Raw genomic sequence first — 57,671 nt, forward strand, 5'->3', positions numbered from 1 at the left:
GTTTTTCAGAGGTCTCAAAGCACAATTTTATGAAATCATTCCTCAAAATCGCAAAAGAGACCATTTTTCATAGGTAAAGTGGAATTTACTTTTTCATTTGACCGATTCAAAATCACTAACAACATGTCTGAACCACTATACAAAGCATGTGATACTTGCAAAAAATCTCCAAATCATGTCAGAAGCCTATGCACAAGACATGAAAATCGAGAAAAATCTCTCGCAGCATGCTATAGCCAGGTAAATCTTTATGTTTTCAATATCCCAAGTCTCCAGCTGATTCAATTTCAGCCATCCCTACTGTTCTCGGAGTCAGAGCCCGAGGCAATAATCCCCAGCCACACCGCAAGGTGCTTGCCATTGACGGGTTCTGAGGAAAACGCTACAATTCTGAATCCGACGGTGCATGAATCTATCTACTGTTCCCATCATCCTCACCGTCGGCAGAGCCTGCAGGGCGTTTTCCTCAGGTTCAGTCAATGGTGGCGTACTCAGCCGCAATCTAAGCTTTTCTTATAATAAAAGTCTCGTTTCCAATACATATATTTATCATCATGTGGTTCGTTCTATACATGATGAACTGATAACGAAAGAATGCTTACGCCACCGGCGTAAGCATTCGTAATAAAGATCAATTCTTATTATAATCCTCTCGTTAATCTACAACGTAAAATTTGTGAGGAATGTAGAAAAATGCAAAATCATTTTTCACAGCCCCTCTTAAAATATTTGTTTATGCCATCAGCATGCGGAACATTTCGATAACCTGCTCCTTAGTAGCTTCTCTTGGATTTCCAGGATAGCATGCATCGTTAAGTGCATCTGTAGCAAGCTGATCAAGGTCTTCTTCTTTGATCTTATCAAGAGTTTTTGGAATACCAACATCCTCAGAAAGCTTCTTAACTGCTGCGATAGCTGCATCACGGTACTCTTCCTGACTCATGTTGTCAACGCCTTCTACGCCCATTGCTCTTGCAACTTCACGAAGTCTCTCGCCTGTGTACTCACGGTTGAATTCCATAGAAATTGGAAGGAACATAGCACAAGCAACACCGTGTGGTGTGTCATAATGTGCAGAAAGTGTATGAGCCATAGCGTGGTCGATACCAAGTCCAACGTTTGAGAAGCCCATTCCTGCAATGTACTGGCCAAGAGCCATTCCCTTACGGCCTTCTTTTGTATTCTCAACTGCTCCACGAAGATTCTTGGAGATAAGTCTGATAGCTTCAAGATGGAACATATCTGTCATTTCCCATGCAGCTCTTGTTGTGTAGCCTTCAATAGCATGTGTAAGAGCATCCATACCTGTAGCAGCTGTAAGTCCCTTAGGCATTGAAGACATCATTTCAGGATCAACGATAGCTACGATTGGCATGTCATGTGTGTCTACACAAACGAATTTTCTTTCTTTTTCTACATCTGTGATAACGTAGTTGATTGTAACCTCTGCTGCTGTTCCAGCTGTAGTAGGAATAGCGATGATAGGTACGCAAGGATTCTTTGTAGGAGCTACGCCCTCAAGTGAACGCACGTCAGCAAACTCAGGGTTTGTGATGATGATACCAATTGCCTTTGATGTATCCATAGATGAACCGCCACCTACAGCTACGATACAGTCAGCACCTGACTTTTTGAAAGCTTCTACACCATTTTTTACATTTTCGATTGTAGGGTTAGGCTTAATATCTGAATAAATCTCAAATGGAATCCCTGCCTTTTCCAAAAGATCTGTTACCTTTCCGGTAACTCCAAATTTGATGAGGTCAGGGTCAGATGCTACAAAAGCCTTTTTAAAGCCATGAGCATTGATCTCATTTACAACCTCGCTGATTGCTCCAGCCCCATGATAAGATGTTCCGTTAAGTGATATTCTGTTTGCCATTCTTCTACCTTCCTCCATTTTCTTTTTTATGCGTTTTTTCGCATGTAACCCAATTAAAATTTTACCATAACCAACTGCTCAAATATGAGCTAAAACGCCCATTTTCTTTGCACTTTCAATCATTTCTGCAAGGCAATATCTCACTACAGATATTTCTGATTTACCAAAAATTTACCAAAAGCCCAGTAATGTCTTCAGATGTTGTGATCCAGCGGTACCTTTGAAAAGTCCATATCCGATGCATAGTAGTAACTGGTGTAGCCCGTTTGGTTATAGCAGTTATTCTGCCAGGCTATGCTTACTCTGTACATTGCATCATCCATAGGTGTATAGAGTTTATGCTGTGTAATATCTGTATTTGTATAGATTCTAAGAGCACTGCTGTCCTCAAGCCTTAATACGATTTCTTCCCTGAAATCTCCGAAAAGATCTGCTATAAGGCATGGATTGCCCTTTGTTCCGTTATTGGTAAGGGTTCCCTTTGGATCAAGCATTATTCCGTGGGTGATATCATTTATCACCCCTCTGTGGCTGCCTTTTAAATAATCAGCCCCATCTATGACCTGAGTAGAAAGATCTGCTGCCCATCGGATGGCCTGATTGGTTGAAGGAGCCTTGAGCGGAAGCTCACGCCCCTTGCAGTCATATACATCATTTACCCAGCACTGAAGGCCTCTGACATTAGGGGCTATATCCCCGATCATACATCTTCCAAGGTCTTTGGTTGCAAAAACGCCAAACTTTCCTGTATCATTGCCATCTTTATCCGTGCCGTGTATCACTTCACCCGTAGCAGCATCTCTGAGCGCATAGCCATAAGGAGCAGCCTCAGCGCCTTCAAATACATTAAATATCTGAAAGCCCTCTCTGTCAGGATCAATATGAGCAACGTGCATGGAATCTCCATGACCCATCTTGGCATAAGTTCCATCAGGCAGATAGTCATAACTTGAATAAAGAACACTTCCGTCATGATCTATGCAGGCGGCACCGTAAATGATCTCCTGCTTGCCATCCCCGTCCACATCAGCTACAGACAGGCTGTGATTTCCCTGTCCGGCCAGGATTCCATAAACAGGGTCAGTTCCCTTACCGGCATGAGGATTGTCATTAAAGGGATTACTCATAGGAACATGACCACTGTCCACTTTCCAGATTTCTTCAAAGTCCTTGCCATCAAAATTGTAGGCAGCAAGAGTTGTTCTGGTGTAATATCCCCTGCACATGATAAGACTTGGCCTTTTACCATCAAGAAAGGCCACACCTGCCAGGAATCTGTCCACTCTATTGCAGGGTTCAATCCTCTTCATTGAATAGTCGCCCCACATAAGACCGTCATCGCCTCGTGGGAAAGGATAGTCTATAGTAGAAAGCTCACGGCCATCACCTGAAAACATGGTCAGATATTCGGGACCTTCATATATAAATCCCTCAAATTTCCTGAGCTCATTTTTGGGACTTCTCGATGGAGCATACACATCAAGGAAATAATCTGTAAGCTCATCTGCATCCCTATCGCTTAAGGGATAGTCATATCTTTTCTCAATTCCAAAGCACTCCTCCAAAGTATCAGGCCAGTTCCCTGCCTTAACTTCAGGATGCTCTTTCCAGGATAAAAAGACATTCTTCATGTGCTTTTTGTAATCATCAGCGGAGCACACGTAGTTATCTTCATTGGAATATCCCTTCAAAAGATCTTTTTCCGAAATCGTAATAAATTTTTCTGAAATCACTTCTCCGTCTTGGCCAAAGCATATCATCTTTGTTCCCGGCGCAGTCTTTACCGCCATTTCAGCCCTGCCATCGCCATCAAAATCATAGACCATGAACTGGGTGTAATGGGCACCTGCTCTGATATTGGGTCCCATATCAAGTCTCCAGAAAAGGTGGCCCGACAAGCTGTAACAATCGATGATACATCTTCCTGTATAGCCCTTTATGGAAACGTCCTGGGAATTGGTTGGATCCCACTTTACAATGTACTCGTACTCTCCATCACCATTGACATCACCAATGCTCATATCATTTAAAGTGTACTCAAATGTTTCTCCAGTCGGTGTCACTCCGCCTTCAGGCTTTTGTACCGGAATATCAAGGTAGTTTTCTCCGCTTTCCCATACTGAAACTTCAAGGCTCTTGTCTGCAGCAAAAAAGCTCTTGTCCAATACCTTATCACCAAATATCATACTGCTATCATCGACCTCAACAGCATATTTTGATTTCTCATTGCCCTCTTTATCCAGGTAATTTGTGGAGTCTGTAACTGTAGCTATCTGTTTTCCATCCCTGTATATCTTAAAATCAACGCCAACAAGCCCCGTAGCATTACTTCCAAATGCTTCTCTTTTAAAAAGTCTCCAGGATAAAAAGATACCGGTGCTTGTCTTTACCGCGATCAAGCCTCTTCCTAAATTTTCTCTCTGTTCCATGTCTTCTTTCCTTCAGGATATTATTTTCTTAAGTTCCTTTGCCACAAACCCGGCATAAATGAAGGCTCCCTCAAATTTGAGGTGCGCATTGTCTTCTTTTCCCTCAATCGCACTCTCAAACATACCTTTATCAAGATTCATATATATACCCTTGCAGGCCTCTTCCCCAATCCTGCTGTTATACTCTGCCGTCATTTTCCCCAGATCTATGCAAAAGAGCTTCTTTTCATCCGCCACTTCCAGCATTTTTTCTCTGTACTCAGGAAAAGAAATCCTGCAGTTTCCATTCTCATCAAAATCTTTCATGGCAATGGCAGTCACAAGAACCGGCACTGCCTTTTTGGCAAGAAGTGGATCAATATAATCATTTATCAGTTTTTCTTTATATTCTTCTGGAGATAGAAATCGCTCTTCCTTCTCCTTATATGCATCATTATGAGCTGACTGTATAAGGCAATAGTCCCCCTGACATACGCCATTTATAACTTCGTCAAAGCGCCCTTCATCATAAAAGCTCTTTAGGCTTCTTCCAGCCATGGCCCTGTTATCTATCACGAAATCCTCAACGTCATAGGTAACAGCATTATCGAATTTTGAACCCTTTGAATGATACACATTCACATTGTTATCGCAAAAATATCTATAGAGCATAGCCCCCCATCCGCACTGAGGAGCAGCCTCCAATTTGTAAGTCTGTACAGTCGAATCCCCCACAAGATATATTCTTGTTTTTCTATCCATCGTTAATAAACCATCCCCAATATCTTTTTATGCCTCTTATATTTCCTCCGGCATCCACTTTCTCGCAAACTCCATTGCCACAATAGTATTGAGGCACCACTGAGCAGCAACATTCGTAGATATTCCGGTTATTTCCCTGAGCTTTTCCTGATTACCGGCATTCTCAACCACGATTTCCTTAAATGTATCATCACCTGTTTCAGAAGAAATAGCATCTTTTAGGATTTGCCAAACCTTTTTTCCAAGTTTTTCATCGTCATAGTAGCTTGCAGCGTAGGCAACTACTCCAGCAGCCATGAAAGGATAAGAAAACTGTCTCTGCCCGATTCTGCCGTCTGTGAGGCGATTTTGTTCCGCATTGTCAAGGGTATAAAACCACCCATAGTCAGCAAGCATCTTGTCCCACTCAGGATCATCAAGTAGCTGAGTCATCTCAAGCCAGGTCTGCTCTGATCCCTGACAAATTGAAAGGTGGCTTCCTCCCGTTGCCCTGTCGCCAATATATCTCATGTGTGAGGTTTCAGGATCATACTCAAAATCAGTGCCTGACATAAGCTTAAGTGGTGTTTCCTTAAGATCAGCAATTCCTGTCTTTATCTTTTCAAGATATTTTTTATCCTCATTCTGCTCCCACCAGGTCATCCAGTCTGAACAGAAGCTGCTCCAATCAGGGCCTGTGCGGGCATGAGTTGGATAAACCATATCTTTTTTATCAAAAAAGAATCTAAGCGGATCCGTTTCTCCTACGGCCACATCCGCGTCTTTTACCTCTTCAAAATAATCCATGAGCCTGTAGTCGCCTGTGAGGTAGTAATACATCCTGTGGTGCCCTGCCATAGCTATTCTGGCTTCCTTGCAAGGGCATCCCCAGTGGCGGACATTATGCCTCGAGCCAAGGCCCTTGTACTTTCCAAAGTGATAAACATCAACCTCTGAACAATGCCTTGTCATGGCCTCGCAGATCTTAAACACATCATTTCTTCCTGTTCTGAGGAAATAGAACCACAGCCAGAAAGTCGGCACAAGCTCTGTATTTTGCCATGCATAGCCGCCCATGTCATAGCGCCATACATGCCTGTAAGGGTCATAAGTGTGCATGAAATCGCCGTAATCAAAGATTCCATACCACTTTCGCTGTTCAATCTCATTTTTGTAAAAATCAAATACCTTATCTATCTGCTGCTCAAAAAACTTTTCAGACTTCGTTTTCCTCTCTTCAAGGCTCCAGAATCCAAAGGCCCTAAGAGAATGAAGATATTCAGCCCCTGCATAGTAAAATGCCCTGTTCTGAACCCTTTGATAGAATTCATCAATCTCTTTATCCTCTGGAATCAGTTCATCAAAAAATCTTATGCTGTATTCCGATGTATTGGCGATTCCATAAGCGCTGGCTCCATAGACATCAAATCCCTCATAGTAAGTTTGTGAATAGCCGATGTCCTCATAGTGCCTAAAGTCGTAGGCATCAGCCTGAGGCGGCAGAAGCCAGATTGTTGCCTTGGCAGTATCTTTTGAAACATCTTTAAACTCAATTGTTGATGGGTACTTTTGCCAAAAATCCTTAAGTCCCACCATTATTCCGCCACAATCAGAGCCAAACGCTGCAACTCCCTTTGCTCTGTTTCCGTTAAGACAGTCTATATAGCACACATTATCTTTATTTGTTCTTTTCCTTATGACAAAATGCTCTGAACTATCCTGAAAAAGATAATAATCATTCCATATAGGCATCTCTTTAGAAGCTTTAACGGCATTAATGTCTTCATCTTTGTGCTCTGTAAATGCTAATCTTTTTCCTGCAACCTGAGCCCTGTAAATATCAGGTTCTACCCTTGGATGCCAGCAAAGAAGCATTGCATTTTCTTCATTAAAACAGCCATTATCAGTAGCAAACTTTACATGCCTGTTGTACTGCTCTCCTTTGGCAGGCACATCAAAAGAAATACCGACACCTTTAAGGAAATCCTTTGTTTCATCACCATCATAGAAAAATGTATGGGTAAATCTAAATTCAGGGCTGTCCTTATAAATTTCCATAAATATAGAAAAAGGAATCCTGCTGTCACAAGGTGTTTTATGAGTTCCGCTAAACTTAACGACGCACCTTGTGATCCCACATTCTATTATCTCAGCTTTTTCGACAACTCCCTCAAAAGGAACTGTCTTCTTTGAATACTCATCCTCACGATTCTCAATCAAAACCTGCAGATATGCACATTTTGCCAGCCTTTTCCCATTATAGGAAAGGTCATTAAAAAGGATGCTCCCTTTTTTGTTTACTGATAGCGATACCTTACCTGCTGTTATGTCAAAAGAACTCTCGCTTTCTTTTACATTGCAGGTGTCCATAGCACCTTCTGCATCATCTTGATTCAAAACCGGAAGAACCTCAGCCACATCTCCTATTTTTTCTGCATCAACAACGTGAGCAGCCCACTTAACGCTGCCATCAGGCCAAAAAGCCGTCACCCTCGACTGAAGCATTTCTTCTTTATCCCCGTATTTTACAGAAAAAGAAGCATTTCTTTTAACACTTCCTTTCTCCCACATGCTTCCAAATGTCGTATAACCCTTTGCAGCTGTCTCTGCCAATCTCTGAACCTTCATACCCCATCCTCTTAAAATGAGCATGGGGACTTATGCCCCATGCTCTTTATCATTTTAGTAACAAGAATCTGTTTTACTGAACCTGTGCGTTTACTTCGTCGATGATTGTTGCATAGCCACGGTTTAAAACATCATCCCATGCTGCTTTAAGACCTGCTTCATCGATCTCGCCACAGATGTACTGTGTACGTGCCTGTGAAATCTTGTCATCAAGATCCTTACCCATTGAAGCGTATGTTGTTGAATTGATAAGGTATGGAAGTGCAGGATTGATAACTGCATACTTCTCAGCATCTGCCTTTACCTGATTTTCAAGATTCTGACGCTCTGTCTTTTCTTCTCCAAGTGTAGAATCGATGTTTGGAATATAAGCAACGAGCTGGTTAAGTCCTGCGTAATTTGCCTTAAGTGCATCATCACTTGAATCAAGACGAACAATGTTGCCGTTCTCATTGATCTCATAGTTTACTCCCTCAAGACCATAGCCTGTAAGGATAAGCATTTCCTCATCGCACATTCTGTCAAGGAATGTAAGAGCAGCCTCTACCTTCTCAGGTGTATCACAAGTTGAAGCTGAAAGTGTGAAGTATCCGTTGTAACCTGATGTAGCCATTGTCTTGCCATCAATGTTGCTAAGAAGGTTCATTGAAGCAAACTCTGAAGGATCTACAACTGATGGGATCTCGTTGTTTACGAAGTAATCCCAAACTCTTCTTCCACCATCAAGAACGTCGATGTATACACCATTCTCACCGTTCTTACAACCATCTGACCATGTATCTGTTGTACGTGAAGCCCAGTCTGAAGGCATAAGTCCCTCTGAATAGAGTTTCTTGAACCAGTTAAGTGCTGTCATGTACTCTTCCTGCTGCCATACCGGAACAAGCTTTCCATCAACTTCTGCCCATCCGTTGCCGCAGCCAAACCATGTCTGCATGATATCGAAAGGACCTGTATAAGATGTCATTTCCATACCGATTGTATCGTTCTGACCGTTTCCGTCTGGATCTTCGTATGTAAACTTGTAGAGCATGTTGTAAACATCATCAATTGTCTTAGGCTCTGAAAGGCCAAGCTTGTCAGCCCAGTCTTTACGATATGACATACCATATCTTCCAAGTACACGAGCTCTGTAGATACCGATCTGCTTGCCATCAACTGTAAGTGACTTAGCTACGTCTGCGTTCTGCTTTGAAAGGTTAGGATACTTCTCTGTATCCTTAAGGTACTCTGTAAGATCAACGAAAGCTCCCTGCTTAGCTGCTGTAACAACTGTACCAGTAACTGCTCCGTTCCATGTCATGATCATTGGCATTGACTTAGGATCCTGCATTGCAAGTGTTGCCTTCTCTTCAAGAACATCGTTCTGTACCCACTGGATGTCAACATCAACACCTGTATGAGCCTCAAGCTCCTGCATGATCTGATCTGCATAATCTCCTGTGTTTGAAGCACCTGAGTTGAAATCAATTGTCATAAATGTAACTGTTGGATATTCAACCGGTGTCTCGGCTGTCTGTGCTGCCTCTGTAGTAGCTGTAGATGTTGTAGCATCAGCAGTCTGTGTGTTCTCAGTTGTCTGAGAATCTGTTGTCTGTGTTGTAGCCTGTGAACCACAAGCTGCAATCCCCATTACCATGCTTACACTAAGTAATGTTGCAAGTAACTTCTTTTTCATTGTAATCCTCCTTAAGAAAGAAAATGTGTATATGAATCTCACCATTTGAGAATTCATTCATTAAGTGCTAAGTTAATAAGGAACTTAAGCTCTCGCATGCTATGCATGCTCGCCTTAAGACGTTCGCACTAAACTCGAAAAAACCTCGTTAAGTGCTCTCAGCCTTTAACTGCCCCCACCATAACTCCTTTAGTAAAGAATTTCTGAACGAAGGGGTACACAATCAGAATAGGTACTGTCGCAATAAGTGTTGTTGCCATTTTTACCGCCTTATCAGGTGGCGCACCGTTCTGATCATAGTAATCCATCATTACATCACTGATGGCACTGGCTTTTAATACAATATTACGGAGCATGATCTGAACCGTGTATTTTGCTGGTGTCTGAAGATAGATCATCGCGTTGAAATAGTCGTTCCAATAGCCTACTGCGTAGAAAAGAGATATTGAAGCAAGTACCGGCTTAGAAAGTGGAAGGACTATCTTTAAAAATGTAAAGAACTCTCCTGCTCCGTCCATGTAAGCTGCTTCCTCAAGTTCAAGTGGAAGCTCCTGGAAGAAGTTCTTTATGATGATCATATTAAATGGGCTGATAGCTCCGATAAGGATAAGAGCCCAATATGAATCATACAGTCCGTAAGTTCTAAGTACCATGAAGGTAGGGATCATACCACCTGAGAAAAGCATTGTTACGATAACCATGTTAAGGAAGAAGTTTCTTCCTCTGAAATGCTTTTTGGAAAGTGGATATGCAAATGTGGTAGAAAGAGCCATATTTACAATTGTTCCCATAAATGTAAGGATCAATGAGTTTTTCAAACCCATCAGGATATTTCCGTTATTGATTGAATATTTATATGCATTAAGTGACCATACGTGAGGGATGATAAAGAATGCTCTCTCTGTAAGTTCTCTGTCTGTCGCAAAAGAGCCGGCTGCAATATACAGGAATGGAAGAAGTGTTATAACGCCAACACAGCCCATAAGTGTATAGATGATCACATCTGTGATCCTATAGCCAAGGCTCATCTTTACTCCGCGCTTGTCACGCTTAATAGCCTTTGTATCTGAAGCCATTTTCTTCCTCCCTTAATATATTCCTGATTCACCAGCTTTTTTAGCTGTGTAGTTAGCACCAAGTACCATGATCATACCGACAATGGACTTAAACATACCTGCTGCCGTTGAGAATGAATACTGTGCATTCTGGATACCTCTTGTATAAATGAAGGTATCAAACACTTCCGCAAATGCTACGTTAAGGTCGTTTCTCATAAGGAATATCTGCTCATAACCTGTATTCAAAATAGAACCAACTCTTAAGATAAGCATGATTATTACTGTACTCTTGATAGCAGGAAGTGTGATATTCCACATCATCTGCCATCTTCCGGCGCCGTCAACTCTGGCTGCCTCATACATTTCCTGATCAACTCCCGCAAGAGCTGCCAGATAAATGATCGTTCCATAACCTGTTTCTTTCCAAATATCCTGGCCAACGATCAGTCCCCAGAAGTACTTTCCACTTGAAAGAATTGGAATTGTCTCCCCTGTGGCTGCCTTAACAAGCATATTGATAAGACCATCGTTTGTGTTAAAGAGCTGATATGACAAGCTGGCTACAATAACCCAAGATACAAAGTGTGGAATGTAAATGAATGTCTGCACTGTTCTCTTATACCAGCTATGTCTTATCTCATTTAATAAGAGAGACAAAATGATTGGTGCCGGGAAATAAAGAACCAGCTGCAATAATGAAATTCCAAGTGTATTTCTAAGAAGGATCAAAAAGTCCTGATTAGAAAAGAACTGCTTGAAATTGTCGAAGCCTACCCAAGGGCTTCCCCAGATTCCCTGAAACGGCGAGTAATTCTTAAATGCAATTACCAAACCTCCCATGGGTACATAACGGAACATTATAAAATATAATAGTCCCGGCAGCAGCATCAGATACAAAGCCTTATGACGCCACATATAAGCGAGGAGACCACTGTCTTTACTATAGAAGACTTTTCCTTCAGTAGTAACGATCTTGCGGTATCCCTTGCGCTTTTCACCGCTGTTACCCATAATTACCTCCTGCTTTACTTTAGTAATAATGTCATCATTTCTTTATTGGCAGATGCAAACCATGTACAGATTATACGAATTGCCCACAAATAACGTCTATAATCATTTTCTTGCATTGTAAAAAGCATCCAATTAAGGATGCTTTTTTATATACTCTTTTGTGCATTTTGCATTATCAATAAATTGATTATCACTGTTAAAGTGCCTATTTAAGCCTCTTTTAACGCCTGCCTGTATTTTCCGGGAGTAACACCCTCCATCTTGTTAAAAAATCTGATGAAATTCTGAGAATTTGTATAATTAAGTTTTTCTGCTATGGCACCAACTGTCATATCTGTTTCAGATAAAAGTTTTTTAGCATACTTGATCTTATATTTATCAACATACTCAGTAAAGGTAAGATTCTTTTCCTCTTTTAGGATCCTCCAGATATAACTTGTATGATAACCAAGGCTCTCAGCACACTCGTTCAAAGTAATATTGCCGTCTTTATCCTCAACAAGCTTTTCAATAGCTGTCATGATATTGGCCGACTGGCTGTCAAGCACGTTGTTCTGATGATAGATGATCGGATCTATCATATTGAATTTTATGTACTTTCTCACACGGTTGAGATCATTGTAATCAAGAATAACTGGATATATCTGCCTGAGCTCTTCTCTAAATACGCTTGTACCAATTCCCGAAGTCTGAACTTCAAGGACAATCCCATTTACAAGCTGCAGCAGGACAGGTACGCAGTTGTCCCTGGAAACATCCATAGTAATAAGCTTCTCAAAAAGCCCGTCAACTACTGAATATGCTTCCTCCTTGTCTCCTCTTCTAAGTGCCCTTCTAAGTTTTTCCTCTATGTCACTGTCAAAAGATATCTGATCCATGCCGGCATCCATGCGGTAATAGCTAAGATAGCTTCCAATATCTATCTTTCCATAGTGAAGAGCCTGCACGCTTTCCAGATATGCCTTATTTATAGAGTATATATCCGAGTATTCACTACTGATACCTATACCAATATTTAATCCAAAAGTATTGTAAACATACTGTGTCATGTAATTGTAGTTTTTCTCTATCAGTTCCTTTTCAGTTTCTTTTCCATCGCAGCTGATAAAAATAACGATTGATCTTGCGTAGTACACAGGAGGCAAAAACTCCTTCATGCCGCAATCTTCTGTTATCCTGTCAATGATCTGATTGCAGATACTCTTATCCCTATCTGAAGACACAGGGCTGTCGTCATCCGTGGATCTAAGCACAAAGGAAAGTATCCTGTAAAAAGAAGGAATTCTACTTGATAGCGAAAGTCTATACAGATACTGATCTATTTCAGTATTCGTAAGTTCATTTCTGTAAATCCTGGTGGCAAAAAGAGCTGTCGTATGACTTATAAGGGAGATGTTTTTACTATCAAGTTTTTTTACACTGTCAGTTAAGTACTGAAGCTCATCTTCACCTGGGCGAAGCTTATAATCACTTGATTTTTCAATTTCTCCTATAGCTGTCTGGATAGGCTTATAAATACTGTTAAACAGGATCGTCGCTCCAAAGAACAATAAGAGCACGATCAAAAGAAATGCGATCAGATAATAAGCATTTACAAACAGCTCTATTCTGTCAGAATAATTCGCCACATAGAGAGTAAGCCCGGCAATGCTGGAAGTTTTGGCACTGATATATACTCGCTTTCCGTCATCATTTTTCGTGGAATAAATGGCGTTTGTATCTGTTTTTTCCATGTTGATCTGCTCAGGAAACTCTTTATCTGTAGAAAAAATAAGTTTTCCATCCGCAGTATAAAGAGCTGCCTGCTGATTATCACCAAGCTGCTTTCTGATATCGCTTGTGATCTGCGACATATCAACGTTTATCACTTCAAGGGCATATGGTGTAACTTCAGAAAAAGGAACAAAAAGCACAAGGTTCAGTCCATATAAAGGTACTGTAGTCCTGTATTCCTTGCTGTATTTGTCAGGCTCTGCCCCGTCAATGTAAACCCACAGGTTCTTTGTATAAGTCTCCTTATATGCATCATAGAGGTCAGTCAGCTCACCTAGATTTTTAACTTCTTTGATGTCATATTTTCCTTTTGTGCCAAGGACAGTATCAGTCTTGAAATTCACAAGAGAATAATTTGCCACATAGTCTGATACAATATTGCCCCCATCCAAAATATCCCCTGCATCAGTTATGGAGCTGACCTTAGAGTAATCAACGTCATTTTCGACTACATAGCGGAGCTTTGTGTTATTCTCAGATGCAAGATAATACTTATGAACAGTAATAAGGCTGTTTTCAATACTGTTTAACATATTCTCTGCATCTTTTACCAGCTCTGCATTTCTAAGATCCCTGTTTCTGTCTATATAGCTCTTAATAAAAATAGTGCCGAAAGAAACCACTGCCACTATCAAAAACAGCGTAATTCCAATCAGCACTTTGTATTTATAAGCAATCCTTCTAAGCGGAAGCTCAGAAAACTTCTTAAATTTAAACATATAATACCCCAATCCCCAAAATAAGCGTCTTAGGGTATTATAGCATGGTTGTAGTTAACAAAAAAATGGTAAAAACAGCACAAATACTTTACATAATTTTTTGTTAATCATCAACATCAAAATTTTCCAGGATGTTTTCTTTCTTAGCCGGTTTCACATCTCCATGCTTTACCATCATCATTGTGCAAAAGGCGAGGCATGAAAAAACAACCGCATAAGGGAACAGGGTCCTGTAGGATATGTGTTCAAGAAGTATTCCTGACAAGATAGGTGTAAATACCTGGGCCGCCATGGAAAAGGTGTAATAAAGTCCGGTATATTTTCCTATATCTCCTGCCCTGCTCATCTCAACCACCATGGGATATGAGTTGACATTTATGGCTGCCCATCCGATTCCTATAAGAGCAAAGAAAATATTGATCGAACCGGAATAACGCGGCATAAAAGCAGCAACTATATAACAAAAGGTCATAATAATGACACCTGCAAGAATAGTCTTTTTTCTGCCTATTCTACTTGATATTGCACCAATAGGTATGTAGCTCAAAACAGCGGCAACTGTCGCAATAAGAAGTGTCTTTGCGTAGCTTCCATCGTGAAGATCCCACACTTCTTCCACATATCTGGTATAAGCTGTTGTCACGGCATTATAAGCCATGTACCAAAAAGCCACAGACATTAAAAGAAAAGCAAGACTTTTAAACACATCCCCGGGCAGCTTTACACCGGAATTTACATCTTCACTTTCTTTTTCTATTTCTTCACCAAGTGAATGGAGTCCCCCTTCTTTTTCAATATCTGACTTTATCTTATTCTCTTTAATATTCAGAACCAGAATAAGAATAGAAACAGCCATCAGAATGATTATGCTAAACATAAGCGGACTGTAATTTGTCATACTTGAATCATCAACCTTTTTGATCAGCACCATAGTCATAACTAAAGTAAATACTCCGCCAAGGGCTCCCATAAGATTGATTATGGCATTTCCTGCGCTTCGAAGGGGCGCCGGTGTAAGATCAGGCATAAGCGAAACAGCAGGAGACCTGTATATTCCCATTGATATCAAAAGAAGAAGCAGGATAACAATGAAAAATCCAATATTTCCACTAGGCTTAGCAACATTGATAAGTAAAAATAAGAATACTATAGCCCCTATGGTTCCTATGAGTATGTAGGGAATTCTTTTGCCAAACTTAGTATCTGTCTTATCAGACAAAGCCCCGAAAAAAGGAAGCATGAAAAGCGCAAATACATTATCAAGCGCCATGATCGCACCTGTTGCAGTTTCTCCGAGATTAAAATTGTATTTCAATATCTTTGGTATTTCATTGTCGTAAAACTGCCAGAATGCGCAGATTGATAAAAAAGCAAAGCCTATGAGTATAGTTCTTTTGTAGTTAAGTTTCATCCCAAATCCCCCAAATGCAATATCAAGATTTTTTTCTAAATCCGATCTTTCCGTCATTGAAATACATATTTTCACTTCGATATGTATTATCTTCTTTACCTATATTGGTAGCAGGAGTCGTAAAATACACATCCCCAACAGCTGTATCAGAAACCTTGGTAAAGGTATCATTCCAGAGTGAAAGCTTGGAATTATGCACGATAGAGCTTCTTGTTGTATCGAACGTAACCCTTCCATCAAGCTTTTCCCAAAGATCCGTACATTCGTGAAGCCAGTAGCCACCTCTGGTTAGAGAACCTGTTACTGTATAGCTTCCTCCCTCGGTAAGCTGGAGCTTTAGCGCCTTTAGTATTCCGGCACAAAGGATCATTCCCGGAATATAATCAAGCGGAACACCGTTTAAGTTCACAGGCTTTTTTAGTGAACCATTTCTTACGCTAAGTCCTGTTATATCCTCAGCACATGGTGCCCACCCCGGTCTCTCATTCCAAACTGTGTCTGAGAAGCAGCGAAGACTTCCGTAGATCACGTTAGGATTGAGCTTATGAATATCTTTTTCTGATAATCCAAATTTATCAAGAGCTCCAACCTGATAAGAGCAAACGACAATATCAGCTTCTTTTACGAGCTTTTTAGCCTTTTCAAGCTGTTTGGGATTATTAAAATCAAGCTGAATACTCCTCTTTCCTGCCCATCCGTCAAGCTCAAGCATCGCCTGCTCCTGCTCTACATATTTGCCTCTTCTGACCATAAGAACATCAGCCCCGGCTTCCGCAAGAAGTCTTGTGCAGGCGGGACCTGCTATGATATGTGTAAGATCCAGTACCTTTATTCCTGAAAGCGGTCCTCTGCTCTTGTCGTACTTTCCAAGTTTCTTTTTCAGATCTGCTCTTTCTTTGGTAAGTCTAAAAAGCGGCATATCGCATACAGCTTTGCCAACTTCGCTCTCTTCCCACTCCTGCCTTGTTCGGAGCATACATCCACAGGCACCATTTTCAAAAGTCTTCTCTTCAAGTTCCTGTGCATTCCACTGCCTAACAGCTTTTGCAGTTGTTATCTTATCGAATGGAAGGGAACTTAATACAAACTTTCCTGGCTCTTTTGTTATCCCCAAAGTCTCCATCATTATTTTTTTCTGAGACTCATAGTAAACATGGGCAGAGAATTTCCTTCCGTCTTTTGTTTTGTACTTATAAAAAGAGCCGTTAAGAGCATTGTCAACACGAACTGCTGAATCACACCTTGCCTTAATAAAATCCTTATTCCCCTTATAAGCACTCATATAAAGACGCACTACCTGAAGCCCCGCCAGATCAACATCGCACATTACAGGCTGGGGTTCTTTTATGTTGTTTCTGATATTTCCTATTTCCTGAACAAGCACCGAATCCAGTGCAAGAATAGCTGCCGCAGGACCTGTCTGCAGAACCTTTTCGTCTTCATACAGGCGCTTTACAGCTTTTTTTCTGAGCGACAAAAGAACAAGCTTAAGAAGGCCAGGAAATGGGTTGTGCCCATATACTGACTTTTCTATCTGCTTCTTCCTTCCATCGGATAGATTAAAAATAACCGGAGTATCTACCTTTAAATCAAGCTTCTCCAAAAGATCATCATAACATGCGACCGCCTGAAGAGCTTTTTTCCCCATTACATTCCCCATAGCATTCTCCTCGTAGTTTTAATTTCTTTATTCAGTTTTTAGCTTAGCTTATTTAGAATTTCTGCAGCTTTTTCGTTCCCATGCTTTGCTGCATATGAAGCCCATTTTTTTGCTTTAACAGGATTGGCCTTACCCTCTAAGCTTCCTGTAAAATAAGCTTCTGCAATCTCCCCGGCTGCTTCGATACTGCCCTTCCCTGCCTTATCGATGAGATCAAGGAGTTTTTGTTTCTTTTGAATATCCATTTAAAACCTCAATATCTGATTATATTTCCAGATAAGAGTATACCACGATATGCTATATTATGCATTCTTGAACATAAAGTTCCTGGCCGGTAGCCGACATGCGCTTAATGGACAGGATGAATATCAAGTCCTGAAGGAAGATTGCTTTCTACGCCTCCGGCAATATCCATAAATCTGGCAAGTCCCATATATATTTCCGCTCTTGAAATATATGTTTCAGTGGCTATTTCGTATTTTTCATTGATCACATTCTGCTTTGTGTCCTTGAATATTTTTTTACCGTTCTTTGTAAAGGAGACATCTCCTAAGATCCTTAATTCATAGGCTTTTCTAAGGCTCTGCTCAAGGGTTACTTTCTTTCTTTTTTCTTTGTCCTTTTCAAGAAATCTTACAATAAAGCTCATAAATTCTGCATATGTAAGCGAATCATCAGGCCTGAAAAGCTTTTTGCCACTTTCCTTGTCATGGCCAATAGTCTTTTCATCGATCATGTCTTCATCCACAAGGGCCTGAATATATCCGGCGTCCCAGTCGTATTTACTGATATCTGCAAACTCACCGCAATAAGGTCTTTTGCCTGCCATCCTAAAAGCCTTAAACATCACCATCAAAAGCTGTGCTCTTGGCATCACAGCATAAGGGTGCGCATACATTACGCATGGATCCAAAAGACAGTACTTAAATGCTTTTTTAATGTCCTTATACTCAGGAATCCCCTTAATATCAACATACGGAGGTTCAATGCCAAATATATCAAATCCCGGCTTTTCTTTTGGAAGAGCCTTTTCTTCAGGAACTATGTCTGTAACAGGAGCTTTTGAATTCTCAATGATCTTCCTGTCAAAAAAGCTGTCACCAGATTGCCTTGTGATCTCTTTTGCAAAGTAGTCCCCTATTAGAAGCGCACCATACTCATTGGTATGTGTTATATCACCCGGTATAAAGAAATCCTTTGCACTATCTCCAAACTCTATCCACTTATCAAAGGTATAGTCATGAAGGTCAACAAAAGGGACATCAAGCTTATTGGCAACCCTTTCACAGGCATTCCTGTATGGCGCAAGAAGAGAATAATATTCACCGTTCTCCTTAGCAGGAATACGGCTTATTGGGGAACAGATCACAGGGAAAGCCCCAAGCTTTCTTACCTCTTCCACATACTTTTCCAGATTATCAGAATATCCACCAAAAGGCTGAAGGTTGCGCCTTTTCTGATCATTATGGCCAAACTGTATGATAAAAAAGTCTCCCTTTTTTATCATTTCTTTTGCCATATCAAAATGTCCATCATCCCTAAAACAATTGGTTGTCATTCCCGAATGAGCCAGATTGCAGACTGCACCTTTACCTATATATCCAAGAAGCATCTGAGCCCAGCCCGCGCAGCTTCCATATGGATAATAAGGTATCCCGGCATTCTGGTCAGTAAGCGTAGAGTCACCGGCTACCCAGATAACAGGCACTTCCTCTTTAACCACCTTTATATCGCAAAGTTCAACAACATCAGCATGAGTAAAGCTTACATATATAGACTTGTCATCATACCGCTTTGCAGATAGCGCCGGAATATATGGAGTAACGGCAATGTAAAAGCTCTTTTTATATTTTTCGCCCTTGGCAAGGTTTATTCCCCGGGAAACCATATTCCTTCTGCCTGCAAAAAGTGACATATCCCTGATATTATCTTTTGCCATAAATTCTAAGTCTACTCTGTAAGTTCCAAACTCAGAAACAGTAACTTTTTTTATGGCAATGGCTCTCTTACAGTCATCGCACTTATAGTCTTCTTTCAATCTCCTATTTGTCCATCCACCATTATTAAGGGCTTTCCAGGTGTCAGTATCCTTAATATTCATATCCAATACATTTTCAGTTTCTCTACTCATAATCTGCAGCTGTCTTATCCTTTCAAAAGGTAAAGAACAATAGCAAAATACCTTTAGTTTCGCTATTGTTCCTGATATATGTGTTAATGCCACACAAATATACTACTTTTTCTCTGACAGAATATAAACTAAATTAACTAACATTGTTGCGCATTTTCGCCCATTTTTAGAAGTTTACTCGCCAAACTCATCTATGGATGCTGCTATCTCGTCCAGACTGATTTTCAATTTTCCGTCATATATAGCCACCGGTGCCTCACCCTTTAAAGGCATCATAACAGGCATAAAGTCCTCTTCCATAAAGTTATAGATGATCAGCATGCGCTTATGAGGGTCAACTATCCAATACTCCCTTACCCCGGCTTCACTATATTTTGTAAGTTTAATTGTCATATCTTTTTTTCTGGTGGACTTAGAAAGTATTTCCACCAAAAAATCAGGGGCACCATATATTCCAAATCCTTTTATTTTTTCCCTGTCACAAATTACCAAAACATCCGGTTGTACCATGGTCTTGTCATCACAGTCAATCTGAACATCCACAGGAGCAAAAAAAGCCTTGCATTTACCTTTATTTTTTTTGATGTAATCAGCTATTGCTGAATGAATCACGTAGGAAATGTCCTGATGAACAACCCTTGGAGCAGACATATCGTAAAAAACGCCATCAATAAGTTCAACCCTCTGTTCATCAGGCAATGCATAATAATCATCAAGCGTAAATTCGCCCTGTTTTTTCCCAGGGTTACCATATTTAATTCCATCGGGATTTCCAAATACAGGCTCCTCTTCCCTTAAAATATTGCCATGATCATCACCGGTAGAATAACCGCTTTTCCCATATTCAAAGGCCTTGCCCTGAAACTTTTCTTCATCTCCTCCAAGAACCTTTTCTATAGCATTAAGAGTTGCAATTCTTGGTGATTTGGTCTTTCCAGAAAAAATTTTCTGTAGAGTTATTGCCGGAACTCCCGTATACTCTGAAAGTTGTGCATAACTATATCCTCTTTTTTCCTTAATTTCTCTCATCTGCTTTATTGTCATGTAAGTGCCCTCCATTAGTCCCATACGTGTATCATGAATACAAAAAGATATTATTGCCCTGTATTTCATATACTTTAATATACTTTTGTATATAATTATATCTTTTAATATCCTTGTAGTCAATATAGAATCTACTATGCTTTTTCACAATATTGTCACCAGGCAGATGCTTGATATTTATTCATCATTTTTCGATTGCATTTTATAGTAGATTCTCATATAATACGAACTGTTGCAAAGGTATATATTTGTTTTTCAGAAAGGCTATTTTGTAAATGATAAGTGCAAATAACGTAACACTCAGAGTCGGTAAAAAAGCTCTATTTGAGGATGTAAATATTAAATTCACACCGGGTAACTGCTACGGTATCATCGGAGCTAACGGGGCCGGTAAGTCAACATTTCTAAAAATCTTATCCGGACAGATTGAAACAACAAACGGTGACGTTGTTATCTCTGACGGAGAGAGACTTTCATTCCTGGAACAGGATCACTTCAAATATGATGAGAACGTTGTTCTTGATACAGTAATTGCAGGCAATGCCCGTCTCTTTGAGATAAAAAATGAAAAAGATGCCATCTATGCCAAGGAAGATTTCACAGACGAAGATGGTATCAGAGCCAGCGAACTTGAAGCTGAATTTGCTGAACTTAACGGATGGGAAGCTGAATCTGATGCGGAGAGTCTTCTGAACGGACTGGGAATCGAATCCGAGTTCCACTACAAACTTATGAAAGAGCTTGATGGTGCACAGAAGGTCAAGGTTCTTCTTGCAAGAGCCCTATTTGGTAATCCGGATATCCTTCTTTTGGACGAGCCTACCAACCATCTGGACCTTGATGCTATTGCATGGCTTGAAGAGTTCCTTATCAATTTTGAGAATACTGTCATTGTTGTATCCCATGACCGTTACTTCCTCAATAAGGTTTGTACTTACATCGCTGATATAGATTATGGCAAGATTCAGCTTTATGCCGGTAACTACGACTTCTGGTACGAGTCATCACAGCTGATGATCCGTCAGATGAAGGAAGCCAACAAGAAAAAAGAAGAACAGATCAAAGAGCTCAAAGAGTTCATTGCCCGTTTCTCAGCTAATGCAAGTAAGAGTAAACAGGCTACATCCAGAAAGAAAGCTCTTGAAAAGATTGAGCTTGATACTATCAAGCCTTCAAGCAGAAAATATCCTTACATTGATTTCAGACCAAACAGAGAGATCGGTAACGAAGTTCTTACTGTAGACGGCCTCTCCAAGACAATTAACGGAGAAAAAGTTCTCGACAATATTTCTTTTGTTATCCAGAGAGACGACAAGGTTGCTTTTGTAGGCGGTAACGAGCTTGCAAAGACTACTCTCTTCCAGATCCTTACAGGTGAGCTTGAACCGGATGAAGGAACTTATAAATGGGGTGTAACAACATCTCAGGCTTACTTCCCTAAGGACAATACAAAAGAGTTTGATAACGACTACACCATTACAGAATGGCTTACAGGTTATTCAGAGATCAAAGATGCTACTTACGTAAGAGGCTTCCTTGGAAGAATGCTCTTTGCCGGTGAAGACGGAGTTAAAAAAGTTAAAGTCCTTTCCGGAGGAGAAAAAGTAAGATGTCTCCTATCCAAAATGATGATAAGCGGAGCCAACTGTCTTATCTTTGATGAACCAACCAACCACCTTGATATGGAATCGATTTCCGCTCTTAATGACGGAATGATCAAGTTCCCGGGCGTTGAACTTTTTGCCTGCCGTGACCATCAGGTTGTGCAGACAACAGCTAACAGAATCATGGAGATTCTTCCTGATGGATCTCTTATCGATAAACGTTCTACTTATGACGAGTACCTTGAAAATGATGAAATGGCAAGAAAGCGTACAGTTTATAACACTGCCGCTGACGAAGAGGAGGATGACTAATAGTCATCTCCTATCTGACCCATTTCGAATAATAACCACGTGATTATCAGGGTCAAAAGATCTTGATATAAATACACTTAAGTGTTTTAAGGAGGAGCTTTATTATGCAGCAGTTTACCCCAGTAAAAGAAGGAAAAGTACGTGAGATCTACGATATAGGTGAAAACCTGATCATGGTAGCAACAGACAGGATTTCAGCTTTCGATGTTATCTTAAAGAACAAGGTAGTAAAAAAGGGTACAGTTCTTACTCAGATGTCCAGATTCTGGTTCGACTACACTAAGGATATTGTAAAGAACCACATGATCAGTGTTGACAATGCTGATATGCCTGAATTCTTCAGTGCTCCAGAATTTAAAGGAAACAGCATGCTTTGCAAAAAGCTCACTATGATCCCTGTTGAATGTATTGTACGTGGTTATATCACAGGTAGTGGCTGGGTATCATACAAGGAAAACGGAACAGTTTGCGGAATCAAACTTCCGGAAGGATTAAAGGAATGTGGCAAGCTTCCTGAACCAATCTACACACCAAGCACAAAGGCTGAGATTGGTGATCACGATGAGAACATCGATTTTGAGAGAAGTATTGAAGTACTTGAGAAAGCATTCCCCGGACGCGGCAGAGAATATGCTACAAAGATCAGAGATTACACAATAGCTCTTTACAAAAAATGCGCTGACTACGCTCTTACTCGCGGCATCATAATTGCTGATACAAAGTTTGAATTTGGTGTTGATGAGAATGGTGACGTTGTTCTTGCTGATGAAATGCTCACTCCTGACAGCTCAAGATTCTGGCCTGTAGAAGGCTATGAAGAAGGTCATGATCAGCCTTCATTTGATAAGCAGTTCGTTCGTAACTACTTAAAGTCTAATCCTGATTGCGATTACAATCTTCCTTCTGACGTAATCGACAAGACAATTGCAAAGTATCTTGAAGCTTACAAACTCCTTACAGGCAAAGACCTCGAGGCATAATAAGTATTTGCAGATAGTAGAAATCCCACAGGTTCTAACGAACCTGTGGGATTTTTTATTGTTAATCTTCAACCATCACAAACTGTCCAAATACTGAAACATAATCTCTGTCATTACTATCTGTAAACGTCAATACCCCCGGATAATCATAATTATCTTTTGATAGTCTTTTGCATTTTTTTGATATTAACTCCTGCTCCCCATCTTTAGAAAGAGCGGTCAATGTATTATCTCCGTACATATAGAGCTTTTGCGTATCGCTATCCCAGTACATTTTTCTGATATCCATATTTTCATCTTTATCTGAGATTGCTGTGATTTCTCCATTTTCATCAATACTGCAAAGAACGGTCTTTCCTGACTCATAGTAATAGCACCAGACAATTGATGCATCATCATTTATTTCCACTTCGTCTATGTTCACATCACCTAAAAGCTTTTTTCTCTCCAGCTTTCCCGAATCATCCCGCTCATACCTTATAAGTTCTTTATCATCTTCAACAATATAGATATCCTTATCAGTACGCCTTGCATGAAATGCCACATAATTATAATTATGTCCAAGCTTTGTAAGTGTATAGTCGTCATTAATGAGGTAAACATTGCCATCACCATCATGAATTAAACCGCCTGCAAAAGTATCGGCATCATATACGATTCCATCATACCCTTCAGCATCTGAACTTTCTTTATAAACATCCATTGCAACCTTATAAAAGTAAGCACAATCAATAGCCTTGGGTTCATCCATTCCGGACTTATAGTAATAATTTATTTCACCGTTTTTATATATCGTTTCTGTACAGTCTCTGTTAAACAAAAAGTACCCAGAATGTTTAGGAGTTAGCTCTATCTCTTTTCCGTCATGCCAGACATACTCTTTAGCATTGAAGTCTTCATCATAAACTTCATAAAAAACTGTAGAACCATCATCAGATATTGCCCTTACGCCGTCTACATCCGAGCAGATAAGCTCAGCTTCCATATCGATTCCTGCTACATAAAGATACTTACATGAATAATCATCCGAATATTTCATATATGCAACTTTTGTTCCATCCGGTGACAAAGCGATAGAATGATATGCATCCTCATCTATTACATACGTTTTACCGGATTTGATATTCACAAGGCTAAGTTCATAATTGTAATCAACCCTGGAAAAAACATACATATATTCCCCGTTATAAGAAATTCCTGCCCAAAGTGCATCTGATTTAACAGGAACAGTTTGAAGATCTGTGCTAACATACAGGGCATTTTCTCGTCCATCTACAAACGCGCCAGCCGAGTGATCTTTATTATATGAAAACCTGTAATAAGTCTCATCTTCAGCATACATCCCCTCTAAATAATCCCCTGCATCGTTGTATATAACGCCCTCAACCTCCAGGATTTTGGTTGGGGTCTCCTTATAAACAGCCGTATCTGCTGATGATAAAGATGATCCGCTTTCCGGCTCCGGCTTGTCTTTTGTATTTTCTCCTATAATACTAAGTACAACCATGATTGCAGTAAGAATACCCATGGTCAGATAAAGCGCTTTTCCTGTTAGCTTGCCCTGTTCCCTTACATTCTTTTTATGATTTACCCTGTCTTCTACTGCCTTATTGTCCGTATCAGCAAATATCTTAGACGTTTCCTTTTTGGCAGCTTTAGCAGTTTCTTTTACCGGTTCATCTATATGAACATCTACATTTTCATAATCAATCTCTTCTAAAACAGGAGCCCCGCAAACACTGCAGTGCCCATCGACAGGCGTGATCTCACTCCCACAACAACTACATTTCATAAAAAAATGCTCCATCCTCTCGTATAAAAAATACATCTAATTATACAAGTGTTTGGAGCATTTTAACATCCCTTGTTTATTATTTAAAGAATTCCATGTCAGCGCTCAGCTTATCAGCAATTTCCTTTAAAGATCCTGCTGATGCAGAAAGCGTTGTAACTGTAGCAGAAAGTTCCTGCATAGATGCGCCTGTTTCCTCTGAAGATGCTGCATTTTCTTCTGAGATAGCTGAAAGAGAGCTCATAGCATCTGAAACAACATTCTTGGCACTCACACAGGTTCCGGCATCTTTTTCAATGCTCTTAGCACTTTCAACTGTAGATGAAATATCATCAATCATAGCGTTTACGCTCTGAACTGTAGCTCCTAAAACTTCCTGCTGCTCATCATTGCCCTTCTGAACTTCAGACGCCATTCCAACCGCAGCCTGAGATTCTTCCAAAAGAATATCCATCTCTTTTCTGATATCATCAGCCATCTGCCTTGAGTCTTCAGCAAGCTTACCAATTTCTTCTGCAACTACTGCAAAGCCCTTTCCTGCCTCTCCGGCTCTTGCAGCCTCAATAGAAGCATTAAGAGAAAGAAGATTTGTCTGGGTAGCAATCGATGCAATTCCTTCAACCTTTTCGTTGATATTTTCAACAGCCTTACTTGTTGCTCCGATCTTTTCAGAAATCTGAATGATGTTATCACTCATATTCCTGCTGCTTTCCTGAAGATCAGCAAGAGACTGAGCAGACTCTGTACTTACTTCCTGCATTCTGTTTGCTATGCCTGAAAGCTCATCAGTACTTGTCTGAACATTACCTGTAGCAACGTCAATATCGCCAACACTTTCTGTAACACTTTGAATCTCATCAGCCTGCTGTGTTGCGCCTGATGCAATTTCCTGTACCGCATTGGATACGTCATCTGCGGTCTGTGAAATCTGGCTTGCAGCATCAGCAAGTTCAACTGAAGACTCATGCACAGAAAGCGCAGAATCTTTGATGTTTTTGACAATTCCACTAAGAACATCCAAAACAGAATTGGTATTAGTGATCATATCTCCAAATTCATCTTTTCTTCCCTGGAACTGTTCAATCGGAACAAATTCACCTTCTGAAAGATGATGAAGAGCCTTATTAACTTCATTAAGAGGTCCTGTAAAGGAATTAGCCATTCTAAAGGAAGCAATAATAGCAATAATAACCATTATAATTCCAATAAGAACTATAAAAGTTGCGCTACGCTGAGCTGATGCAAGAGTAGCCTTGTAATTGGAAGAAACAACTACTATCCATCCTGTAGTTGCTTCCTGCTGAAAAGATACTATCTGTTTATCATTTCCTGAGCCCGTCACATAGGTACCTGACGTGCTACTTTGAGCCATCTTAAAAAAGTCCCTGTCACTTCTGTTATCTTCTGCATCTTCCGCAGATATCTCATAATCTGAGTGTGCAATCACTATTCCGTTTCTATCAGTGATAAATGCACGCTGACTGGAAGAAATGTTTTCCTTTAAAAGATCATGCAGATTAGAAAGATCATAGCTTCTTTGTACAACTCCTATAGGTGCTGAGTATCCATAATCATAAATTGGAGTGGCCGGGATAATGATCCTGGAACCGGTAGCTTTCGAGATAAGCACATCTGAAACATAAGTCTTACCGGAAATGGCATTTTTAAAATAGTCTCTGTCAGCAATATTCGAAAGGTTATTCCCGTCATCTCGCGCAAGCTGCTGTCCTGTAGCATCCGAAACAACAATCGCATTACCATCCGCATAGGCCTTATTGACCTGCATTAAAAATGAGATCATGTATTCATCGTTTCTTGTGCCCTCATTCTTAACATAATCAATAGTAAACGGATTGGCTGCAACCCCCTCAAGAGTCCTTATCTGCTGCTGAAGTTCTGTTGTAAAAGCATCCTCTACTATCTGAGCCTGTTTGGAATTAATATACTCAGCATCCTCAAGCCCCTTTGATATAGAGCTTTTGTAACTGACACCAATGGCAATAATAAGAGGAATTGCCACAAGCAAAGACATCGTTAAAATAAGACTTGTCTTAACGCTATCTTTCCAGTTCTTTTTTGGTACTCCGGATGTTTCTTCTTTCTTTGCCATAAAGGACCTCCATTAAAAAGACAAACATAATTATCACTATAACGTAAATCAATTATACATCTATCCATGATAAATAATAGTATTTGAGTCTATTATTTATAATTATTTAATGAATAAAAAGCGCCCACGCATCAGTGATGCGCAGGCGTATATCAATTCAAAAAACATATGATTTTTGTATAATAATTCATGCTTTAAAGAACTGCATTTCTTCATTAAGCTTATCAGCAATTTCTTTCAGATTATTTGCTGATCCGGCAAGAGTTGTAACTGTAGCAGAAAGTTCCTGCATGGAAGCTCCTGTCTCCTCTGATGAAGCTGCATTCTCTTCTGAAATAGCTGAAAGAGCACTCATTGTGTCTACAACCGCATTCTTGGAGCTGTCGCAGGTCTCTGCTCCCTCGGAAATAAGCTGTACACCGCCTACTGTGCTGCCGATGTCTTTAAGCATTCCGTTAACTGCATCAAGAGTCTCGCCAAGAGCAATCTGCTGATCATTGTTGCCCTGTCTTACATCTTCTGCCGCTCCAACAGCCGCCTGTGCCTGTTCAAGAAGAATATCCATTTCTTTCCTGATATCATCAGCCATAGCCTTGGAGTCTTCCGCAAGTTTGCCAATCTCTTCTGCAACAACCGCAAATCCTTTTCCTGCTTCTCCTGCTCGTGCTGCTTCGATAGACGCATTAAGAGAAAGAAGGTTTGTCTGGGTTGCAATTGATGTGATTCCTTCAACTTTTTCGCTTATATTGTTAACAGCCTGCTGTGTTGACTGAATTGTCTGCGATATTTCATCAATCTTCTCTGTCATCTCATTGGAAGAATTCTGAAGGTCTGCCAAAGACTTACTTGAAATTTCAGACGCTTCTTTCATCTTCTCTGTGATTCCGGACAAGTCCTCAGTTGATCTTTGAACATCACCAACTGCTTCGCCAATCCTTCCAACATTTTCAGAGGCACTCTGGATCTCATCAGCCTGCTGTGTAGCCCCGGATGCAATTTCCTGTACTGCATTAGATACATCTTCTGCAGTCTGGGAAATCTGATTTGCCATATCTGAAAGCTCTGTAGAAGATGCTCCAACATCCTCTGCTGATGCTTTGATATTAGACACTATTTCATCAAGCTTTGTGATAACAGCATTGGTTGCTTTTGAAATAGCGCCAAACTCGTCTTTTCTGAGGTCGAATTTCTCAACCTTCACAAATCGTCCATCAGCCAATGCTTCCAAAGATTTATCTACTGCCTGAACCGGATCAGTAAAGCTCTTTGCCATCATGAAGGATATAACAATTGCAACAGCTAAAAGGATAATGCCGACAATAATAACAATCATGGCTGCTTGCCGTGCCGAAGACATGATTTCATCTGCGCTCTTTGCTGTAACAACTACAAAGCCTGAAAGAGGCTCTTTATAATAGGACATGTAATTTGTTCCAAAAGCTGAAGCTGACTTATAATATCCTGAATCAGCGCCTGAGGTATAGAACTCAGAGGTTGAAACATCAACTTCATCGTGAACTCCCTCAGCAATCTCATACTGCGAATGAGCTGCAACCATACCATCTCTATCTACTACAAAAGCATTTTCAGCCTGTGCAGCGAGAATATCGTGCAAATTGGAAAGATCATAATTTCTATGAACGATTCCGATAACTGTATCGCCATCTTTTACAGGAACCGCAAAGGTTATCATTCTGTCTCCGGTAGTTTTACTAACCAGGATATTGGAAATATAAACCTGACCAGATACCGCTGCCTTAAAATAATCTCGCTCTGCAACACTGACAAAATCACCTGTTCCTCTGGCAATCTGCATACCTGTAGCATCTGTAACGGAAGTATTCTGTCCATCATTAAGAACAGCATCACAGTCCTGGAGATAAAGCTGAACTGCGTCATACGGAATGCCTGCCCCACCTTTAACATACTCGATAACTGTAGGGTTTCCTGCAACAGACTTGACCATGTTCAGATTTGCATTGATTGCTTCCACAAGTGTGCTCTCAATATACCTTGCCTGCCACTGCTGAGAAGCCTGTGCATCTGACAGCGCCTTATTTGTAGAGGTAATATAACTAACAACTATCGCTACAATAAGTGGAATAGCTGTAACAAGCACCATTATCGCAATGAGCCTTGTCTTAATGCTATCCATAAAGCTTACACCTTCAGAACTTTTCTTATTCTTTGCCATGTTCATTCCTCCATGAGAAAATTACCTATTTGCGTATACAAATTCACGCAAAATAATTATACATCCTACCCATGGAAAATATAGACAAATAACGCATATTTAATAATCTTTTAATGTTTTTTCATTTATTTTATGAACTAAATATTGTTTTTTAGTTGACACCCTAAACTTTCTAAAAATCCATCCGATATATAAGACAAAGGAGGAAGTAAAGGCATGAAGAAACTTCCAGAAAACAAATAAAGCACCTTCACTGCGGCAGGATCCCGGTGGAGGTGCTTTTTTTCGCCTAAACTAACATATTTAAACCTTTTTACGTACAAAATAGGATAGCTTTTGTACAAGCCGTTTTTGAGTCTGCGAGCGTTTTGTAGCGTTCATGAGTACTAAATTTATCCATTTTTTATTCTGTTTTGGAACAACATGTCTGAGCCTTCAAGGCCTTCATAACCTTGAGCACAGTGCAGTTTCGTTTTGCTTCCACACAGAAATGAAACTTTTTCTATGTGCTCATGCAGCTTTTCTTTAATGCGCATGCTACAACTAAAACTCGTAGGGCTATATAAGAGAAATTGGTCATCGGTGCTTTGCACCTAGGACAGAAAAAAGAAGCTTCCTTCCAAACTCAGATGAGCTTGGAGAGAAGCTTCTTTATTTCTGTCTGTATGCCCGCTACGCGGGCAAGACCAATTTCTCATATATTTACGCCCTACTCAGACAAACGTTTCCGCATGCGCTGACAAAGCTGCTTATGAGCACAAGAAAAATGGCATTTCTGTGCCAGGAAGCAAAGCCAAAACTCACTGTGCCAAGAGTTATGAAGAGCCTCGAAGGTGAGTTTTGTTCCATAGAATAAAAAATGGATAAATTTAATACCATGAACGCCAAAACGTGAATGACGAAAAAACGGCTTGTACAAAAGCTATCCCATTCATAACCGTGGTGAAATTGAATATGTTAGTTTAGGGCGCTTTTGATAGCGGCCAGAAGGTCGTCGTACTCTTCGAAGGCTGGAAGGTTTGGATAGTCGGCTTTGATCTTTTCGGTTGAACGGAAAAGGAAGCCTGCTTTGCTGGCCTGTATCATGGCAAGGTCGTTGTAGCTGTCTCCACTTGCGATTGTCTCATAGCCTATGGACTGAAGGGCTTTTACTGTGGTGAGCTTTGAATTTTCTATTCGCATTTTAAAGCCTGTGATCTCACCATTTTCTGCAACTTCCAGAGAGTTGCAGAATATCGTTGGCCATCCAAGCTTTTCCATAAGTGGTGTCGCAAACTGTGTAAAGGTATCACTTATGATAATTACCTGGGTGATGCTTCTAAGCTCATCCAAAAACTTTTTTGCCCCAGGAAGTGGATCGATCTCTTTTATAACGTCCTGAATTTCTTTAAGGCCGAGTCCGTGTTCCTTGAGAATTCCTATTCTCCATTTCATGAGCTTATCATAATCAGGTTCATCCCTTGTTGTGCGCTTAAGCTCAGGAATTCCTGATTTCTCAGCAAAGGCGATCCATATTTCTGGTACAAGTACTCCTTCAAGATCCAAACATACAATATTCATAATCATGTCCTCATTTATATTTTTTCATAATAATTGCCAGAGGTTTTTTCCTTCTGGCAATTACTTTTATCAAAGGTTAATTTTTGGAAGCGTATCAAAACTCTTCTGAAGCTCAGCATCTGTAGGAATATAATCCATCATAACGCCGTCATTGAATTTCTGATAAGCAACCATATCAAAATAGCCGGTACCTGTAAGGCCAAAGAGAATAGTCTTTTCCTCTCCTGTTTCTTTGCACTTCAATGCCTCATCAATGGCCACTCTGATAGCATGGCTGCTCTCCGGTGCAGGAAGGATTCCCTCTACTCTTGCAAACTGCTGCGCAGCCTGGAATACTGAGGTCTGCTCAACAGATACAGCCTCCATATAGCCATCATGATAGAGCTGTGAAAGAATTGGGCTCATGCCGTGATAACGCAGTCCTCCTGCATGATTGGCAGATGGAATAAAGTTTGATCCAAGTGTATACATCTTGGCAAGTGGACATACCATTCCTGTGTCACAGAAATCATATGCAAATTTACCTCTTGTAAAGCTTGGGCAGCTCGCAGGTTCTACAGCAATGATCCTGTAATCTTTTTCACCGCGGAGCTTCTCTCCCATAAATGGAGAAATAAGTCCTCCAAGGTTTGATCCGCCACCGGCGCAACCAATGATAATATCTGGAGTCTCGCCATATTTTTCAAGGGCAAGTTTAGCCTCAAGTCCTATAACAGTCTGGTGAAGAAGTACCTGGTTAAGCACGCTTCCCAAAACATATCTGTAGCCTTCAGTCTTTGTCGCAACTTCTACTGCTTCAGAAATAGCGCAGCCAAGACTTCCGGTTGTTCCGGGATGCTCAGCGTTGATCTTGCGTCCTACCTCTGTGTCCATGGATGGAGAAGGAGTTACAGAAGCTCCATAAGTACGCATGACTTCACGTCTGAATGGTTTCTGCTCATAAGAAACCTTAACCATATACACTTTACAATCAATTCCAAAGTAAGCTGAAGCCATTGAAAGAGCTGTTCCCCACTGGCCCGCTCCTGTCTCTGTGGTCACACCTTTAAGGCCCTGCTTCTTTGCATAATAAGCCTGCACAATTGCGGAATTAAGCTTATGGCTTCCACTTGTGTTGTTACCCTCAAATTTATAATAGATCTTAGCAGGTGTACCAAGTGCTTTTTCAAGGAAATATGCTCTTACAAGCGGAGCAGGTCTGTACATCTTATAAAAATCAAGTACTTCCTCAGGAATATCAATGTAAGGTGTTGTGTCATCCAGCTCCTGCTTAATAAGCTCATCGCAGAAAACCGGCCTTAAATCCTCAAATCCCATAGGCTTTAAAGTTGCGGGATTAAGAAGTGGAGCCGGTTTGTTTTTCATATCTGCTCTGACGTTATACCACTGTCTCGGAATTTCATCCTCTGACAGATAAATTTTGTAAGGAATTCTTTTCTCTTCGCTCATAGTAATACTCCCCTCTGTGACTTTGACAATTTAAATTATTAAAGCACACTTTTGCTTTATGTGTCAATGCAAAAGGCACCCTACTAAAAATAGTAAGATGCCCTGCATGTATATTATTCGTCTTTTCCGATTTTCATTCTCTCATGACCGCCAAGCTTATTGGCTGCGTCCTGATTGCCACTAAGAATAGCCTTTACAAGATGCATTCTAAAGCCGGCGTCAATAAAGTCGCAGTGCTTACAGAATGGATAATTCTGTCTTCCTTCTGCGATATCTCTTCTAACCTTCTGAAGAGCTTCACTTCCCCAGGCATCCTTAAGACTAACCTCGTTAAGGTCCCCAAAGTTTGTAATCTCAAAGTTGTCACAACAGCATAGACCGAGCCTTCCGTTTGGCATGATCCACATATCTGTAAATGGCAAAAGACATGTCTCTTTAATGATCTTTTTTGTTTCCTTTTTATTAGGTGCACTTCCGGCCCTGTTAGTAAGAACTTCCTGAAGATATCTCATCTGTATCTGAATATCAAGGTCTTTAAACTCATCGGGATGAGCTGTTACATAGTCATAAACTTCCTGAATGCTCTTGTGAAGCTTCATCTCCATAGAGTAATTGTTGATGATAAGCTGATTTATATATGGAGCAACAGCTTTCAATTTATCAACAGTTAAGATAAGTCCGTTTGTTGACATGAAGATAAAAGAATCCGGCAGTTTTTCTCTTGCATACTTATGTCTTTCTACAATCTTGGTATCAAGCCATGGCTCATTGTTGCCGTAAAGCGTAAGATGACCTTTATAGCCCCAATCTGCAAGCTGATCAATAATACTTTTATAAAGTTCATCGGAAATATGTGCCAGCGGTCTGCACTCAGCGTTAACATTCGCAGTACAAAATGCACATGTTGAGTTACATCTGTTTATTGTCTCAATATTTACCACATTTGGCATAGGTATTTCTTTTGAATTAAGGAAGTAATCACAGTATTCCTTTTGTGATCTGCTTCTTGTAAAAAACTGCATCTTAAGATATGCATTGCTGGCAAGCATAGGAAACTTCTTCCTTGCTATCCAACCGAATTTTCCCATAAAACTATTTATTCTGATTGGCATGGTAAAACTTCCCTTATATATATTTTCATTTTTAAAGTCCGTGTATGATAATAGCATTATTCAGGGCAATATGCTATAATTATTTAGTTAATTTTATAAAAAATGGATTAGTTAGGGGAAAACATGAAAAAGTACATTAAAATTGCACGACTTGATCATTGGATCAAACAGTTTTTTATAATGCCGGGTATCGCTGTTGCTCTGCTTCTTACGGATATTAAGATCACAGAACTCAGCATTTTAAAACTTCTTCTTGGATTCTTTGGTACCTGCTTTATTGCCAGCGCCAACTACGTTATCAATGAATGGCTTGACGCTCCATATGACAAGTATCATCCGGTAAAAAAGAACAGACCTGTAGTAACAGAGAACATGGAACTTAAATGGGTTTTGGTTGAATATGCCATTTTAGCAGTTCTTGGTCTTTTATTATCATTCCTTGTAAACAAGTATTTCCTTATCACTGCTGCAGTTCTTTTGGTAATGGGAATCATATATAACGTGGAGCCTGTCAGAAGTAAGGACATCGTTTATTTCGATGTTATTTCAGAGTCAATAAACAATATGCTCCGTCTTCTCATGGGATGGTTTATAGTTACCTCTGATTCCATTCCACCTTCAAGTATCCTTATCGGATATTGGATGGCAGGTGCATATCTTATGGCCACAAAAAGATTTTCTGAGTACAGAATGATCGGTGATCCTAAGGTAGCAGGCTTATATCGTAAATCTTTTGTAAAGTACACAGAGAAAAAACTCCTTGCATCATCTATCTTTTATGCACTTTCATCTACATTTTGCCTTGGAGTTTTCCTTATAAAATACAGAATTGAATATCTTCTTTGTATTCCTTTTATTTTCCTTCTGTTTGCTTATTACTCAGCAATGTCGCTTGATAATGACTCTGCTGCTCAGAAACCGGAAAAGCTTTACAAAGAGAAAAAGCTTATGCTTTTAGTTCTGCTTATAATTGTTTTATTTATTGTATGCACCTTCTGCACATTTGACTTCTTAAAGCCACTTACATCAAGTGCCCTTATTAAGCTTGAGGTATAATCAGTACATGAATCTTAAAGAGTTATCAAAAAAACATTTTGAAACACTCTGGTGTTTTTTTACAAGTTTATTTGTATTAACCTTTACCACCAGATCATCAATCCTTTTTCCTTATAATAACTGGGACGATGTGAACAGTTACTTTACAATGGGAAAAGGACTGATGAATGGAATGGTTATTTATAGGGACCTTTACGATCAGAAAGGTCCTTTTCTTTATTTACTTTACGGAATTGGGTATCTTATCAGCCACAAGAGTTTTTTCGGAATCTATATATTTGAGATAATTGCCGGTACAATATTCCTTGCATTTGCTTTTAAACTCATCAAAAGACACTCTTCAACCTCCGTTGCACTCGTTTTAATACCACTTGTTGCTGCCGGTGTATATTCATCCAGGAGTTTCTACTGGGGCGGAGCTGCTGAAGAATTCTGTCTACCTATGTTATCCTATACCATTTATATTATTGATATTTTCATGCATCCAAAAGATACCAAAGAATACGACCGTATTTCTGATTCCAGAACTTACTTTATTGTGGGAATACTTACCGGAATCACTGCACTCGTGAAATATACGATGATGGGCTTCTTTTTTGGATTTGCCATGATTTCAATATGCCTCATAATATATAGAAAGGGATTTGCAGAGGTATTAAAAAAAGCTCTTATCTACATCCTGGGAATCGTAATACCATTCATCCCATGGTTAATATATTTTGCCATAACCGGTGGACTTGATGACTGGTACAGATGCTATATCTACAACAATTTGTTTTTCTACAGTAATATAACAGCAGATTCCATTTCTTTATATGAGAAAATCTACAGGCTGGCAAAGCTTCAGCATTGGCTTATACTAGATAATTTTGAGTACTATGTATGGATAATTGCCTGCTTTATACTTGCTCTCATCCTTGAGAGGAAAGCAGCAAAAAAAATAGCATACCTTTTTATGTATGCTTCAACATTTTTTGTGATTTTTTATGGCGGCGGTACACTTCCATATTACTCAATACCCCTTATGGTATTTGCAATTCCGGGTGCTGCTTATGTTGCAGATATTTTTCAAAAAGCTTATATCAAGTATAACAAAAGAGTATTATGGTGTAATACTGCTGTCTTTGTCATAGCTTTATCAGCAGTTTTTGCCAAATACAACTGTTTAAGCGCAGATTATTTATTACAGAGCAGACAGGACCACTGGCTTACAAGAATGGCAAGTCATATAGAGGAAGCCCCTGACACAACTCTTTTAAATGTAGGTTGCCTTGATGTTGGCTTATATACCATAACAGGCATTGTTCCGACCTGCGAATACTTCCAGACCAACGGAATTGCCCTTCCTACAATGTTCGAAGAGCAAAGTCGCTACATAAAAGAAGGCCTCACAGAATATGTTATTGCCGGAGAATGGGAGCCCGATGGTATTTATGAGAAATATGAGCTTATAGATTCTGTATCCTTCTACGATAATTCCTATGATCAGGTCTATTATCTGTATAAGTTAAAATGAAGACAGAGGGACGGTTCTTTTGACTTATTTTTTATAAGTCAAAAGAACCGTCCCTCTGTCTTCCCTCTGTCTTCAAATCGCATTTAGAATAAACTCTGCAAGACCGTCGTGATCATTGTCAAAGCGTGTGATCACATCGGCGCTTTTTTTGACAAGATCTGTTCCGTTAATCATGGCTATTCCACAACCTGCTGCCTCTATCATAGAGATATCATTCTGCTCATCTCCGGCTGCATAAGTGTTTTCTACGGGAATTCCAAGATAGTCAGATAGTCTTTTTACTACACTTCCCTTTCCAGCCTCAGAAGGAAAAATCTCCATGTAATAAGGATTAGAATATAGAAGAGTAAGCTTATCCCCTACCATTTCCTGGAGCGCCATTCTGAACCTCTCCTGCTTATCATGGTCATGTAGCTCTATAGCTATCATTTTGGAAGGAGGAGCTGTAATTTCCTTCATGATATCATCAGTAACAATGAGTGGTGTCTTTATTACTCTTCTGTAGTACTCCATGCACTCACCGTTCTTTTTGCTGACAATATGAGTTTCATTGTAAGTGTGACAATGCACATCAAACTTTTCTGAAAGTTCAATTATCTTTGGAACCAGTTCAAGTGGAACACCGGTTTTATAGACATATTTCTCATCATCCACACTATATATTTCAGTTCCGTTAGAACCGCATAAAAAACTGCCCTTAAAGTCGAGATGCAAACCGCTATAGACAGCCTTCGCACTGTCTATAGCCCTTCCTGTATTAATACAGAAATGATTTCCTGCATCAGTAAATCTTTTAAGGGCATCTAAAGTCTTCGGAGATATTATCTTCTCACTTGTAAGAAGTGTCCCATCAAGATCAATGAAAAATATCTTAGAGCCTGTTTTTGCCATTATATTATGCCTCAACTATCAAATATCTACCGTCGCCTATATCAAAGACTTCGTCCGCTTCAAGTACATTGCCGCCTTCAGTATCGACGCCTGCCTCCTCAAAGTACTCTTCAACTTCATCAGGTCCGTCAACAACAACAGCCATACAGTCCTCTAAAAAAGCCTCAGCCTCTTCTGTTGTTTCTGCAACATCCTCAGGAAAAAGCTGCCCCTGATTTTCTAAAAAGCATCTTAGAACTGCATCATCATACTCGTGCATAAAAAATCCTCCATATTACAATAAACTTTTATTTCTTAATTCCTTATAGAGTCTTGCAACTGGAAGTCCTACAACATTGTAGTAATCGCCGCTTATGCCCTTTATATGGATTGCAAACAATCCCTGGATTCCATAAGCACCGGCTTTGTCGTCAGGTTCACCACTGTTCACATAAGCATCGATCTCTTCCTCAGACAGCTCCTCAACATGGACTACTGTTTCCTCATGAAATGTAAAATGATCTGTCTTATCTCCAATCTTGTAATAAACGGTTACACCTGTATAAACCTCATGAGTATCCCCCGAAAGAGCTCTGAGCATTCTTTTGGCATCCTGCCTGTCTGTAGGTTTTCCAAGTACTCTATGGTTATATGATACGACTGTGTCTGCACCTATTACAACTATACTGTCTGTACTATCCGTTAAAATTTTGTGAAAAATCTCTGAAGCTTTCTGAAATGACAGCTCCTCGGCGATTTCTCCCGGCAGACTTGCAGAAGTCTTTTCCTCAGACACTGCAGGTATGATCTCAAATTCAGGAACAACCTTCCCAAGCAATTCTTTTCTTCGTGGTGATCCTGATGCTAAAACATAACGCATAAATCTAACTTTCCTTACATTTTATATTTTCATTTCCGGCGTAAACACTCTGGAATTCTGCGGGTTTAAATTCTTAACTGCAGCTGCTGCCTCGTCGCCGAATATTTTCTGAGAATTGATCCTCTCACCCGGCAAAAGATCTTTTTTCACCTTTTCAAAAGAGCCATCATCATTCATAACATGAGCCTTTTCTGTGTCTCCAAGCTCAAGTTCAAGAATGTGCCACACCTTTTTCCTAAGTTTCTCATTCTCTATAGGGAAAAGAATCTCCACTCTTCTTTCAAGGTTTCTTGGCATCCAGTCAGCGCTACTTGCGTAAAATTCCGGACTTCCGCCATTCTCAAAGTAAAAGATCCTGCTGTGCTCAAGGAAATTACCAACTATAGATCTGACAGTTATATTGTCAGATATTCCCGGAATCCCTGTCCTAAGGCAGCATATTCCTCTAACTATGAGGTCAATCTTAACTCCAAGGCTGCTCGCTTTATAAAGCTCAGCAATAACGTCCTTGTGACATATAGAGTTCATCTTGGCGATTATCCTTGCTGGCTCACCGTTTGCAGCATGCTCTTCCTCTCTTCTGATAAGATCTAGGATCCTGTCTTTAAGCCACAAAGGAGCCAGTGATAACTTGTTCCATCCAAGTGGCTCTGAGTAACCTGAGAGCATGTTAAATACAGCTGTCGCATCCTCACCAAATGCAGGTGCGCAGGTAAATAATCCCACATCAGTATACTGTTTGGCGGTAGAATCATTGTAATTACCTGTTGCAAGATGGACATATCGCTTAATACCATCATCTTCGCGTCTGACTACCAGGGTTATCTTACAATGTGTCTTAAGTCCTACTAGTCCATATATTACGTGACATCCGGCTTTTTCAAGCATCTTGGCCCATACGATATTGTTCTCTTCATCGAATCTGGCCTTAAGCTCAACCAAAACCGTAACCTGCTTGCCATTATCCGCCGCTTTGGCAAGAGCAGCAATAATAGGTGAATTACCACTTACTCTGTAAAGTGTCTGCTTTATAGCAAGTACATTTGGATCAATAGCAGCATTCTCGACAAATTTTACAACATTTTCGAAGGTCTCGTAAGGATGATGCATAAGCACATCACCTTCTCTGATAACCTCAAAGATATCCTTATCCTTCACAAATTCAGGTACAGGCTGAGGCGATTTGTAGCCGTGTTCCTTAAGGTCATCAAAACCCTCAAGCTTATACATCTTCATAAGGAATGTAAGGTCAAGGGGACCCTCTATCTTGTAGATTTCATTTTGATCAACTCCTAAATCCGTCACTAAAAGATCAAGGAGCTTTTTATCCATATTGCTGTCAACTTCAAGCCTTATAGCCTGTCCCCACTGACGGAGTTTAAGCTGCTTCTCAATCTCTTTAAGAAGATCTTCAGCCTCATCCTCGTCAATCGACAGATCGGCATTTCTTCCAACTCTGTACGGAGCACTGGTCACAATATCATAGTTCAGGAAAAGCTTATCCACTTTATCAAGGATCAGCTGTTCAAGAAGGACAACCTTTTTATAATTGTTCTCTCCCTCTGTATATGGAATCTCGATTATTCTCGGGAGCACATCAGGAACCTGCACTGTTGCAAAATCAATCTCTCCCTTAGAATCTTTCTTTTTCAAAAGAGCTGCTATATTAAGCGTCTTATTTCTGATAAGTGGAAACGGTCTTGATGAATCCACTGCCATAGGCGTCAAAACAGGAAAAATATACTCATTAAAATATCTGTCTATATAATCCCTGTCAGGGCCTTCAAGCTCTGAAGGAACACAAACTTTAAGCCCTTTTTTTAAAAGAAGCGGTAAAAGCTCTTCGTTGTATATCTGATACTGCTTATCAACAAATGTATGAACCTTTTCAAGAACCTTTTCAAGCTGCTCAGATGCCGTCATTCCTGCTATGTCGCACTTCTGATAGCCGGCATTTATCATGTCCTTAAGTGATGCAACTCTTACCATGAAAAACTCATCGAGATTGCTGGCAGAAATGCTAAGAAACTTGAGCCTTTCAAAAAGAGGATTGCTTTCATCCTCTGCTTCAGAAAGCACTCTCTCATTGAAGCCAATCCAGCTAAGTTCCCTGTTTATATAGTACTTAGGATTTTCAAAATCCAATGGTTCTTTTTCCTTTAACTTTTTTGCCATAATATCCCCTCACTTTGATCACAACATTATTTTCTGACGAATAACCGGCTTTACACCAAATACTTCCTCAAAAAAGCTTGCTCTGTTTCCAAACATTCCCTTTTCAAGGGTCGTATCTGCCATGGTATCCACATTTATAATGAGCTTTTTGTCCTTAAGTTTTACCGTAACATCTTTAAACTTCTGCTTGTGAGTTCTGTCAAGGCCGTTGGCTACTCTCATAATAGCAGTCAATTTGGTCATTCTAAGGTAGTCCTCTCTTGAAAAGCCCTGGTAATGACCGCTTCCCCCGTTATAATATTCAAACTCCTCATGGTTGAACCTTACAACATTGGCCACAATGGCTCTTTCAATATGCGAAAGACCTATGATCTCTGTAGACATTATGATGTTATAACAGCAGTCACCCAGATACACAAGGCTTATATATTTACCACAGTCATGAAGAATAGTTGCAATATTAAGAAGAAGCCTGTCCCTCTTTGAAAGACCATGAAGTTCTGTTGTACTGTCAAAAATAGTAAGTGCGATTTTCTGTAGTGTTTCCCTTCTTGACTTACTTCCAAGAAATCTTTTTGATATATTCTGTGAACATGCGATAATGTCCTGCTCAAAATCATGTGGAGACTTTATGTAGTTCTTTTTATCTGCATACTCATAGGCTATTCCATCGCAGAGAGTAATTCCCGGAGCCCATATGTTCTCTGCCTTTGTAATATCAAGGATGCACTTTATAAGGGCACCTGAAACAAACAGCAGCGGAACGTTATCTTCAGGGATCGTGAGCATCTTGGCAACCTGCTGATCGCTCACAGAAGCTCCTTTTTCTATAAACTTCTTAAATTCTTTTCCTGTAACACTTCCACAGTCTTTCTCGGCTCTGTCAATCTTCTGAAGAAGAGGTGAGACATAATCATCAATCAGGATAATGTTCTCAATCTTCTTATCCTTCATATGCATTTTTGCAAAAACCTGAAGCTGCGAATTTACAAGTTCAGGAATAAGCTCCATATATCTGGCCCTGGTGGCCTGAACCTGTTTCATTGCCGTGTGGAGACGAAGCACACCCATTTTGAGGTTCTGAGTGGCAAAGAGAGCATCCTTTTCAAAAAGAGATATCTGTATACTGCCACCACCGATATCAACGATGGCTGTAGGTCTTGAAATAACCTCTTCAAATTGATCGTATTTTAAGGCGATTGATTTATAATCCAAAAATCTCTGTTCTGAGTTACTCAATATATCAATATGAATGCCGGTCCTCTGCTCTATAAGATCCCTGACGATAAGAATGTCAGAAGTTTCTCTTAAGGCACTTGTACCATAAGCCTGATAGTGTGTAACATCATAGCTTCTCATTATCTTTTTGTACTCAGAAAGTATCCTTATCATCTCATCAACATGCGCTGAAGAAATGTGACCTGATGCATATGTCTCGCTTCCTATATCCATTCTATGCCTGATATGATCAAGTTCATGGACCCCCCTGTCCATTGAAAGTTCAAATATCTTGAGTGCAATCTCGTATGAACCCACATCTACTGCTGCAAAAACTTCACCCATCATAAAGAAAATACCTTCCTTTATCAATAATTCCCAAGGATCCTGAGCATTTTTGCTTCTTCCCTGAGGCCTCGCAGTGCGTTCTTCACGGCACTGTCTGACAGATTCCCTTCAAAATCGATAAAAAATCTGTACTCCCAGTTTCTGTCCTCAATAGGGCGAGACTCAATCTTGCTCATATTAAGATCATTGTAAATAAAATGTGACATAAGATGATAAAGAGCTCCGGCCTCATGCGGAATCTCCATTATGAGGCTGACCTTTTTAGCATCCTTGCAAAAGATCTTCTGATTGGTTACCACTATAAATCTGGTGGAATTGGAATCTGCCTGATTCACACCTTTTAAAATAACATCAAGTCCATAAACGCTTGCTGCGCCTTCGCTCGCGATTGCAGCCTGCGATTTATCTTTATCCTCTGCAACTTTTCTGGCTGCAAAAGCATTGTTCTTCATGCTTATCTGCTGTATATCACTGTGTTCTGACAAAAATCTGGCGCTCTGCATAAGGGACTGTGGATGAGAATAGACTTTTTTGATATCCTCAAGCTTTGCCCCCGGAATGCCTAAAAGACAGTGCTTTATCTCTATGATCTGCTCGCCAACTATATAGTGCTCGTATTCAGCCAAAAGATCATATATCTCACTTACTATACCTGCTGTAGAATTCTCAATTGGAAGGACAGCAAAGTCACAGCTTCCATCCTCCAAAACAGCCATAGCATCTCTAAATGTCTCAACAGGAAGGGCATTTACATCTTCTCCGAAAAAGGCCTTCATAGCCATTTCTGAATATGATCCTGCTGCTCCCTGGTAGCAGACTCTTGAATTCTTCTTATCAATTCCATCCACCTGAATGAATGGAAGTTTTCCTGACGCCCCTGCCTCAGAAAGTTTCTGATACTGAAGCTTTCTGCTCATGGACATCAGCTGTGAAAAGAGTTCTTCAACGCCCACCTTATTAAAATCAGAATGAGCAAGTTCTTTTACCGCTCTTAGTTTTATATCTTCTCTCTCTTTATCAAAAACCTTTTTTCCATTTGCTATCTTGTAATCAGCAACTCTGGATGCAATGTCCATTCTCTTTTCAAAAAGGTCAACTATCTGCCTGTCTACAACGTCAATCTCATTTCGCAGTTCTTTTAAGTCCATATCAAACACTCCAAGCATTATTTTTTGGCAATCTCATACCATAAAGTTTAGCTTAATTATCCCTTGATAGCAAGAAATAACGCGCATATAATGGTTATAAGGTAGTTTCGATGAGGGGTGAAACGCATGAGCAAAAGAGCAATTCTTATTGTTTCTATCGTTATGCTGTTAATCATAGGACTGGTGGCTGTATATATCAACGAGCACACAATTCCTATGTCTGCTTCTGATTCCGGCAATTCAGCGGGAAATCTCCATAACAACGGATATTTTTTTGAAATGGATGGCAAAGTATATTTCTCAAACCCTTATGACAACAATTGCCTTTATTCAATGGAACTTGATGAATCCAAACCAAAGCGCCTAACAAGCATGGGCGTAAAATACATCAATGGAGCAAATGGACTCTTATATTTTTACATGGATTCAACTTCTATCGGTAAGGGTGTCAGCGGACTTGGAAATGCAACCAATCAGTACGGAATCTACAGATGCAAGATAGATGGTGGTAATCAGACATGTCTTTTGCGCGATTTCTGCGGTGAACTTGCTCTATGTGGTGAATATCTGTACTATCAGGTAAAAACAGATGGCGGTTCTATAAATAAAATCCGTGTAGATAAAAAGAATAAAGCTCTTGTTGCACCTGAAATGATCTCACCTGTATGTTATGACAACGGGGTCATCTATTACACCGGGGTAACAAACGACCACAATATTCATGCTATGTATACACAAAGCGGTGATTCCACAACAGATGTGATCCAGGGCAGCCTCTGGTTCCCTGTCGCTTGGGGCGGCTATATCTATTATTTAAATGCAGCTTCCAATTACAGTCTTTGGAGAACCAATCTTTATTCTGGCGAAACTGAGCTTATTACCTCAGACAGGATTGATTGTTTTACTATGAATGATCAGTTCATTTACTACTCATATTCCAATGCAGATTCCCCTGCCCTTCGCAGATGTGCACTTGACGGTTCAGGGAAAGTTGATCTTTACGAGGGAATCGTCAACAGTTTAAATTTAACATCACGTTTTATATATTTTAAGGTTTACGGACAGGACGATGTGATGTATCATATGCCTTTGGATGGATCTGCTCCTGCTTCTTTATTTGTTATCTATTAAGCAGGAACGATTAACAATATATATAAATGAGGAGACGGTATGAATAATTTGCGACACATGATGAATCCTCTAGATTTCTCGGTTGACGAGCTAGAGGCTCTGTTCGATGTTGCTGGTGACATCGAAAGAAACATGGACAAATACGCGCATATGTGCGACGGCAAGATATTAGCCACCTGTTTCTACGAACCAAGTACCAGAACAAGACTTAGTTTTGAAACTGCAATGTTACGACTTGGAGGTAAGTGCCTGGGCTTTGCAGACGCCGGTAATTCTTCAGCCGCCAAGGGCGAAAGTGTTTCCGACACTATAAGAGTTATTTCCTGTTTCGCAGATATATGTGCGATGCGTCATCCCAAGGAAGGTGCTCCAATGGTTGCAGCTTCTAAATCTCTTATTCCTGTTATCAATGCAGGTGACGGTGGTCACCAACATCCCACTCAGACACTTACAGATTTATTAACTATCAGATCTTTATACGGCGGACTTAATAATTTCACCATCGGACTTTGTGGAGACCTTAAATTTGGTCGTACTGTCCATTCTCTTATAAATGCCCTTACAAGATACAGCGGCATTCATTTCATTTTCATTTCACCAAAAGAACTTAAAGTACCCGATTACATAACAGAAATGCTTGACTCAAAGGGCATAACATATGAAGAAGTTATCAAACTTGAAGAAGTAATGCCTCGTCTTGATTTCCTGTACATGACAAGAGTTCAGAAGGAAAGATTCTTTAATGAAGAGGATTACATCCGCTTAAAGAACTTCTATATACTTGATAAAGCTAAGATGGCTCTGGCAAAAGAAAAAATGTATATCCTCCACCCTCTTCCACGTGTAAATGAGATTTCAGTGGAGATAGATTCAGATCCAAGAGCCGCATATTTCAAGCAGGTTCAGTATGGACTGTACGTAAGAATGGCACTCATATTGACATTGCTTGACATGACAGACGCCCATATGAATGAAGGTCTGCTTAGAAAATTCTAAGCAAGCTTTTAAACATCAGACCTAAGAAAGAGGTAAATATGTTAAATATTGGAAAAATTGAAGAAGGCTTTGTTCTGGATCATATCCAGGCAGGTAAGAGCATGCAGATCTACAAGCATCTGGGCCTTGATAAACTTGATTCAACAGTAGCCATAATTAAAAATGCCAAAAGTAAAGTTATGGGAAAAAAAGACATTCTGAAGATAGAATGCGATATAGATTCTCTTGACCTTGATGTCCTTGCTTTTATTGATCACAACATCACTGTAAATGTAATCAAGGACGGACAGATCATAGAAAAGAGATCTCTCGTACTTCCAAAACAGATCGAAGGAGTTATCAAATGCCATAACCCAAGATGCATTTCTTCGATTGAGCAGGAACTTCCACAGATTTTTTATCTTGCAGATGAAAAAAATGAGATCTATCGCTGCAAATATTGTGATGAGAAATATTCAGAAGGTGACGTGGTATCGCACTAAAGAGAGTAAAAAAAGAAGGACAGCTGCCTGGATGAACATCATCCTCGCAGTGTCCTTTTTCTTTGTGATAAGTTATTTAATGTATCCGTTTTGTCTGTAGTAAATATCATCCCCGTGTTTTACACGACGTTTTTCTTCGTTTCTAAGCAACTCCTGCATGTAAGGATTATCGTTGGCTCCGGATACTGAAATTGGAGTCGTCTCCTTGTTTACATAGATATCCTTTGATGATTTTCCAAACATAATTGTGTACCTCCCTCATGAGATAATTGTACCACTATATCGTTAATTTTAAAACGCCATGCCCCAGGCTCGGAACTTTCGTTCCTCGCTGGAGCGGCTTCGCACACGGTGTTTATTCGTAAAATTAAAGCGATATGGCACATTTGCTAGCAAATGCCATATCGCTTTAGCTTTACTCACTTAATATCCGAACTCCTGTGCCCAGTACCAGCTGCCGTCGCCTGTCTGGCAGATGGCAATACCAACTGTTTTGTATCCGCTATCCATAATGTTTGCGGCATGGGTAGGTGAATTCATCCATGCTGCATAAACGCTGTCCGCTGACTGATAGAGCTTTGCAAGATTCTCACCGTACTGAACGTTACTGTTAACTGTCCAGAATGCTGATCCATCAGGCCTTGTGTGTGAGAAAGAAGTTGTAATCTCATTAGCACGTACCTGAGCTGCATCTGTAAGAGCGTCGCTCCATACAAGTGCTGCAAGCCCCTGCGCTGCTCTCTGCTGATTCATAAGGTTAAATACTGCAGTGCAGGCATCTAATGCCGCCTGGCTTGATGCAGCGGATCCTGCAAGAGCAATTGCTTCATCATCAATATATATTTCGCCTTCGCCTTCGTGGATACCTCTGGTTGCAGCCTGATCATCGATTGCCCCTTCCTTAACTGCGCCGCAGGCAATGAATGTGCAGGTCAGAACGCCAGCCACCACCAAAGCGATCAACTTATTCATTCTCTTCATAAACACTCTCCTGTGTATACTACTCCATGTTTCTGATTTAATAATATCGCATCTATATTACTCATTCAATTAATTCAAAATGTTTTTTTTGTAAACCAATAATAAACATTCATCAGCTTGATCAAGAATTGAAATTATTTTTCCCATCCATTCACCTTTAATGAATGAACCACAAACCTTTGACTGCCTCCTGCCCTTCCACTACAGGTAGAAAGTGTAAGAATACTGTTTCCACTTTCAAGATCAAGTTCTGATGGAATCTTATATGCTGAATGAGTCTGGATAAAAGAAATAAAATCCTTATACTCATCAAGATTTGAAACTACTGAATAAGCACCACTTCCAACTTTGGTAATGTAATAAGCAAATACTCTGTACTGATATACATGGTCCTTAGTATATATGTAAATATATGGATCATTCTCAAGAAGAGATTCATTTTCCTTTTGATAAAGTTCCTTTAACCTGCCAAACATGGACTTATCTTTCATGTTATGGCCGAAGATAATATCATGATACCCTTTAAATCCCGCATCACTCATAACATCTTCAAAAATACAACCCGCTTTATTTTTTTCTAGTTCAAAGGTCTTGTAAAGATATTCGTCAACCTCAGACTCTTTTACCACAGGATAACTTATTTCAAGACAAGGAAAATAAATCCAGGCAGTGACGTCAGGATTTATCTCTTCAAGCTTGTCAAAGTTAATATTAAGCACAGGATAATCGACTATCTCCGCTTCATCTTCCGGAATATAATCGACAGCCACGCTTCTTATGTGATCGTATTCATCAGAAGCAACCTGATATTCCTTCTGATCAACATAGATCATCACGCCTTCATAAATAATTATGACCAGACATATAATTAGTGCAACAATTCTTATTACTTTCTTTACCATTTTTTCTCCCCTTCACAAATTATTATAAATCATTTGCTAATGCATAACAAATATACGATAATTGTGAGTAGTAGCATTTTTTATGAGGAGAAAATTCATATGGAGAAAAAAGAAAACAAACTTATAAGTTTTATCAAAAGCTATCACACAGACAACTTCAAATTGAATGATTTTATTCTTATTCCTTTCATTCTTGCATATTTTCTTATAGTTTTAGGCCAAACAGTAGGAAATCTGATTATCAGTTATCCTGCATCAATGATAATCAATGATACCAATTATGATTATATTGCTTTTCTTGCGATGTACGCCAGCTTCATAGGCATTTGGATAGTTATTCTACTGTGGTGCCTTATTCCTTCAAACAGGCCAATATTCGGAGCTGTTTGGAAAAAATGTAAAGGAAACACATTAAAAAAACTCGGAATTGGCCTTTTGATCGGTTTTGTCACGAATGGTTTCTGCATTCTTCTTGCTGTCTTACACAAAGATATTTATCTCTATTTCTCAGGAGCCAATTTCTTTGCACTTTTGGGCATTTTCATAGCAGTATTTATACAGTCATCAGCAGAAGAGCTTCTATGCAGAGGCTTTCTCTATCAGAGAATTAGAAGAGGTTACCGCCACCCTGCCGTAGCAATTATAGTAAACGCTTTGTTTTTTGGCATTTTGCATCTAGGCAATCCTGGTGTCAGCCCTTTAGCTATTGTCTCCATAGTTGTTGTAGGCATCTGCTATTCAGTGATGGTCTATTATTGTGACAGCTTATGGATGCCAATGGCAGCCCATGCAGCATGGAACTATACCCAGAGTATTGTTTTTGGACTTCCAAACAGCGGCCTTGTATCCAAGTTTTCATTATTCAAACTAGATGCATCAACAGCAACAGACAGTTTTTTCTACAATGTTGGGTTTGGTGTTGAAGAAACAATAGTTGCAGTATCCGTAAACGTCATATGCGCAATAATTGTTGTCGTGTGGGGCGTAAAAAACAAAAAGAAGCCTACAAATATCTGGGAATAATGACTAATAAAAACATACAAAAAGAATCATTGCGCCGAACTTTTGTTCGGCGTATTATATTGTTATGAATGAGTTTAATCAATCCGAAAATGAAAAAATAATATTTCACATAGACGTCAACTCTGCTTTTCTTTCATGGTCAGCTTTAAAAAAGCTTGAGGAAGAGCCCGGAAGCATCGATCTTAGGACAATACCCTCTGCTGTTGGAGGCGATGTCAATTCAAGGCATGGCATCATTACTGCCAAATCAATCCCTGCCAAAAAGTATGGAATTGTCACAGGTGAGCCAGTAATAAAAGCGCTTCAGAAATGTCCTAAACTCGTCATGGTTCCTTCAGACTTTACCACCTATAGGCGCTACTCTCACGCATTTATTGATATTCTAAAAAAGTATTCTCCACTTGTGGAGCAGGTTTCTGTAGATGAGGCATATGTTGATTTCTCGGGTACAAGGAATCTTTACAGGCATTTAGAAACGAGTGAACACCCATTTCCACTGTCAATTGCCTATGCCATAAAGGATGAGGTAAAAAACAGCCTTGGATTTACTGTAAATGTCGGCATCTCCAATAACAAACTTCTCGCCAAGATGGCCAGTGATTTTCAAAAGCCGGACAGAGTACACACTCTTTTTCCTGATGAAATTCCTTCCAAAATGTGGCCACTCCCTATAAGGGACCTTTTTGGTTGCGGCAAAGCCACTGCAGAAAGGCTTGAGAGCATAGGTATCAGAACTATTGGCGATGCTGCAAACAGCGAACTGACTTTTTTGTGCAGTATCCTTGGTGAAAACGGTGGGAAATACATTTACGCAAGCGCCAACGGAATCGGAAGCAGCAATGTTTCTGACGAATATGACGATGCCAAGAGCTATTCCAATGAGACCACTCTGTCCTATGACCTAAACGCCGACAACTATGACAAGGATATAGGAGGCATTCTAAAATGGCTCTCTGAGAGTGTTTCAAGGAGGCTGAAAAGAGATAATGTTTACGGTAAAACTGTCACAGTAAGCGTAAAAACAGGGAATTTTAAAAGACATTCCTGCCAGATGGGACTTGAAAGCTCCATAAATGATGCTGATAAGATCCTAAAGCATGCAAAAGAACTTGCTGATAAGCTTCTTCTTGGTGATAACGGCCTTTTCATCAAAGGTGAAGTTATAAGGCTTGTGGGAGTCGGTGTCAGTAAAATGGATGATGGCAGTTTCCATCAGCTTAATCTCTTTGAAGATATCATGCCACAGAACTCAAAATCGGTAAAAGAGCCTTCAATATCAGAGGACAAACGAAAAAAACTTGATGCCATGACACAGAAACTCACTTCTGCCTATGGCAAAGACATAATCAAAAAAGGAATAAAATAAAAAATGAAGAATGATCCTTAAAGGTCACTCTTCATTTTTTATTACAATCTTCATATCATCAGGCATTGGTGCCAAAAAACGCAGTTCCTGTCCTGAAATCGGCTGCATAAATAAAAGTTCGCATGCATGAAGAGCCGCCCTCTCCATCCCATGGTTATCAGCTATTTCTTTTCCGTAGAGACTGTCTCCCAGTAAGGGATGCCCTATATAAGACATGTGAACTCTTATCTGATGGGTTCTTCCAGTATCAAGTTTAAGTCTCACAAGTGCAAAATCGTCAAACTGTTTTTCAACCTTGTAATGAGTGACAGCTCTTTTCCCGTCATCTCTTACTTCTCTGACCATCTTTTCCTTGGGATTCTCCCATATTGGAGCATCAATGGTTCCTTGTTTTTCAGAAAAAACTCCATCGCAGAGAGCAAGATACTCTTTTCTCCTGGACATATCAAGGCACTGCTCAGAAAGAAGCGCTGCGCTGTATCTGTTCTTGGCAAAGATAATAAGCCCGGATGTTTCCCTGTCAAGTCTGCCGATCACTCTTATAACGTGATTCTGACCTGTCCTGTTATAATAGCCCATTAGTGCATTGCTCAGTGAATCGGTAAAATGGCAGTATGAAGGATGAACAACCACATTACCCTGCTTATTAACTACAACAATGTCTTCATCTTCATAGACTATATCTATTGGATCATCACTAGGAACAATTTCTGAAGCATTGTCTGTATCTTCATAAATCCTGACTACAAGCTCCTGCCCGGGCCTTATTTCATCAATGATCCTGACAGCCTTTCCTTCACACATAACGCCGTCTTCAAAGAGCTTGCATCTTGTTACTTCCCTGCTTGAGAGCTTTAATCTTTCACGCATTATATCGCCTGCTCTCATAGCTCCATCTTCTATTTTTAATTTATAATTGATTTCTCTATAGCTGTTATTCATACGTAGCATTATAACCAAAAAAAGAATAACAGGCAAAATACCTGTTATCCTCTGTTTTCATTATTGATCTCGATCATATCGATCCTGTTTATCACTCCAATATCTTCAAGTACCCGGATCATTCTGTAGACAGTAGCCATTCCTACGCTGTTGTCCTTTGCCATGACTTTATAATATATATCTTTACAGGAAGAATGGTCATTTCCCATAATAACATCAACTATCAGTTTCCTCTGTTTGGTAATACGGCATCCGTTTTGTTTAAGTCTGTCTATAACCTGTTCACTGCTCATACTACTGTTTCCCCTCCTTATAGTGCCTCCACACTTATAACTTCATAGCCAGCCTTAGTTATGGTGTCACAAATAAGGCTTTCAGGAATCTCCTTGTATAAAGAAACATATGCTGCCTTTTGGGATAACTTAACTTTTGCCACTACCCCATCCAGCTCATCAAGTTTTCTTTCAACCCTGTTCTTACAGTTATCACAGTGCATACCCTCTATCGTCACTTTAAGTTTGGACAAAGGCCTTCCGGCTATTTTCTTTTTGGGAGCTTTTTCTTTGGGGCCTCCACAGCATGATCCCTCTCCCTTCATATGCTGGACCGTTCCTCTGACAGCGAAGAAAAGAATCACAGAAATAACCAAAATAATTATTATATTGGAAACGTTCAAACTGTTACCTCCAACAGATACTAATACAAATCTAGTGCCTTATCTGCCTGACAAGACACTAGACATCTGATCATTGTTTTTTTGTTAAAGAGCTACATACTTTTGCTTTGCTGCAGTTTCCCGCCATTGGACATCCTATGCACTGTGTGCCCTTTTTCTTTTCCTTATAGATATAAAAAACGGCAAGTCCAACACAAAGTATGATTATAATCGAGATTAAAATATCTATCATGATAACTCCTAACTAACAATTACTTATGACTTCTAAATATCAACCAAGCTTGTACTCAAGTACCATCTGCTTCTGGTTTCTCTTGATAATAAATACAATGATTGCTGCAAATACTGCTACTGCAACAAGTCCGCCTACAAAGCCTGTTCCAACAGAACCTGTTGTGATAAGTGTACCAATCTGGTATACAAGGAATCCAACTGTAAATCCTGTTGCAAGCTGGAGTCCGATCGCACCCCAAAGCCACTTAGCAGACTTCATTTCTGAGTTCATAGCACCAAGTGCTGCGAAACATGGTGGTGTATATAAGTTAAACATAAGATATGCAAGTGCTGCAACCTTTGTTATTCCCATAACTGCTGCTACTGCATTTCCTTCACCGATAAGCTCAAGTTCCTCTGTATCAATGAGGTTAGAGATAGCATAAACTGTAGCGATTGTTCCTACAACGTTCTCTTTTGCAATAAAGCCTGTGATAGCTGCTGCAGCAAGCTGCCAGCTTACGATACCAACTACAGGTACGAGAAGGTAAGCAAATGGACCTGCTACGCCTGCAAGGATTGATGTGCTCTCCATTCCCTCTTCAACAGGCTGGAATGAGAAGTCAAATGTCTGCATAATCTGAACTACTGTGTTACATACTAAGATAACTGTTCCAGCTTTAACGATATAAGCCTTACCTCTTTCAAGCATTGACTTAAGTGCAAATGTAAGACTTGGAACCTTGTACTCAGGAAGCTCAATGATGAAGAATGACTTTCTGTACTTCATACCTGTAACAGCCTTGATGAGAAGTGCTCCTAAAAGGATAAGGAGGATACCACCCATGTAGCAGATGAAGCTAACCCATTTTGATTCAGGGAAGAATGCACCTGCAAAAAGAGCAATAACAGGAAGCTTAGCTCCACATGGCATGAAAGTTGCGAGCATAGCTGTTGCACGTCTTTCTCTCTCATTTCTGATTGTTCTGCATGCCATGATAGCAGGGATACCACAACCTGTACCGATGATCATAGGAATTACAGACTTACCTGAAAGACCTACTCTCTTGAAAATAGGATCAAGAACTACTGTTGCTCTTGACATATATCCGCAGTCCTCTAAAAGAGCGATGAGGAAGTACATAACCATAACAAGTGGAAGGAAACCAACAACGGCACCAACACCACCGATAATACCATCAACAAGAAGCGCATAGAGAAGTGGATTAGCATCTGCCATAGCATCTCCAACCCATCCCTGGAAGCTTTCAATCCATCCTGCAAGGATATCTGCAAGCCATGTGCCTACTGTTGTCTGTGAGATATAGAATACAAGCCACATAATAGCAGCAAAAACTACGATTCCGATAACCGGATGAGTAATAATATTATCAATTGTATCGCCAATATTCTTATCTTTTGTAAGAACTTTACGGTTTTCAACATCTGCTACGATCTTATTTACAAAATCAAAACGCTTTCTGTCAGCTTCTTCAACTTCAGCCTTATTAGAAAGGTCGATATTTCCTTCTGAATATGCTGCCTTCTGTCCTTTTCCCTCAAGTTCAGCAGCAGCCTTAACAACTTCCTTAAGACCCGTTTCTGATGTTGCAACTGTATTTATTACAGGACAGCCAAGCTTTTCTGATAAAGCCTTGGCATCAACTTTGTTTCCTTTTTTATCATTGGAATCTGTCTTGTTAAGTGCAACTACAACAGGAATACCAAGCTCAAGAAGCTGTGTTGTGAAGAACAGGCTTCTGCTAAGATTTGTTGCATCAACAATGTTTATGATTGCATCAGGATGCTCATTTTTAACGTAACCGCTTGTGATACTCTCCTCTGATGTAAATGGTGACATTGAATACGCACCAGGAAGGTCTACAGCGATAAGCTCCTTGTCCCCATCATAGAAGCTCTTTTTAATAGGACTCTCCTTTTTGTCTACTGTAACGCCCGCCCAGTTACCTATTTTTTCATTACGACCGGTGAGAGCATTGTACATGGTAGTTTTTCCACTGTTTGGATTACCAGCCATTGCGATTCTCATTTCTTTTCCTCCTGAAATAAACTAATTGTATTTTATTTATCAGGGACGCACCTTACGATGAATCCGAGCAAACTAAGTTACTTATGGCTAACAGCCTGCGAAAAAATATCTGGCATAAATTGATATGCCAGTTTTTCAGATAATGATCAGATTGAAATAGCGCTTGCAAGTTCAGGATCGATGTTATATCTCGCATCCTTTATCGCAACTACAAGATTACGCTTCTTATCTACAACTGTGATCTTCTCTCCGCTATAGCATCCAAGTGAAAAGAGAAAACCCTTCATATCCTCATCATCACCTGTATCTACACCAGTAACTACATACTCTTGACCAAGTACAGCTTCATTTAATGTCATATCAGTACTCCTTTTTGTTACCTTTTGCTAACCGAATGTTAGTTTATTCTAACTGATATTTTTTGTCAACAACAGGTTTTGTACAATTTAATATTTATTTTTTTATTAGGAAAATTATAATGATTTATGTTAGCATTTGCTAACTTCTTTTTCTAAATAATATCCTTTTTGAAAAATAATGTCAATAAAATGTTGATTAATTTTTGATAAAGGAGATGGCTTTAAAGGAATCTTCTATTAAATAAAAAGAAGCCACTATAAAGCGGCTTCTTAATATGTCTTTTTATTCTACTGTTACTGATTTAGCAAGGTTTCTAGGCTGATCTGGATTATTGCCCTTACCTATTGATGTGTAATAAGCAAGAATCTGAAGTACTACAACAGATTCAAATACAGACAGTTCATCTCTTACTTCAGGTATACTGATATGAACATCGCATACAGTACTATCTGTGATTGCTTTATCCTTGCTGATCAGGATAACATACGCTCCCCTTGCCTTAACTTCTCTTATGTTAGATACAACCTTACTGTAAACAGCCTTTTGAGTCGCGATAGCTATAACAGGAGTTCCCTCTGTTATAAGAGAGATTGTTCCATGTTTGAGTTCTCCTGCAGCATATGCTTCAGCGTGAATATAACTGATCTCCTTGAGTTTGAGAGCACCTTCCATAGAAAGAGTATAGTCAAGACCTCTTCCAATAAAGAAAGTATCCTCAGCATTGGCCATACGATTAGCCTGAGCTGCTACTTTGTCTTCGAGCTTTAGAACCTCTTCTATCATAGAAGGAACATTCTTAAGACCTGATATAAACTCTCTGATCTCAGACTCTGTAGCCTTGCCTGTTACAAGGCCAAGCTTACATCCTATAAGATACATTGCTGCAACCTGAACGGAATAAGCCTTGGTAGATGCAACTGCAATCTCTGGACCAGCATGTGTATACAGGACATAGCCACTCTCATGAGCAATTGTTGAGCCCTTAACATTAACAACAGCAAGTGTTCTTTCTGTATACTTCTTGGCAAGACGCAGAGCCTCAAGTGTATCTATTGTCTCACCTGACTGTGATACAACGATAACAAGAGTGTTTGCATCTATAGTAGGTCTTTCGTATCTAAACTCCGATGCGATAGCAACCGTAACAGGAATCCCAAACTTATTCTGAATAAGTGTACGTCCCACATTACCTGCATACATAGCTGTTCCACAGGCAATAATAGTGATATCGTGCACACCTTCAAAAAGTGAATCCGGAATATTGTCATCTTCAAAATCAGGAAGAAGGTCCTTAACACGAGGATTGATAGTATCTGCAAGAGCTCTTGGCTGCTCATGGATCTCTTTTATCATATAGTGAGGATACCCGTCCTTCTGAGCTGTTGATACATCCCAATCAACTGTAAGGTACTCCGGCTCTACTACATTTCCTTCCATATCCTCTAGCGTGATACTCTCATCCTTTAGTGTAAGGATATGGTACTCAGGTACTACAAAGTAGCTATTGGTAAATGAAATAAACGCCGTAAGGTCCGATGCAATAAAAGAACCTTCACTATCAGTATGCGTAGCTACAAGCGGACTGACATTACGAACAGCATACACTTCTCCCGGGCGGCCTTTAAACAGAATACAGAAAGCAAAAGAACCTTTTAATTCACTAACTGCCTTTCTAATAGCTTCCTTTGGATCTCCTGAATAGTTTTTGCTGATAACAGCTGCTGCAACCTCTGTATCAGTCTCAGACTTAAGTTCTCCCTTAAGACCATACTTCTCTATAAGTTCGTGATAGTTTTCAATGATTCCGTTATGTAGAAGAGTAACATCACCAAACTTATGAGGATGCGCATTGGCATTGGTAACTCCACCGTGAGTAGCCCATCTGGTATGACCAATACCTGTAGTCGATGAATTCTCATCATCGCAGATAGCGCGAAGATCCCCTACCTTTCCTGCAGTCTTTCTAATGGAAACATGATAGCCGTTATCCTTAAAAAAAGCTATTCCTGCGCTATCATAACCTCTGTACTCAAGTCTCTGAAGTCCATCAAGCAGAATGTCCTGAGCAGGCTTATGTCCTGCAAATCCAATAATTCCACACATATATATAAATCCTTTCTTGTCAATGTACGTAGTGATCTGGTGATATTCATCCTATAATGAATATCTCCCGCCACACTATTAAAAGTCGCATGACAGCAGCTAATTTGTTGCCGGATCATTCCGGTATTTATATCTGCCTACGCATTCATGCATACGTCCGGGCATCCGCCGAATAATCTCGATACTCCCGAATCCTCGTTAACCGCTTCCCCGCGGTACATGGCGCTAAAGTTTCTAAACTTTTCGAAACTTGAGTCCTCCTAACACTCAAACCACATTATCTTAGCATATCTTATTAACAAAGGAAAGAAAAACTGGCTTATGCAAAGCGCATAAGCCAGTCAGATCAAGCTCATTATTCAATTAAAAATACTTCTTGTCCTTCATTCTCTCAATAGCATCCATAGCAAGCTTACTTCTTTCGCACTCAGCTGCAGAAAGGGATATCTGCCATGCATAAGGACTTCCTTTCATATGCTCTGAAGCATATGACAAGCCATTTGTCCTCTCATCAAGAAAAGGTCTGTCTATCTGGTTAGGATCACCTAAAAGAATTATCTTGGTGTCCTTTCCGGCTCTTGTGATGATTCCTTTTGCCTGAGTTGGAGTCATGTTCTGAGCTTCATCAATAATAAGATAGGTCTTAAGGATTGACCTTCCTCTGATGAAGTTTAGTGCTTCACACTGAACGATTCCTCTTTCAAAGACCTCATCTGTCTTTCCCTGCAGCTCTTTTTCATCCTTATATCTTTCTTCTTCATTGGAGTCAATGAGCTGCTCAAGGTTGTCGATAATCGGTCTCATAAGAGGTGATATCTTCTCCTGTTCATCGCCGGGGAGAAAACCAATATCATCATCAAACTGAGAGTTTGGTCTGCAGACAAGAATCCTTCGATATTCACCAGTCGGTCTGTTTATCATCTTTTCAAGACCTACAGCAAGTGAATAAAATGTCTTGGCTGTACCAGCCATGCCCTTTACAATTACAAGTGGAGCCACCTCAGCAGGCTGCATAAGTGCTTCCTGAAGGAAGTATTGTCCGGCGTTCCTTGGTTTAACTCCGTAAGGCTGGCTCTTTTCAAACTCAAGTTTTTTAATAAAGCCTTTAGACACACGGCCCATCTGGGTTTTATTAGTTGACTGATCTGCTCTTACAATAACAAATTCGTTTTCATACAGCTCAGGTGCATATTGATTTCCATCATCATCACAACAATAGACTTTATCAACTGGAATACCTTTTTTCTTGAAATCCTTAAAGATTTCTTCCGGCGCAAAAACAGATATTCGTCCGCTGTACTGCTCGCCATGATCCGCAACCTGTTCTGTCGTGAAGTCCTCTGACTTAATATTAAGGAGCTGTGCCTTAATCCTCATCAGAATGTCCTTGGTTACAAGAATTACCTGAACCTTGGATACCTCACTTAGGCCCTTACATACTTTCAGGATACGATTATCAGATTTATAATCTGCCATATCCTTAGGGAGTTCTACATCTTTAAAGTTCTTTTCAACTCTAAGAAGTCCCCCATTGTCAAGCTCTACACCTGCAACCAGATCGCCTGATCCTCGAAGCTGATCGAGAATTCTGATTGCCTCTCGTACATTCGCTCCTCTCTCGCCCTCATCTCTCTTGTGGGCGTCAAGCTCCTCTAACACTACCAGCGGAAGAACGACCTCGTTATCATCAAAGCACTTTAAGGCGTGTGGTGCCTGAATCAAAACGTTGGTGTCCAGTACGTAGATCTTCTTCATGCGTAGGTCCCCCTCTATTTGTATGACTTATATCGTTATTATACCACATATAGTGGTTTAGGGATACAAAATGAAAAAGATATGTAATAAAAATATATGATAATCTTGACCATTTAAAGATAGTAAATATGTGTTGTCAAACGCAATAAATAATAGAATAATTGATGAAGAAACTTAATCTGTAGATTAGGGAGAGGATTCAGATGAATGCAATTAGCATACA

At 39.9% G+C, this 57,671-nt stretch carries 45 protein-coding genes; 9 read left to right on the forward strand and 36 right to left on the reverse strand.

Annotated elements, in window-relative coordinates:
* Positions 1–733: 733 nt before the first annotated feature.
* The 13 genes from fucO to G585_RS0111050 form a co-directional block, all read right to left on the reverse strand.
* Complete coding sequence (gene fucO, locus G585_RS0110990; RefSeq protein WP_022775006.1) at positions 734–1,882, reverse strand: lactaldehyde reductase; 1,149 nt, start codon at positions 1,880–1,882, stop codon at positions 734–736.
* Positions 1,883–2,076: 194 nt separating this feature from the next.
* Entirely contained in the window at positions 2,077–4,311 is a 2,235-nt protein-coding gene (locus G585_RS17910; protein ID WP_022775007.1) for a rhamnogalacturonan lyase, read from the reverse strand.
* A 12-nt stretch (positions 4,312–4,323) separates the two neighbouring features.
* On the reverse strand, positions 4,324–5,052 hold the full coding sequence (locus G585_RS0111000; RefSeq protein ID WP_022775009.1) for an SGNH/GDSL hydrolase family protein: 729 nt from the start codon (positions 5,050–5,052) through the stop codon (positions 4,324–4,326).
* A 36-nt stretch (positions 5,053–5,088) separates the two neighbouring features.
* The gene (locus G585_RS0111005) at positions 5,089–7,659 is read right to left on the reverse strand and encodes an exo-rhamnogalacturonan lyase family protein (RefSeq protein ID WP_022775010.1); all 2,571 of its coding nucleotides are present in this window, start codon (positions 7,657–7,659) and stop codon (positions 5,089–5,091) included.
* Positions 7,660–7,732: 73 nt separating this feature from the next.
* Positions 7,733–9,337: an extracellular solute-binding protein gene (locus G585_RS0111010; RefSeq protein ID WP_022775011.1), complete on the reverse strand. Its 1,605-nt coding sequence runs from the start codon at positions 9,335–9,337 to the stop codon at positions 7,733–7,735.
* Between the two features lie 158 nt (positions 9,338–9,495).
* Entirely contained in the window at positions 9,496–10,413 is a 918-nt protein-coding gene (locus G585_RS0111015; protein WP_022775013.1) for a carbohydrate ABC transporter permease, read from the reverse strand.
* A gap of 12 nt (positions 10,414–10,425) precedes the next feature.
* A complete protein-coding gene (locus G585_RS0111020) occupies positions 10,426–11,406 on the reverse strand; it encodes an ABC transporter permease (RefSeq protein WP_022775014.1) in 981 nt (326 codons plus the stop codon).
* 209 nt (positions 11,407–11,615) lie between these two features.
* Positions 11,616–13,898: a helix-turn-helix transcriptional regulator gene (locus G585_RS0111025; protein ID WP_022775015.1), complete on the reverse strand. Its 2,283-nt coding sequence runs from the start codon at positions 13,896–13,898 to the stop codon at positions 11,616–11,618.
* 103 nt (positions 13,899–14,001) lie between these two features.
* The gene (locus G585_RS0111030; protein WP_022775017.1) at positions 14,002–15,309 is read right to left on the reverse strand and encodes an MFS transporter; all 1,308 of its coding nucleotides are present in this window, start codon (positions 15,307–15,309) and stop codon (positions 14,002–14,004) included.
* Positions 15,310–15,331: 22 nt separating this feature from the next.
* Positions 15,332–16,969, reverse strand: a complete 1,638-nt coding sequence (locus G585_RS0111035) for a CoA transferase (RefSeq protein ID WP_022775018.1) — start codon at positions 16,967–16,969, stop codon at positions 15,332–15,334.
* A gap of 38 nt (positions 16,970–17,007) precedes the next feature.
* Positions 17,008–17,214, reverse strand: a complete 207-nt coding sequence (locus G585_RS0111040) for a hypothetical protein (protein ID WP_022775020.1) — start codon at positions 17,212–17,214, stop codon at positions 17,008–17,010.
* Positions 17,215–17,318: 104 nt separating this feature from the next.
* Entirely contained in the window at positions 17,319–19,100 is a 1,782-nt protein-coding gene (locus G585_RS0111045; RefSeq protein WP_022775021.1) for a GDSL-type esterase/lipase family protein, read from the reverse strand.
* 174 nt (positions 19,101–19,274) lie between these two features.
* Positions 19,275–20,144, reverse strand: a complete 870-nt coding sequence (locus G585_RS0111050; RefSeq protein ID WP_022775022.1) for a Uma2 family endonuclease — start codon at positions 20,142–20,144, stop codon at positions 19,275–19,277.
* Positions 20,145–20,419: 275 nt separating this feature from the next.
* Here G585_RS0111050 and G585_RS0111055 point away from each other — a divergent pair, with 275 nt between their 5' ends.
* Positions 20,420–22,060 carry an ABC-F family ATP-binding cassette domain-containing protein gene (locus tag G585_RS0111055; protein ID WP_022775024.1) on the forward strand — a complete coding sequence of 547 codons (1,641 nt, stop codon included), beginning with the start codon at positions 20,420–20,422 and terminating at the stop codon, positions 22,058–22,060.
* A gap of 104 nt (positions 22,061–22,164) precedes the next feature.
* Complete coding sequence (locus tag G585_RS0111060) at positions 22,165–23,040, forward strand: phosphoribosylaminoimidazolesuccinocarboxamide synthase (RefSeq protein WP_022775025.1); 876 nt, start codon at positions 22,165–22,167, stop codon at positions 23,038–23,040.
* 61 nt (positions 23,041–23,101) lie between these two features.
* On the opposite strand, the gene G585_RS0111065 is transcribed toward G585_RS0111060, so the two are convergent.
* The 6 genes from G585_RS0111065 to G585_RS0111090 form a co-directional block, all read right to left on the reverse strand.
* Positions 23,102–24,832, reverse strand: coding sequence for a zinc ribbon domain-containing protein (locus G585_RS0111065; protein WP_022775026.1), 1,731 nt, complete (start codon positions 24,830–24,832; stop codon positions 23,102–23,104).
* Between the two features lie 79 nt (positions 24,833–24,911).
* Positions 24,912–26,942 (reverse strand): methyl-accepting chemotaxis protein, encoded by a 2,031-nt coding sequence (locus tag G585_RS0111070; RefSeq protein WP_022775028.1) that lies wholly within the window; start codon positions 26,940–26,942, stop codon positions 24,912–24,914.
* 187 nt (positions 26,943–27,129) lie between these two features.
* Positions 27,130–29,136, reverse strand: coding sequence for a methyl-accepting chemotaxis protein (locus tag G585_RS0111075; RefSeq protein WP_022775029.1), 2,007 nt, complete (start codon positions 29,134–29,136; stop codon positions 27,130–27,132).
* 957 nt (positions 29,137–30,093) lie between these two features.
* Complete coding sequence (gene thrH / locus G585_RS0111080) at positions 30,094–30,696, reverse strand: bifunctional phosphoserine phosphatase/homoserine phosphotransferase ThrH (RefSeq protein WP_022775030.1); 603 nt, start codon at positions 30,694–30,696, stop codon at positions 30,094–30,096.
* 69 nt (positions 30,697–30,765) lie between these two features.
* Positions 30,766–32,145 carry a TrpB-like pyridoxal phosphate-dependent enzyme gene (locus G585_RS0111085; protein ID WP_022775032.1) on the reverse strand — a complete coding sequence of 460 codons (1,380 nt, stop codon included), beginning with the start codon at positions 32,143–32,145 and terminating at the stop codon, positions 30,766–30,768.
* A 113-nt stretch (positions 32,146–32,258) separates the two neighbouring features.
* Positions 32,259–33,257, reverse strand: a complete 999-nt coding sequence (locus G585_RS0111090; protein WP_022775033.1) for a radical SAM/SPASM domain-containing protein — start codon at positions 33,255–33,257, stop codon at positions 32,259–32,261.
* A 123-nt stretch (positions 33,258–33,380) separates the two neighbouring features.
* Between G585_RS0111090 and G585_RS17915 the strand changes: the two genes are divergently transcribed.
* Both G585_RS17915 and G585_RS0111100 read left to right on the forward strand, forming a co-directional pair.
* Positions 33,381–34,313, forward strand: coding sequence for a UbiA prenyltransferase family protein (locus G585_RS17915; RefSeq protein WP_022775035.1), 933 nt, complete (start codon positions 33,381–33,383; stop codon positions 34,311–34,313).
* Positions 34,314–34,476: 163 nt separating this feature from the next.
* Positions 34,477–35,829 carry a glycosyltransferase family 39 protein gene (locus G585_RS0111100; protein ID WP_196802910.1) on the forward strand — a complete coding sequence of 451 codons (1,353 nt, stop codon included), beginning with the start codon at positions 34,477–34,479 and terminating at the stop codon, positions 35,827–35,829.
* A 72-nt stretch (positions 35,830–35,901) separates the two neighbouring features.
* Here G585_RS0111100 and G585_RS0111105 read toward each other — a convergent pair whose 3' ends face one another.
* The 6 genes from G585_RS0111105 to pheA are packed head-to-tail and all read right to left on the reverse strand — an operon-like array spanning position 35,902 to position 42,468.
* Positions 35,902–36,720 carry a Cof-type HAD-IIB family hydrolase gene (locus G585_RS0111105; RefSeq protein ID WP_022775037.1) on the reverse strand — a complete coding sequence of 273 codons (819 nt, stop codon included), beginning with the start codon at positions 36,718–36,720 and terminating at the stop codon, positions 35,902–35,904.
* Positions 36,721–36,724: 4 nt separating this feature from the next.
* Positions 36,725–36,979: a hypothetical protein gene (locus G585_RS0111110; protein WP_022775039.1), complete on the reverse strand. Its 255-nt coding sequence runs from the start codon at positions 36,977–36,979 to the stop codon at positions 36,725–36,727.
* Between the two features lie 15 nt (positions 36,980–36,994).
* Positions 36,995–37,579 (reverse strand): Maf family protein, encoded by a 585-nt coding sequence (locus tag G585_RS0111115; RefSeq protein ID WP_022775040.1) that lies wholly within the window; start codon positions 37,577–37,579, stop codon positions 36,995–36,997.
* A 21-nt stretch (positions 37,580–37,600) separates the two neighbouring features.
* A complete protein-coding gene (locus G585_RS0111120) occupies positions 37,601–39,754 on the reverse strand; it encodes an RNA degradosome polyphosphate kinase (protein ID WP_022775041.1) in 2,154 nt (717 codons plus the stop codon).
* Between the two features lie 18 nt (positions 39,755–39,772).
* Complete coding sequence (locus G585_RS0111125) at positions 39,773–41,320, reverse strand: Ppx/GppA phosphatase family protein (protein WP_022775043.1); 1,548 nt, start codon at positions 41,318–41,320, stop codon at positions 39,773–39,775.
* Positions 41,321–41,340: 20 nt separating this feature from the next.
* Positions 41,341–42,468, reverse strand: a complete 1,128-nt coding sequence (gene pheA / locus G585_RS0111130; RefSeq protein WP_026663947.1) for a prephenate dehydratase — start codon at positions 42,466–42,468, stop codon at positions 41,341–41,343.
* A gap of 126 nt (positions 42,469–42,594) precedes the next feature.
* On the opposite strand from pheA, the gene G585_RS0111135 reads away from it, so the two are divergent.
* The 3 genes from G585_RS0111135 to G585_RS0111145 are packed head-to-tail and all read left to right on the forward strand — an operon-like array spanning position 42,595 to position 45,077.
* Positions 42,595–43,599, forward strand: a complete 1,005-nt coding sequence (locus G585_RS0111135; protein WP_022775045.1) for a DUF5050 domain-containing protein — start codon at positions 42,595–42,597, stop codon at positions 43,597–43,599.
* 48 nt (positions 43,600–43,647) lie between these two features.
* Positions 43,648–44,595 carry an aspartate carbamoyltransferase gene (gene pyrB / locus G585_RS0111140; RefSeq protein WP_034482079.1) on the forward strand — a complete coding sequence of 316 codons (948 nt, stop codon included), beginning with the start codon at positions 43,648–43,650 and terminating at the stop codon, positions 44,593–44,595.
* 38 nt (positions 44,596–44,633) lie between these two features.
* Positions 44,634–45,077: an aspartate carbamoyltransferase regulatory subunit gene (locus G585_RS0111145; protein WP_022775048.1), complete on the forward strand. Its 444-nt coding sequence runs from the start codon at positions 44,634–44,636 to the stop codon at positions 45,075–45,077.
* A 72-nt stretch (positions 45,078–45,149) separates the two neighbouring features.
* Here the strand turns inward: G585_RS0111145 and G585_RS19550 are convergent, their stop codons facing one another.
* From G585_RS19550 to G585_RS0111160, 3 genes are all read right to left on the reverse strand, one after another.
* Positions 45,150–45,320: a hypothetical protein gene (locus G585_RS19550; protein WP_022775049.1), complete on the reverse strand. Its 171-nt coding sequence runs from the start codon at positions 45,318–45,320 to the stop codon at positions 45,150–45,152.
* Positions 45,321–45,500: 180 nt separating this feature from the next.
* The gene (locus G585_RS0111155) at positions 45,501–46,058 is read right to left on the reverse strand and encodes a CAP domain-containing protein (RefSeq protein ID WP_022775050.1); all 558 of its coding nucleotides are present in this window, start codon (positions 46,056–46,058) and stop codon (positions 45,501–45,503) included.
* Between the two features lie 134 nt (positions 46,059–46,192).
* Positions 46,193–46,960: a class B sortase gene (locus G585_RS0111160; protein WP_022775052.1), complete on the reverse strand. Its 768-nt coding sequence runs from the start codon at positions 46,958–46,960 to the stop codon at positions 46,193–46,195.
* A gap of 99 nt (positions 46,961–47,059) precedes the next feature.
* Here G585_RS0111160 and G585_RS0111165 point away from each other — a divergent pair, with 99 nt between their 5' ends.
* Both G585_RS0111165 and G585_RS0111170 read left to right on the forward strand, forming a co-directional pair.
* Positions 47,060–47,983 carry a CPBP family intramembrane glutamic endopeptidase gene (locus G585_RS0111165; protein ID WP_022775053.1) on the forward strand — a complete coding sequence of 308 codons (924 nt, stop codon included), beginning with the start codon at positions 47,060–47,062 and terminating at the stop codon, positions 47,981–47,983.
* 64 nt (positions 47,984–48,047) lie between these two features.
* Positions 48,048–49,349 (forward strand): DNA polymerase Y family protein, encoded by a 1,302-nt coding sequence (locus G585_RS0111170; protein ID WP_022775054.1) that lies wholly within the window; start codon positions 48,048–48,050, stop codon positions 49,347–49,349.
* A gap of 24 nt (positions 49,350–49,373) precedes the next feature.
* Here the strand turns inward: G585_RS0111170 and G585_RS0111175 are convergent, their stop codons facing one another.
* The 8 genes from G585_RS0111175 to G585_RS0111210 all read right to left on the reverse strand — a co-directional run bounded on the left by G585_RS0111175 (position 49,374) and on the right by G585_RS0111210 (position 57,448).
* On the reverse strand, positions 49,374–50,291 hold the full coding sequence (locus G585_RS0111175; protein ID WP_034482086.1) for an RluA family pseudouridine synthase: 918 nt from the start codon (positions 50,289–50,291) through the stop codon (positions 49,374–49,376).
* 44 nt (positions 50,292–50,335) lie between these two features.
* Positions 50,336–50,584 (reverse strand): Fur family transcriptional regulator, encoded by a 249-nt coding sequence (locus G585_RS17920; RefSeq protein WP_022775057.1) that lies wholly within the window; start codon positions 50,582–50,584, stop codon positions 50,336–50,338.
* Between the two features lie 17 nt (positions 50,585–50,601).
* Entirely contained in the window at positions 50,602–50,967 is a 366-nt protein-coding gene (locus G585_RS0111185) for a heavy-metal-associated domain-containing protein (RefSeq protein WP_022775058.1), read from the reverse strand.
* 70 nt (positions 50,968–51,037) lie between these two features.
* Complete coding sequence (locus G585_RS19385; protein ID WP_022775060.1) at positions 51,038–51,199, reverse strand: FeoB-associated Cys-rich membrane protein; 162 nt, start codon at positions 51,197–51,199, stop codon at positions 51,038–51,040.
* Positions 51,200–51,238: 39 nt separating this feature from the next.
* Positions 51,239–53,230, reverse strand: coding sequence for a ferrous iron transporter B (gene feoB, locus G585_RS0111195; protein WP_022775061.1), 1,992 nt, complete (start codon positions 53,228–53,230; stop codon positions 51,239–51,241).
* Between the two features lie 146 nt (positions 53,231–53,376).
* Entirely contained in the window at positions 53,377–53,589 is a 213-nt protein-coding gene (locus tag G585_RS0111200) for a FeoA family protein (protein ID WP_022775063.1), read from the reverse strand.
* Positions 53,590–53,872: 283 nt separating this feature from the next.
* Entirely contained in the window at positions 53,873–55,693 is a 1,821-nt protein-coding gene (gene glmS / locus G585_RS0111205; RefSeq protein ID WP_022775064.1) for a glutamine--fructose-6-phosphate transaminase (isomerizing), read from the reverse strand.
* 363 nt (positions 55,694–56,056) lie between these two features.
* Positions 56,057–57,448 (reverse strand): PhoH family protein, encoded by a 1,392-nt coding sequence (locus G585_RS0111210; protein ID WP_022775066.1) that lies wholly within the window; start codon positions 57,446–57,448, stop codon positions 56,057–56,059.
* Positions 57,449–57,671 lie beyond the last annotated feature (223 nt).

This window comes from Butyrivibrio sp. AE2015 (assembly GCF_000420825.1).
Taxonomy (GTDB): domain Bacteria; phylum Bacillota; class Clostridia; order Lachnospirales; family Lachnospiraceae; genus Butyrivibrio.

Excerpts from the sequence above, each read along its gene's own strand:
- fucO (WP_022775006.1), bottom strand. The coding sequence starts at position 1,882 with ATGGCAAACAGAATATCACTTAACGGAACATCTTATCATGGGGCTGGA.
- G585_RS17910 (WP_022775007.1), bottom strand. The coding sequence starts at position 4,311 with ATGGAACAGAGAGAAAATTTAGGAAGAGGCTTGATCGCGGTAAAGACA.
- G585_RS0111000 (WP_022775009.1), bottom strand. The coding sequence starts at position 5,052 with ATGGATAGAAAAACAAGAATATATCTTGTGGGGGATTCGACTGTACAG.
- G585_RS0111005 (WP_022775010.1), bottom strand. The coding sequence starts at position 7,659 with ATGAAGGTTCAGAGATTGGCAGAGACAGCTGCAAAGGGTTATACGACA.
- G585_RS0111010 (WP_022775011.1), bottom strand. The coding sequence starts at position 9,337 with ATGAAAAAGAAGTTACTTGCAACATTACTTAGTGTAAGCATGGTAATG.
- G585_RS0111015 (WP_022775013.1), bottom strand. The coding sequence starts at position 10,413 with ATGGCTTCAGATACAAAGGCTATTAAGCGTGACAAGCGCGGAGTAAAG.
- G585_RS0111020 (WP_022775014.1), bottom strand. The coding sequence starts at position 11,406 with ATGGGTAACAGCGGTGAAAAGCGCAAGGGATACCGCAAGATCGTTACT.
- G585_RS0111025 (WP_022775015.1), bottom strand. The coding sequence starts at position 13,898 with ATGTTTAAATTTAAGAAGTTTTCTGAGCTTCCGCTTAGAAGGATTGCT.
- G585_RS0111030 (WP_022775017.1), bottom strand. The coding sequence starts at position 15,309 with ATGAAACTTAACTACAAAAGAACTATACTCATAGGCTTTGCTTTTTTA.
- G585_RS0111035 (WP_022775018.1), bottom strand. The coding sequence starts at position 16,969 with ATGGGGAATGTAATGGGGAAAAAAGCTCTTCAGGCGGTCGCATGTTAT.
- G585_RS0111040 (WP_022775020.1), bottom strand. The coding sequence starts at position 17,214 with ATGGATATTCAAAAGAAACAAAAACTCCTTGATCTCATCGATAAGGCA.
- G585_RS0111045 (WP_022775021.1), bottom strand. The coding sequence starts at position 19,100 with ATGAGTAGAGAAACTGAAAATGTATTGGATATGAATATTAAGGATACT.
- G585_RS0111050 (WP_022775022.1), bottom strand. The coding sequence starts at position 20,144 with ATGACAATAAAGCAGATGAGAGAAATTAAGGAAAAAAGAGGATATAGT.
- G585_RS0111055 (WP_022775024.1), top strand. The coding sequence starts at position 20,420 with ATGATAAGTGCAAATAACGTAACACTCAGAGTCGGTAAAAAAGCTCTA.
- G585_RS0111060 (WP_022775025.1), top strand. The coding sequence starts at position 22,165 with ATGCAGCAGTTTACCCCAGTAAAAGAAGGAAAAGTACGTGAGATCTAC.
- G585_RS0111065 (WP_022775026.1), bottom strand. The coding sequence starts at position 24,832 with ATGAAATGTAGTTGTTGTGGGAGTGAGATCACGCCTGTCGATGGGCAC.
- G585_RS0111070 (WP_022775028.1), bottom strand. The coding sequence starts at position 26,942 with ATGGCAAAGAAAGAAGAAACATCCGGAGTACCAAAAAAGAACTGGAAA.
- G585_RS0111075 (WP_022775029.1), bottom strand. The coding sequence starts at position 29,136 with ATGGCAAAGAATAAGAAAAGTTCTGAAGGTGTAAGCTTTATGGATAGC.
- thrH (WP_022775030.1), bottom strand. The coding sequence starts at position 30,696 with ATGAATATTGTATGTTTGGATCTTGAAGGAGTACTTGTACCAGAAATA.
- G585_RS0111085 (WP_022775032.1), bottom strand. The coding sequence starts at position 32,145 with ATGAGCGAAGAGAAAAGAATTCCTTACAAAATTTATCTGTCAGAGGAT.
- G585_RS0111090 (WP_022775033.1), bottom strand. The coding sequence starts at position 33,257 with ATGCCAATCAGAATAAATAGTTTTATGGGAAAATTCGGTTGGATAGCA.
- G585_RS17915 (WP_022775035.1), top strand. The coding sequence starts at position 33,381 with ATGAAAAAGTACATTAAAATTGCACGACTTGATCATTGGATCAAACAG.
- G585_RS0111100 (WP_196802910.1), top strand. The coding sequence starts at position 34,477 with ATGAATGGAATGGTTATTTATAGGGACCTTTACGATCAGAAAGGTCCT.
- G585_RS0111105 (WP_022775037.1), bottom strand. The coding sequence starts at position 36,720 with ATGGCAAAAACAGGCTCTAAGATATTTTTCATTGATCTTGATGGGACA.
- G585_RS0111110 (WP_022775039.1), bottom strand. The coding sequence starts at position 36,979 with ATGCACGAGTATGATGATGCAGTTCTAAGATGCTTTTTAGAAAATCAG.
- G585_RS0111115 (WP_022775040.1), bottom strand. The coding sequence starts at position 37,579 with ATGCGTTATGTTTTAGCATCAGGATCACCACGAAGAAAAGAATTGCTT.
- G585_RS0111120 (WP_022775041.1), bottom strand. The coding sequence starts at position 39,754 with ATGGCAAAAAAGTTAAAGGAAAAAGAACCATTGGATTTTGAAAATCCT.
- G585_RS0111125 (WP_022775043.1), bottom strand. The coding sequence starts at position 41,320 with ATGATGGGTGAAGTTTTTGCAGCAGTAGATGTGGGTTCATACGAGATT.
- pheA (WP_026663947.1), bottom strand. The coding sequence starts at position 42,468 with ATGGACTTAAAAGAACTGCGAAATGAGATTGACGTTGTAGACAGGCAG.
- G585_RS0111135 (WP_022775045.1), top strand. The coding sequence starts at position 42,595 with ATGAGCAAAAGAGCAATTCTTATTGTTTCTATCGTTATGCTGTTAATC.
- G585_RS0111145 (WP_022775048.1), top strand. The coding sequence starts at position 44,634 with ATGTTAAATATTGGAAAAATTGAAGAAGGCTTTGTTCTGGATCATATC.
- G585_RS19550 (WP_022775049.1), bottom strand. The coding sequence starts at position 45,320 with ATGTTTGGAAAATCATCAAAGGATATCTATGTAAACAAGGAGACGACT.
- G585_RS0111155 (WP_022775050.1), bottom strand. The coding sequence starts at position 46,058 with ATGAAGAGAATGAATAAGTTGATCGCTTTGGTGGTGGCTGGCGTTCTG.
- G585_RS0111160 (WP_022775052.1), bottom strand. The coding sequence starts at position 46,960 with ATGGTAAAGAAAGTAATAAGAATTGTTGCACTAATTATATGTCTGGTC.
- G585_RS0111165 (WP_022775053.1), top strand. The coding sequence starts at position 47,060 with ATGGAGAAAAAAGAAAACAAACTTATAAGTTTTATCAAAAGCTATCAC.
- G585_RS0111170 (WP_022775054.1), top strand. The coding sequence starts at position 48,048 with ATGAATGAGTTTAATCAATCCGAAAATGAAAAAATAATATTTCACATA.
- G585_RS0111175 (WP_034482086.1), bottom strand. The coding sequence starts at position 50,291 with ATGAATAACAGCTATAGAGAAATCAATTATAAATTAAAAATAGAAGAT.
- G585_RS17920 (WP_022775057.1), bottom strand. The coding sequence starts at position 50,584 with ATGAGCAGTGAACAGGTTATAGACAGACTTAAACAAAACGGATGCCGT.
- G585_RS19385 (WP_022775060.1), bottom strand. The coding sequence starts at position 51,199 with ATGATAGATATTTTAATCTCGATTATAATCATACTTTGTGTTGGACTT.
- feoB (WP_022775061.1), bottom strand. The coding sequence starts at position 53,230 with ATGAGAATCGCAATGGCTGGTAATCCAAACAGTGGAAAAACTACCATG.
- G585_RS0111200 (WP_022775063.1), bottom strand. The coding sequence starts at position 53,589 with ATGACATTAAATGAAGCTGTACTTGGTCAAGAGTATGTAGTTACTGGT.
- glmS (WP_022775064.1), bottom strand. The coding sequence starts at position 55,693 with ATGTGTGGAATTATTGGATTTGCAGGACATAAGCCTGCTCAGGACATT.
- G585_RS0111210 (WP_022775066.1), bottom strand. The coding sequence starts at position 57,448 with ATGAAGAAGATCTACGTACTGGACACCAACGTTTTGATTCAGGCACCA.